This is a genomic window from Streptomyces sp. NPDC002701, from assembly GCF_042889045.1.
Taxonomy (GTDB): Bacteria; Actinomycetota; Actinomycetes; order Streptomycetales; family Streptomycetaceae; genus Streptomyces.
Genome location: NZ_JBIAQL010000014.1, coordinates 55,905 through 113,575, shown reverse-complemented (window position 1 = coordinate 113,575; position 57,671 = coordinate 55,905). Strand labels below are relative to the sequence as shown.

Sequence of the window (57,671 nt, the reverse complement as noted above, 5' to 3'; positions counted from 1 at the left end):
CAACGCCACCACCCGCGCCGCGTCCTCCAGCGACAGCGCACCCGACACACACGCGGCGGCGATCTCGCCCTGGGAGTGGCCCAGCACCGCGTCGGGCTCGACACCCACGGACGACCACACCGCAGCCAAGCCCACCATCACGGCGAAGCTGGCCGGTTGCAGCACATCGACCCGCTCCAGCAGCTCGGCATCGGCCTCGCCTCGCAGCACGTCGAGGAGCGGCCAGTCGATCCACGGCTCAAGCGCCGTCGCACACTCCGCGATCCGCTCCGCGAACACCGGCGACGCATCGAGCAACTCCCGGCCCATACCCGCCCACTGCGAGCCCTGCCCCGGGAACACCCACACCACCTTGCCCGGCGCACCTGATCCGGCACTGCCGGACACCAGATGCGTACTGCTCTCACCACGCGCCAGCGCCCCCAGCCCGCTCAGCGCCTCTTCGTCCGACCCGGCCACCACCACCGCGCGCTCGCCCAGCACCGCCCGGCCGGACGCCAGCGCCCCGGCCACGCCCGTCAGTGCCACCTCGTCGGCGTCTTCGACGAACGCCGCGAGCCGTTCCGCCTGCCCGGCCAGCGAACCCTCGCTGCGCGCCGAGACGACCAACGGCACCACACTCGCGGACACCGACGGCCGCTGTGCCTGCCCTTCGCCGTCGGGCGCCTCGGCGGCGGGCGCCTCCTCCAGGATCAGGTGCGCGTTCGTGCCGCTGACGCCGAACGAGGAGACACCGGCCCGGCGCGGACGGCCGTCGCTCGGCCACTCCCGTGCCTCGGTCAGCAGCTCGACCGCGCCCGCCGACCAGTCCACCTGCGAGGTCGGCGCGTCGACGTGCAGGGTGGGCGGCAGGACACCGTGCCGCAGCGCCTGCACCATCTTGATGACACTGCCGACGCCCGCGGCGGCCTGCGTGTGTCCGATGTTCGACTTCAACGAGCCGAGCCACAACGGCTGTTGGGGATCACGGTCGCGGCCGTACGTGGCCAGCAGCGCCTGCGCCTCGATCGGGTCACCCAGGGCCGTACCCGTCCCGTGGGCCTCCACCACGTCCACGTCCGCCGGGGACAGCCCCGCGTCGGCCAGCGCCTTGCGGACCACCCGCTGCTGCGAGGGTCCGTTGGGCGCGGTCAGGCCGTTGGACGCGCCGTCCTGGTTGACCGCACTGCCCCGCAGCACCGCGAGTACCTTGTGCCCGCGCTCCCTCGCCACGGACAGGCGCTCCAGGACCACGACACCCACACCCTCGGCCAGGCCCATCCCGTCCGCGCCGTCCGCGAACGCCTTGCAGCGCCCGTCCTCGGCCAGGCCCCGCTGGCGCGAGAACGCCACGAAGTTGCCGGGTGTCGCCATCACCATCGCGCCGCCGGCCAGGGCCATCGAGCACTCGCCCTGCCGCAGCGCCTGCGCGGCCAGGTGGATGGCCACCAGGGACGAGGAGCAGGCCGTGTCGAGGGACACCGCGGGGCCCTCGAAGCCGAAGACGTAGGACACCCGGCCCGACGCCACGCTGGAGGACGCTCCCGTGCCCGCGAAGCCTTCCGACTCCGGGGTCACCACGCCGGCACTGGCCCCGTACCCCTGGCCGGAGACGCCGGAGTACACGCCGACGTCGGCGCCCTTGAGCGAGAGCGGGTCGATGCCGGCCCGCTCGACCGCTTCCCAGGAGGTCTCCAGGAGCAGCCGCTGGTGCGGGTCCATCGCGAGGGCCTCGCGGGGCGAGATCCCGAAGAAGCCCGCGTCGAAGAGGCCCGCGCCGCGCAGGAAGCCGCCCTGGGTGACGTACGAGGTGCCCGCGTGGTCGGGGTCGGCGTCGAACAGCCCTTCGAGGTCCCAGCCCCGGTCCTCGGGGAAGCCGGAGACGGCGTCGACGCCGTCGGCGACCAGCCGCCACAGGTCGTCCGGCGAGGTCACGCCACCCGGGTAGCGGCACGCCATGGAGACGATGGCGATCGGCTCGCGCGCCTGTTCCTGGACCTCGCGCAGCTGCTTGCGGGCAGCGCGGGCATCGGCGATGGCCCTCTTCAGATAGTCGCGGAGTTGTGCCTCGTCAGCCACTGGATTCAACCCCCAGGGAGTGGATGTGTGCGATGGCCATGGGCGGGTCCCGCACCGCTGCGCGGCGCCCTCGTCTGTGCGGTGCTTACGTCCGTACGGTGCTGCCGTGCCTGCGGTGCCTCGTCCGTGTGCTGGCGTGCGTGCGGCGCCTTCGTCCGTGCGGTGCCGTGCGGGTCGGGCCCGGGTGGGCACGACCCGCACGGGTGTGTGTCAGTCGCGCTGGTCGACCAGCGCGAACAGCTCCTCGTCGCTGGCGGTCTCCAGGTCCTCGTCCGACGTGTCCGGACCGCCCTGGCCCCCGCCGTGGCCGCCCGCGGCCTCCGCCGCTTCCAGCAGCTCCCGCAGGCGGAGGGTGATCCGGTCGCGGGCCCCCTCGTCCGGTGCGGCGGACTCGATGGCCGCCTCCAGTCCGGCGAGACCGGCGAGCACCGCGTCGGCGGGAGACCCCTCGTCGACGGCCAGCTCCTCCCGCAGATAGCCCGCGAGGGCCTGCGGGGTCGGGTGGTCGAAGACCAGCGTGGCGGGGAGCTTCAGACCGGTCGCCTCGCGCAGGCGGTTGCGCAGTTCCACCGAGGTGAGCGAGTCGAAGCCGGCCTCGTTGAACGCCGTCTCCACCCGGACGTTCTCCGGTCCGCTGTGGCCGAGGACGACCGCGGCCTGAGCCCGTACCACGTCGAGGAGCAGCGCCGTCTGCTTCGCGGCGGACAGGCCGACCAGCCGGTCGGAGAGCTGTCGCTGCTCGCCGCCACCGGCGGCCGTCCGCGCCGACTGCCGGCCCGCGGGGACGAGGCCGCGCAGCAGGTGCGGCACCCCGCCGCCCGCCGTCGCGTCGGCGCGTACGGCCCGCAGGTCCAGCCTCGCCGGAACGAGCAGCGTCTGCCCGGTCCGCAGTGCGGCGTCGAACAGGTCCATGCCCTCGGCGGAGCGCAGGGCGTGGACTCCGCCGCGCCCCTCCCGCCGGCCCATGCGCGTCCTGGTGAGGTCGTCGATGGTGTCGGCCATGCCGGTGATCTGCTCCCACGGCCCCCAGGCCAGGGAGAGCCCGGGCAGGCCCGCCGCCCGGCGGTGTGCCATCAGGCCGTCCAGGTAGGCGTTGGCCGCCGCGTAGCCGCCGCTGCCCGCACCCATGAACACGGACGAGGCGGAGGAGTAGACGACGAACGCGTCCAGGTCCAGATCGCGCGTGAGCTCGTCGAGGTGCCGTACGGCGTCGACCTTCGGCGCGAACACGCCGGCGAGGCGGTCCGGGGTCAGTGCCCCGATCACCCCGGGATCGAACACGCCTGCCGTGTGCACGACACCGCGCAGCGGGTGCTCGTCGGGCACCGAGGCGAGCAGTGCCTCGACCTGCCCGCGGTCGGACACGTCACAGGCCACGACCGACACGGCCGCCCCCGCTTCGGTGAGCTCCGCGGCCAGCTCCCGCGCGCCCTCGGCGTCCGGGCCGCGACGGCTGGCCAGGACCAGACTCCGTACGCCGTACCTGGCCACCAGGTGCCGGGCCGCCAGACCACCCAGCGAGCCACCGCCCGAGACCAGGACGGTCCCCTGCGGCCCGAACACCGGTGCCGCGTCCACGAGTCCGGCGTCGGCGGCACGGGCGAGGCGGGGTACGGAGAGAGCCGTGCCGCGCACCGCGAGCTGCGGCTCGCCGCCGGCCAGCACCGTGGCGAGCAGGGAGTCCAGCACCTGCTCCACACCGCCCTCGGCGTCGGGGTCGGTGTCGAGCAGGACGACGCGGTCGGGGTTCTCCGACTGCGCGGCACGCACCAGCCCCCACACCGCGGACCCGGCCGGGTCGGTCACCGTGCCGTCGGCGCCGGCGGCCACCGCGCCCCGGGTCAGCACCACGAGGCGCGACTCCTCCACGCCGGGCGCGGTCAGCCACGCCTGCGTCACCTCCAGGACCCGGGAGGTCAGCTCCAGTACGGCACCTTCCCCTTCACCGCCGACGGCTTCCAGGACCGCCACCGCCGGTACGCCGCCACTCGCCGTCAGGACCGCCATGTCGTCGGCGCTCGTCACCGGCAGCCACGGCGGCGCGGGCTCCGTCACCCGGGCCGGAGGCAGTTCGGTCCACTCCACCGCGAACAGCGAGTCGCGGCCGTCCTGCGCCGCCGTGGCACCGAGCTGCTCGATGGACACCGCCCGCATCACCAGCGAGTCCATCGTCAGGACCGGGTTGCCCGTCTCGTCGGCCGCGGCGACGGACAGCGCGTCCGGGCCGTTCGGCGCGACCCGTACGCGCAGCGCCGAGGCGCCCGCCGCGTGCAGCACCAGGCCGTTCCACGCGAACGGCATCACCGGCTGCCCCGCTTCCTCCTCCGGCGTGTCCGCGGCGACGGCGAACGTCCCCGCCTGCAGGGCCGCGTCCAGCAGCGCGGGGTGGACACCGAAGTTCCCGGCCACCGCTCGCTCCTCGTCGAGCAGGGCGACCTCGGCGAAGAGTTCCCCGCCGCGCCGCCAGACCGCGCGTACGCCCTGGAAGACGGGCCCGTACGCGTATCCGCGTTCGAGCAGTCCCGCGTACAGGTCGTCGGTGTCGAGATCCACCTGCTGGGCGCCGGACGGCGGCCACGCGGCGAAGTCGAACCCGTCGGCGCCGGCGTCCGGCCGGACCGCGGGGGCCACCGTGCCGGTGGCGTGCCGTGTCCACACGTCCCCGTCGCCGCCGATGGCGTCCTCGGGCTGGGAGTAGATCTCCACGGTCCGCGAGCCGTTCTCGGCCGGGCCGCCCACGGCGACCTGGACCCGCACCCCGCCCTGCTCCGGCACGATCAGCGGCGCCTCGGTCACCAGCTCTTCCAGCACTCCGCACCCGGCCTCGTCACCGGCCCGGACCGCCAGCTCCACCAGGCCCGTACCGGGGAGGAGCACCAGACCACCGACGACGTGATCACCCAGCCAGGGGTGGGACTTCAGCGACAGGCGCGAGGTGAAGACCAGCCCGTCGGACTGCGGCAGCCGCACCACCGCGCCGAGCAGCGGATGGTCGGCCGCCGTCTGCCCCAGCGACGCCGCGTCTGTGACGGCCTGTGCCGTGTGCAGCCAGTAGTGCTGGTGGTCGAAGGCGTACGTCGGCAGGTCCACGCCCGCCGCAGCGGCACCGGCTCCCACCGGAAGCACCCCGCTCCAATCCACGGGTACGCCCCGCACGAACAGCTCCGCCATCGAGGCCAGCAGGCGACGCAGGCCACCGTCCTCACGGCGCAGCGAGCCGGTGACCACTGTGCTGACATTGCTGTCGCCGTCGTCGATGATCTCGGTGATCGGCTGGACCAGCACCGGGTGCGCGCTGACCTCGACGAACGTCCTGTGGTCCTGGTCGATCAGTTCGGTCACGGCGGGGCCGAAGCCGACCTGGCCGCGAAGGTTGCGGTACCAGTACCCGCCGTCCAGGACACCGGCGTCCCCGACCCAACCGCCCGTGACCGTCGAGTAGAACGGCACCATCGGTGCCTGAGCCTCGATGCCGGCCAGCGTGTCGGCGAGGGTGTCGCGGATGTCCTCGACATGGCGGGTGTGCGAGGCGTAGTCCACCGCCACCCGACGCACGCGGACACCATCAGCGGCCAGGGCTGCCAGAGCCTCGTCCAGGGCTTCGGCGTCACCGGCGACGACCACCGAGGACGGGCCGTTGACGGCCGCCACCTCGACCCGGTTCTCCCAGCGGACCAACCGTGCGACGGCTTCACCTTCGCTCAGCGCCACCGACGCCATACCGCCACGCCCGGCAAGCTGCTCGGCGATGGCCTGACTGCGCAGCGCCACCACCCGCGCCGCATCCTCCAGCGACAGCGCTCCCGAGACACACGCGGCCGCGATCTCACCCTGCGAGTGGCCGACCACGGCATCCGGCAGCACACCCACCGACGACCACACCGCCGCAAGGCCCACCATCACGGCGAAGCTCGCGGGCTGGAGCACATCGACCCGCTCCAACAGACCGGGGTCCGCCTCGCCGCGCAGGACGTCGACCAGGGACCAGTCGATCCACGGCTCAAGCGCCGCCGCACACTGCGCGATCCGCTCCGCGAACACCGGCGACGTATCCAGCAACTCCCGACCCATACCCGCCCACTGCGAGCCCTGCCCCGGGAACACCCACACCACCTTGCCCGGCGCACCTGACCCGGCACTGCCGACGACGACACCCGGCGCGCTCTCACCCCGCGCCAGCGCCCCCAGCCCGCTCAGCGCTTCTTCGCCCGACCCGGCCACCACCACCGCACGCTCACCCAGCACTCCACGGCTGGACACCAACGCCCCGGCCACACCCGTCAGCGAGACCTCGTCGGCGCCTTCGACGAACGCCGCGAGCCGACCCGCCTGCCCCGCCAGCGAACCCTCACTGCGCGCCGACACCACCAACGGCACCGCACCCGCGGACACCGGCGGCACCACAGCACCCGACACCGGCGACCCGTCCGCGACCGGCGTCTGGGCGTCGTCGTCCGGCACCTCTTCGAGGATCAGGTGCGCGTTCGTGCCGCTGACGCCGAACGAGGAGACACCGGCCCGGCGCGGACGGCCGTCGCGCGGCCACTCCCGTGCCTCGGTCAGCAGCTCCACCGCGCCGGCCGACCAGTCGACCTGGGACGAGGGCTGTCGCGCGTGCAAGGTGGGCGGCAGCACGCCGTGCCGCAGTGCCTGCACCATCTTGATGACGCTTGCCACGCCCGCGGCGGCCTGCGCATGGCCGATGTTCGACTTCAACGAGCCGAGCCACAGCGGTCGTTGGGGATCGCGGTCGCGGCCGTACGTGGCCAGCAGGGCTTGTGCCTCGATCGGGTCACCCAGAGCCGTACCCGTCCCATGACCCTCCACGACGTCCACGTCAGCCGGCGACAGGCCCGCGCCCGCCAGGGCCCGCCGGATCACGCGCTGCTGCGAGGGTCCGTTGGGGGCGGTGAGGCCGTTGGACGCGCCGTCCTGGTTGACCGCGCTGCTGCGCAGGACTGCCAGGACCTTGTGTCCGCGCTCCCGGGCCACCGACAGGCGCTCCAGGACCACGACACCCACACCTTCGGACAGGCCCATCCCGTCCGCGCCGTCCGCGAACGCCTTGCAGCGGCCGTCGCCGGCCAGGCCGCGCTGGCGCGAGAAGGCCATGAAGGTGGCGGGCGTCGCCATCACCATCGCGCCGCCGGCCAGCGCCATCGAGCACTCGCCCTGCCGCAGCGCCTGTCCGGCCAGGTGCATCGCCACCAGCGACGACGAGCACGCGGTGTCCACCGACACCGCCGGGCCCTCGAAGCCGAACACGTACGACACCCGGCCCGACGCCACGCTCGACGCCAGCCCCGTACCCGCGAAGCCCTCCACCTCCGGGGCGATCTCACCGGTCGCGTAGCCCTGGCCGGAGACGCCGGAGTACACGCCGACGTCCGTGCCCTTGAGCGAGGCCGGGTCGATGCCCGCGCCTTCCAGCGCTTCCCAGGAGGTCTCCAGGAGCAGCCGCTGCTGCGGGTCCATGGCGAGGGCCTCACGCGGCGAGATCCCGAAGAAGCCCGCGTCGAAGAGGCCCGCGCCGCGCAGGAAGCCGCCCTGGCTGGTGTACGAGGTGCCCGCGTGGTCGGGGTCGGCGTCGAACAGCCCTTCAAGGTCCCAGCCCCGGTCCTCGGGGAAGCCGGAGACGGCGTCGACGCCGTCGGCGACCAGCCTCCACAGGTCGTCCGGCGAGGACACACCGCCCGGATAGCGGCACGCCATCCCGACGATGGCGAGCGGTTCGTTCGTGTCGGCCGCGACGGCCGGGACGGCCGCGGGCGCCTGCGACCCGGGTGCCGTCACCTCACCGAACTCCTCGCGCAGATAGCGGGCGAGGGCCTGCGGGGAGGGATAGTCGAAGACGAGCGTGGGCGGAAGCTTCAGACCGGTCGCCTCGCGGAGCCGGTTGCGCAGTTCCACCGAGGTGAGTGAGTCGAATCCGGCGTCCTTGAACGCGGTCTCCGCCCGGACGCCGCCCGGTTCGGTGTGGCCGAGGACGACCGCGGCCTGGGCCCGCACCAGGTCGAGGAGGAGCGCTTCCTGCTCGGCGGGGGCGAGTCCGGCCAGCCGGTCGGACAGCCGGCCGCTCTCCTCGGCGGCACTCGCCGCCCGGGCCTGCTGCCGGCCGGTCCGTACGAGCCCGCGCAGCAGGTACGGGACCGCCGCGCCCGCCGACGCGTCGGCCCGCACGGTCCGCAGGTCCAGCTTGACCGGCACCAGCAGGGCCCGCTCGGAGCCGAGAGCGGCGTCGAACAGGTCCATGCCCTCGGCCGCCGAGATCTCCAGCACTCCGCTGCGACTCGCCCGCGCCTGGTCGACGGCGCTGAGGTGGCCGGCCATGCCGAGCGACTGCTCCCACAGGCCCCAGGCCAGAGAGATGCCGGGCAGCCCCGCCGCCCGGCGACCGCTCATCGCGCCGTCCAGGTAGGCGTTCGCCGCGGAGTAGTTGCCCTGGCCGGCACCGCCGGACAGGCCCGCGACGGAGGAGAACACGACGAACGCGTCCAGGTCCAGGCCGCGGGTGAGCTCGTCGAGATGGCGTACGGCGTCCACCTTCGGCGCGAACACCCCGGCGAGCCGTTCCGGCGTCAGGTCCCCGATCAGCCCGTCGTCGAACACCCCGGCCGTATGGACGACTCCGCGCAGGGGGTGCTCGTCGGGCACCGAGGCGAGGAGCGCCTCGACCTGCCCGCGGTCGGACACGTCACAGGCCACGACGGACACGGCCGCACCTTGTTCCGTGAGTTCCGCGACCAACTCCCGTACGCCCTCGGCGTCCGGGCCCCGGCGACTGGCCAGGACCAGGTGCCGTACGCCGTGCCGGGAGACCAGATGCCGCGCGACGACGGCACCCAGCGACCCGGCACCCGAGACCAGAACCGTCCCCTCATCTCCCCCACGTGCGAACACCGCGGCCGCGTCCGTGCCGTGGCCGGTGGCGCGGGCGAGTCGGGGCACCGACAGGGCCGCACCACGGACGGCGACCTGCGGCTCCCCGGCGGCCATCACCGAGCCGAGGACCGAGTCGAGGACCGAATCCACAGCGGCCTCGGCAGCGGGATCGGTGTCCAGGAGGACGACGCGGTCCGGGCTCTCCGACTGGGCGGCGCGCACCAGACCCCACACCGCCGCTCCGGCCGGGTCGGTCACCACGCCGTCACCCGCCGGCACCGCACCCCGGGTCGCCACCACCAGCCGCGACTCGTCGAGGCCGTCGGCGGTCAGCCACGCCTGCAGCACCGCGAGGACGCCGGAGGTCAGGGCGAGCACCGCGTCGGGTCCCTCGCCCCCGACGGCTTCCAGGACCGCCACCGCCGGTACGCCGACGCTCGCGGACAGGGCCGCCACGTCGTCGGGGGTCGCGATCGGCACCCACGACGGGGGGAACTCGGTCCCCTGGGGCAGCTCGCTCCACTCCAGCTGGAACAGCGCGTTGGCGACCGCCGTGTCCACCGGCGTCTCCAACTGGTCGGCGGACACCGCCCGGGACACCAGCGAGTCCAGTGTCACCACCGGGGCGCCGGCCTCGTCGGCCGCCTGGACCGACAGCGCGTCCGGGCCGTTCGGTGCGATCCGCACCCGCAGCGCCGAGGCACCGGCGGCGTGCAGCACCAGCCCGTTCCACGCGAAGGCCAGCACCGGCTGCCCGGAGTCGGCAGCCTCCGCGCCCGCCGCGGTCCCGATGGTGCCGGCCTGCAGCGCGGCGTCAAGGAGCGCGGGATGGATACCGAAGCCTCCGGCCTCCTTGCGCTGTTCGTCGGGCAGGGCGACCTCGGCGAAGACCTCCTCGCCGCGCCGCCACACGGCCCGTACGCCCTGGAACGCCGGGCCGTAGCCGTAGCCGCGCTCGACCAGGTCGCCGTAGAAGTCACCGACCTCGACGGGCTCCGCGCCGGGCGGCGGCCAGGCCGCGAAGTCCACCTCGGTCACCGGCGCCGACGATGCCGCCGCCAGGGTGCCGGTGGCGTGCCGCGTCCAGGTGTCCCCGTCGCCGGGAGCGTCCTCACGCTGGGAGTAGACCTCCACGGTCCGCGAACCGTTCCCGCCGGGCGCGCCCACGGCGACCTGCACGCGCACCCCGCCATGCTGCGGCACGACGAGCGGTGCCTCGATCACCAGCTCTTCCAGTACTCCGCACCCGGCCTCGTCACCGGCCCGTACGGCCAACTCCACCAAGCCCGTACCGGGGAGGATGACGACACCGCCGACGGCGTGATCGCCCAGCCAGGGCTGCGCCTTCAGCGACAGCCGTGAGGTGAAGACGAGCCCGTCGGACTGCGGCAGCCGCACCACGGCGCCGAGCAGCGGATGGTCGGCCGCCGCCTGCCCCAGTGACGCCGCGTCCGTCGCCGGCCCGGTCTCCTGCAACCAGTAGTGCTGGTGCTCGAAGGCGTACGTCGGCAGGTCGAGCCGCGCCGACGTGGCTCCGGCCGGGAGCACGCCGGTCCAGTCGACGGGTACGCCCCGGACGAACAGCTCCGCCATCGAGGCCAGCAGGCGTCGCAGGCCACCGTCCTCACGGCGCAGCGAGCCGGTCACCACCGTGCTGACACTCGTGTCGCTGTCGTCGATGACCTCGGTGATCGGCTGGACCAGCACCGGGTGGGCGCTGACCTCGACGAACGTCCTGTGGTCCTGGTCGATCAGCTCGGTCACGGCAGGGCCGAAGCCGACCTGGCCGCGCAGGTTGCGGTACCAGTACCCGCCGTCCAGAACACCGGCGTCCCCGACCCAACCGCCCGTGACAGTGGAGTAGAAGGGGATGGTCGGGGCCTGGGCCTCGATGCCGGCCAGGGTGTCGGCGAGGGCCTCGCGGATGTCCTCGACATGGCGGGTGTGGGACGCGTAATCCACAGCGACCCGCCGTACGCGGACCCCGTTGGCCGCCAGGGCTTCGAGAGCCTCGTCCAGGGCTTCGGCGTCACCAGCGACGACCACCGAGGACGGGCCGTTGACGGCCGCCACCTCGACCCGGTCCTCCCACCGCACCAACCGCGCGACGGCTTCAGCTTCACTCAGCGCCACCGAGGCCATACCGCCACGCCCGGCAAGCTGTTCGGCGATGGCCTGGCTGCGCAGCGCCACCACCCGCGCCGCGTCCTCCAGCGACAGCGCACCGGACACGCACGCGGCGGCGATCTCACCCTGGGAGTGACCCAGCACCGCGTCAGGACGGACCCCGACCGAGGACCACACCGCCGCAAGGCCCACCATCACGGCGAAGCTCGCGGGCTGGAGCACATCGACCCGCTCCAGTACCTCCGAGTCCGCCTCACCCCGCAGCACGTCGATGAGCGACCAGTCGATCCACGGCTCAAGCGCCGCCGCACACTGCGCGATCCGCTCCGCGAACACCGGCGACCTTTCCAACAACTCCCGGCCCATACCCGCCCACTGCGAGCCCTGCCCCGGGAACACCCACACCACCTTGCCCGGCGCCCCGGCGTCGGCACTGCCCACGACGACACCCGGCGCACTCTCACCGCGCGCCAGCGCCCCCAGCCCGGCGAGTGCCTCGGCATCCGTGCCCGCCACCACCACCGCACGTTCGCCCAGCACCGCCCGGCCGGACACCAACGCCCCGGCCACGCCCGCCAGTGACACCTCATCGGCGCCTTCGACGAACGCCGCGAGCCGCTCCGCCTGCCCCGCCAGCGAACCCGCACTGCGCGTCGACACCACCAACGGCACCACACCTGCGGACACCGACGGCCGCTGTGCCTGCCCTTCGCCGTCGGACGTCTCCTCGTCTGATGACGTCTCCTCGGCGGGCGCTTCTTCCAGGATCAGGTGTGCGTTCGTGCCGCTGACCCCGAACGCGGACACACCGGCCCGGCGCGGACGGCCCTCGCTCGGCCACTCCCGTGCCTCCGTCAGCAGTTCCACCGCGCCGGCCGACCAGTCGACCCGGGCCGTCGGCGCGTCCACGTGCAGCGTGGGCGGCATGACACCGTGCCGCAGCGCCTGCACCATCTTGATCACACCGGCCACACCCGCGGCGGCCTGCGTGTGCCCGACGTTCGACTTCAACGACCCCAGCCACAACGGCCGCTGCGGGTCACGGTCGCGGCCGTACGTGGCCAGCAGCGCCTGCGCCTCGATCGGATCGCCGAGGACCGTACCGGTTCCGTGCCCCTCCACGAGGTCCACGTCCGCCGGGGAGAGTCCCGCGTTCGCCAGTGCGCCGCGGATCACGCGCTGCTGCGAGGGCCCGTTGGGCGCGGTCAGGCCGTTGGACGCGCCGTCCTGGTTGACCGCGCTGCCCCGCAGCACCGCCAGGATCCTGTGTCCCCGCTCCTTCGCCACGGACAGGCGCTCCAGGACGACCACGCCGACGCCCTCGGCCCAGCCGGTGCCGTCCGCGCCGTCCGCGTACGCCTTGCAGCGGCCGTCCTCCGCCAGACCCCGCTGGCGGGAGAACTCCACGAACGCGCCGGGGTTGGCCATGACCGTCGCGCCGCCCGCCAGTGCCATCGAGCACTCGCCCTGCCGCAGCGCCTGCGCCGCCAGGTGCATCGCCACCAGCGACGACGAGCACGCCGAGTCGATCGTCACGGCGGGGCCCTCGAACCCGAAGACGTACGACACCCGGCCCGACGCCACACTCGTCGAGCCGCCCGTGCCCGCGAAGCCCTCCAGCTCCGGTGTGACCACGCTGGCGCCGGGCGCGACATAGCCCTGGCCGAACACCCCGGAGAAGACGCCGACATCGGCGCCCTTCAGCGACACCGGGTCGATGCCCGCGCTCTCCATGGCCTCCCAGGACGTCTCCAGGAGGAGCCGCTGCTGCGGGTCCATGGCGAGGGCCTCACGCGGCGAGATCCCGAAGAACCCGGCGTCGAAAAGGCCCGCCTCGTGGAGGAAGCCGCCCTGATCGGTGTAGGTGGTGCCCGCTCGGTCCGGGTCGGCGTCGAACAGCCCTTCCAGATCCCAGCCGCGATCCTGGGGGAACCCCGACACCGCGTCGCGGCCGTCACGCACCAGGCGCCACAGGTCGTCCGGACCCGCCACCCCGCCGGGGAGGCGGCATGCCATGCCCACCACGGCCACCGGCTCGCGGGAGGCGTCCATGAGACGGCGGTTGCGCTTCTTCAGCGAACCGACCTCTTCCAGCGACTTCCGCAGCGCCTCGACGACCTTTTCATACGACGCACTCACGTTGAGTTCCCCAATCCTTCAGCGTTTTCGCAGGGTCAGTTGTCGCCGAGCGCGAGCTGTACGAGATCGTCGACGTTCAGCTCGGCGATCGCCGTCTCCTCGTCGGTGTCGTCCGGTGCGCCGGCCGCTGGTTCGCCGTCGCCGAGGGCGGCCAGCTTGACCAGGGCGTCCATCAGTCCGGCTGCCCGGAAGCGGGCCAGCGGGAGCGATACGAGTGCGCGTCGCAGTCGTTCCTCGTCCACGTCCGGGCCGGTCTCCGTGCCGTCGCCGGCCGGGAACAGTTCGGTGTGCAGGTGGCGGGCGAGAGCCTGCGGGTTCGGGTAGTCGAAGACCAAGGTGGCGGGGAGCTGCAGACCCGTCGCCTCCCGCAGCCGGTTGCGCAGTTCCACGGAGGTGAGCGAGTCGAAGCCGGTGTCCTTGAACGCCGTGTCCGCCCGGACCCCGTCCGGTCCGGCATGTCCGAGGACGACCGCCGCCCGGGTGCGTACCAGGTCCACGAGGACCTTCTCCTGTTCGGCGGTGGGGAGCCCGGCGAGGCGCCGCAGCAGCTCGCCGTTCTCGGCGCCTCCCGTCCGCGCCAGTTGCCGGCCGGCGCGGACCAGGCCGCGCAGCAGGTGCGGCACTCCCCCGCCGCCGGCGGCGGCTTCGGCCCGTACGCCGCGCAGGTCCAGCTTGGCGGGGACGAGGAGCGACAGCGAGGTTCCCATCGCGGCGTGGAACAGTTCCATGCCCTCCTCCAGGGGCATCGCCCGGAGGCCGCCGCGGCGGTTCATGCGGGAGCGGGTGAGGTCGTCGGTGCCGGCCGCCATGCCGCTGGTCTGCTCCCACAGACCCCAGGCCAGCGAGAGCCCCGGCAGGCCCGCCGCCCGGCGGACCGCCATCAGCCCGTCCAGGAAGGCGTTGGCCGCCGCGTAACTTCCGCTGCCCGCGCCCATGAAGACCGCCGACACGGAGGAGTAGACGACGAACGCGTCCAGGTCCAGGCCGCGGGTGAGCTCGTCGAGGTGCCGTACGGCGTCCACCTTCGGCGCGAACACCCTCGCCAGGCGCTCCGGGGTCAGCGTCCCGACCACTCCGGCGTCCAGGACACCGGCCGTGTGGACGACCCCGCGCAGGGGGTGCTCGTCGGGCACCGACGCGAGAAGCGCCTCGACCTGCCCACGGTCGGACACGTCACAGGCCACGACCGACACGGCCGCCCCCGCTTCGGCGAGTTCCGCGACCAGCTCCCGCACGCCCTCGGCGTCCGGGCCCCGGCGACTGGCCAGGACCAGACTCCGTACGCCGTACCTGGCCACCAGGTGCCGGGCCGCCAGGCCGCCCAGCGAGCCGGTGCCACCCGTGATGAGGACCGTCCCCTCCGGGCCGAACACCGGTGCCGTGTCCGCGAGTCCGGCGTCGGCGGCGCGGGCGAGGCGGGGTACGGAGAGAGCCGTGCCGCGTACCGCGACCTGCGGCTCGTCGCCGGCCAGTACCGCCCCCAGTACGGGGACCACTCCGTCGTCGGAGGCCGGGTCGGCGTCGATCAGGACGATCCGGTCGGGGTTCTCGGCCTGCGCGGCCCGCACCAGCCCCCACACCGCCGCCCCGGCCGGATCCGTCACCGCACCATCCGCGCCGCCCGTGGCATCCGCACCGGCGGGCACCGCGCCCCGGGTCGCCACGACCAGGCGCGACTCCTCAAGGCCGTCCGTGGACAGCCACGCCTGCACCACGTCAAGGACCCTGGAGGTCAGCGCGAGCACCGCGTCCTGTCCCTCCCCGCCGATGGCCTGCACCACCGCCACCGCCGGGACCTCGGGGCCCTGGGCCAGGGCCGCCACGTCCTCGGCCAGGGCCACCAGCGCCCATGTCGGGGCGGGCACGGCACCGGGTGCCTGGGGCAGTTCGGTCCAGTCCAGCCGGAACAGCGAGTCGGCGTGCGCCGTGTCACCGGACCGTGCCAGCTGCTCGGCGGACAGCGCCCGCAGCACCAGCGAGTCCGCCGACACCACCGGGCCACCGGTCTCGTCGGCCGCCTCCAGTGACAGCGCCGGCGACGGCCCCGACGGTGACGAAGACGAGGGTGACGCGGTGTCCGGCCCGCCGGGCAGCAGCCGTACCCGCAGGGCCGAGGCACCCGCGGCATGCAGTACCAGGCCGCTCCAGTCGAGCGGTTGCCGCGGCGCGGCGCCGTCCGCCGACGGGTCGGCGCCACCGACGGTGGCGGCGTGCAGGGCGGCGTCAAGCAGGGCGGGATGGATACCGAACCTGTCGGCGTCCTTGCGGTGTTCCTCGGGCAGGGCGACCTCGGCGAAGACCTCCTCGCCGCGCCGCCACACGGCACGTACCCCTTGGAACGCGGGCCCGTACTCGTACCCCTGCCCGTGCAGGCCGGAGTAGAAGTCACCGGTCTCGACGGCCTTCGCGCCGGGCGGCGGCCACGCCGTGAAGTCGAACGCGCCCCCACGGGCCGAGGCGGCCGGGGCCGACAGGTGTCCGGTGGCGTGCCGCGTCCAGGTGTCCCGGTCGCCTGTGGCGTCCTCACGCTGGGAGTAGATCTCCACAGTGCGCGAGCCGTTCTCGGCCGGGCCGCCCACGACGACCTGGACCCGCACCCCGCCCTGCTCCGGCACGATCAGCGGCGCCTCGACCGCCAGTTCCTCCAGCACTCCGCACCCGGCCTCGTCACCGGCCCGGACCGCCAGCTCCACCAGGCCGGTGGCCGGGAGGAGCACCGTGCCGTCGATTACGTGATCACCCAGCCAGGGGTGGGACTTGAGCGACAGGCGCGAGGTGAAGACGAGCCCGTCGGAGTGCGGCAGCTCGACGACCGCGCCGAGCAGCGGATGGTCGGCCGCCGTCTGCCCCAGCGACGCCGCGTCGGTGACGGCCTGTGCCGTGTGCAGCCAGTAGTGCTGGTGGTCGAAGGCGTACGTCGGCAGGTCGAGCCGCGCCGACGTGGCTCCGGCCGGGAGTACCCCGGTCCAGTCCACCGGTACGCCGCGTACGAACAGCTCCGCCATCGAGGCCAGCAGCCGTCGCAGGCCGCCGTCCTCACGGCGCAGGGAGCCGGTCACCACCGTGCTGACGTTGCTGTCGCTGCCGTCGTCGATGATCTCGGTGATCGGCTGGACCAGCACCGGGTGGGCGCTGACCTCGACGAACGTGCCGTGACCCTCGCGGATCAGCTCGGCGACAGCCGGGCCGAACCCCACCTGGCCGCGCAGGTTGCGGTACCAGTACCCGCCGTCCAGAACACCGGTATCCCCGACCCAACTGCCCGTGACCGTCGAATAGAACGGCACCATCGGTGCCTGAGCCTCGATACCGGCCAGGGTCTCGGCGAGAGCTTCGCGGATGTCCTCGACATGGCGGGTGTGGGACGCGTAGTCCACGGCCACGCGCCGTACGCGGACTCCATCGGCGGCCAGGGCCTCGAGAACCTCGTCCAGGGCTTCGGCGTCACCGGCGACGACCACCGAGGACGGACCGTTGACCGCCGCCACCTCCACCCGATCCGCCCACCGTTCAAGACGGGCGACCGCCTCACTCTCGTCGAGGGCGACCGACGCCATGCCGCCGCGCCCGGCGAGCTGTTCGGCGATGGCCTGACTGCGCAACGCCACCACCCGCGCCGCGTCCTCCAGCGACAGCGCACCCGAGACACACGCGGCGGCGATCTCGCCCTGCGAGTGACCGACGACCGCGTCCGGCAGCACACCCACCGACGACCACACCGCCGCCAGACCCACCATCACCGCGAAGCTGGCCGGTTGCAGCACATCCACCCGCTCCAGCAGCTCAGCATCGGCCTCACCACGCAGCACGTCGAGGAGCGACCAGTCGATCCACGGCTCAAGCGCCGCCGCGCACTGCGCGATCCGCTCCGCGAACACCGGCGACGTATCCAGCAACTCCCGGCCCATACCCGCCCACTGCGAGCCCTGACCGGGAAACACCCACACCACCCTGCCGGGCGCCCCGGCACCGGCACTGCCCACGACGACACCCGGCGCACTCTCACCACGCGCCAGCGCCCCCAGCCCGCTCAGCGCTTCTTCGTCCGACCCGGCCACCACCACCGCACGCTCACCGAACAGCGCACGGCCGGACACCAACGCCCCGGCCACGCCCGCCGACGACACCCCGTCTGTGCCCTCGATGAACGCCGCGAGCCGACCCGCCTGCCCCGCCAGCGAACCCTCACTGCGCGCAGACACCACCAACGGCACCGCACCCGCGGATGCCGACGGCACCACGTCACCCGACACCGACGGCCCGTCCACGACAGGCGGCTCGACGCCGTCTTCCAGGGCCTCCTCCAGGATCAGGTGCGCGTTCGTCCCGCTGATGCCGAACGAGGAGACACCGGCCCGGCGCGGACGACCGGTGTCGCTCTGCCACTCCCGTGCCTCGGTCAGCAGCTCGATGGCGCCGTCCGACCAGTCCACCCGGGACGAGGGCTCTCGCACGTGCAAGGTGGGCGGCAGCACGCCGTGCCGCAGCGCCTGCACCATCTTGATCACGCCCGCCACACCCGCGGCGGCCTGCGTGTGCCCGACGTTCGACTTCAACGACCCCAGCCACAACGGCCGCTCCGGGTCACGGTCACGGCCGTACGTGGCCAGCAGCGCCTGCGCCTCGATCGGATCGCCGAGGACCGTACCGGTTCCGTGGCCCTCCACGACGTCCACGTCCGCCGGTGACAACCCCGCACTGGCCAGCGCCTTACGGATCACCCGCTGCTGCGAGGGCCCGTTCGGAGCGGTCAGGCCGTTGGACGCCCCGTCCTGGTTGACCGCGCTGCCCCGCAGCACCGCGAGCACCTTGTGGCCGCGCTCCCGCGCCACCGACAGGCGCTCCAGGACGACCACACCGACGCCCTCGGACAGTACGGTGCCGTCGGCGTCGTCCGCGTACGCCTTGCAGCGGCCGTCGCCCGCCAGGCCCCGCTGGCGCGACATGCCGAGGACGCCGATCGGCGATCCCATCACGGCGACGCCGCCGGCCAGTGCCATGGAGCACTCGCCCTGCCGCAGTGCCTGCGCGGCCAGGTGCATCGCCACCAGCGACGACGAGCACGCCGTGTCCACGGTGACCGCGGGGCCCTCGAAGCCGAAGGCGTACGACACCCGGCCCGACGCCACACTTCCCGCGGTGGCGGTCGTGACGAAGCCTTCGAGTTCGGCGGGCATGTTGCTCAGGGACTCGAGGTAGTCGTGGATGGAGACGCCGGAGAAGACGCCGATGTTGTCGCCCCGGGTCGTGGTCGGGTCGACGCCCGCCCGCTCCAGGGCCTCCCAGGAGGCTTCGAGGAGCAGCCGCTGCTGCGGGTCCATGGCGAGGGCCTCGCGGGGCGAGATCCCGAAGAAGCCCGCGTCGAAGAGGCCCGCTCCTTCCAGGAAGCCGCCCCGGGTGGCGGACGAGGTGCCCGCGCGGTCGGTGTCGGGGTCGGTGTCGAAGAGGCGTTCCAGGTCCCAGCCCCGGTCCTCGGGGAAGGCGGACATGCCTTCGCGGCCCTCCCGCAGCAGGCGCCACAGGCCGTCGGGGCCGGTCACGCCGCCGGGCAGCCGGCACGCCATGCCGACGATCGCGATCGGCTCGTCGGGGTCCGCGGCGGCTGCCGCGGCGGTCGCGGCGGTGGTTCCGGCGGCCGTGTCGGCCGCCGCCGTGTCCCCGAGTTCCTCGCGCAGGTAGCGGGCCAGGGCCACCGGGGTCGGGTAGTCGAAGATCAGGGTGGCGGGGAGTTTCACGCCGGTCGCCGCGCTGAGCCGGTTGCGCAGTTCGACGGCGGTCAGGGAGTCGAAGCCGATGTCGCTGAATCCGCGGGTGCCCTGCGTCAGTTCGGGTCCGGTGAAGCCGAGTACGGCGCCCGCCTCGGCCTGGACGACGGAGAGCAGCACGCTCTCCTGTTCGTCCCGGGGCAGCCCGGCGAGCCGGCGGACCAGGGCACTGCTGTCTCCCGCGGCCGCTCGCGCCGCGCGCCGGCCGGCACGTATCAGGCCGCGCAGCAGATGCGGGACTCCCCCGCCGTCCGCGGCCTGGTTGCGCAGCGTCCGCAGGTCCAGCTTGATCGGCACGAGGAGGGCCTGTCCCATGTGCAGCCCGGTGTCGAGGATGTGCAGGCCCTCGGCGGGGGTGAGTGCGAGGACACCGCCGCGGCTCATCCGGGCCTGGTCGACGGCGCCCAGGTGCGCGGTCAGTCCGGTGCTCTGTTCCCACAGGCCCCAGGCCAGGGACAGGCCCGGCAGGCCCGCCGCGCGGCGCTCGGCCATCAGCCCGTCGAGGAAGGCGTTGGCGGCGGCGTAGTTGCCCTGGCCCGCGGACCCCATGAGGGCGGCGGCGGACGAGAACACGACGAAGGCGTCGAGGTCCAGGTCCCGGGTCAGTTCGTCGAGGTGGCGCACCGCGTCCACCTTGGGCGCGAACACGCCCGCGAGGCGTTCCGGGGTGAGCGTCGCGATGACTCCGTCGTCCAGTACGCCGGCCAGGTGCACCACGCCGGTCAGGGGGTGCTCGTCCGGTACGGAGGCCAGCAGTGCCTCGACGTCGGCGCGCCGGGACACGTCACGGGCGACGACGGAGACCGCCGCGCCCCGGCCGGTGAGTTCGGCGACCAGTTCCGGTACGCCCTCGGCGTCCGGGCCCCGGCGGCCGGCCAGGACGAGGTGCCGTACGCCGTGCCGGGTGACCAGGTGCCGGGCCACCAGCGCGCCCAGGGAGCCGGTGCCGCCCGTGACCAGGACGGTTCCCTCCGCTGCGAAGACGTGCGGGGTGTCGGGGGCCTGGCCGGTGACACGGGCGAGGCGGGGTGCGGAGAGGGCCGTACCGCGGACCGCGATCTGCGGCTCGTCGCCGGTCAGCACGGCACCCAGTACGGCACCCGGTACGGCAGCCGGCCCATCGGCGGCGGCAGCGACAGCGGCACCGGTGTCACGGCCGGTGGCCGGGTCGGTGTCGACGAGGACGATCCGGTCCGGGTACTCGGCCTGCGCGGCCCGCACCAGTCCCCACACCGCCGATCCGGCCGGGTCGGTCACCACGCCGTCGCCCGCCGGCACCGCACCGCGCGTCGCCACGACGAGCCGGGACTCCTCAAGGCCGTCAGCGGCCAGCCACGCCTGCACCACCGCGAGGACCCGGGAGGTCAGGGCGAGTACCGCGTCGGGTCCCTCGCCGCCGACGGCCTCCAGGACCGCCGCCGCCGGCGCCCCGGCGCTCCGGGCCAGGGCCGTCACGTCCTCGGCCGTGGCGACCGGCGCCCACGTCGGTGCGGCCACCGCCCCCTGTGCCGGGGGCAGTTCGGTCCACTCGACGCCGAACAGCGCGTCGTGGCCGTCGTTCGCCGCCGCGGCGTCCAGCTGGTCGGCGGAGACCGGCAGGGACACCAGCGAGTCCATCGTCAGCACCGGCTCGCCGGTCTCGTCGGCGGCCTGGAACGACAGCGCGTCCGGGCCGCACGGTGCGACCCGTACACGCAGCGCCGAGGCACCCGCGGCGTGCAGGACGAGGCCGTTCCACGCGAACGGCAGCACCTTGCGGTCGTCGTCCGGGTTCGCGAGGGCATTGGTGTGCAGGGCCGCGTCGAGGAGCGCCGGGTGGATGCCGAACCTGCCGGCCTCCTCGCGCTGTTCGTCGGGCAGGGCGGCCTCGGCGAAGACCTCGTCGCCGCGCCGCCAGACCGCCCGCAGGCCCTGGAACGCGGGCCCGTAGGCGTAGCCGCGCTCGGTCAGGTCTCCGTAGAAGTTCTCGACGTCGACCGGCTGTGCGCCCGGCGGCGGCCAGGCGGCGAAGTCGAAGTCCGTCCCCCGGGCCGCCGGTGCGGCCGACAGGAGTCCGGTGGCGTGCCGTGTCCATCCGTCGGCGCCGCCGTCGTCGGCGTCCTCGCGCAGGGAGTACACGTCGACGGTGCGCAGGCCGTTCCCGCCGGGTCCGCTGACCGCGACCTGGACGCGCACCCCGCCGCGCTCGGGCAGCACCAGCGGTGCCTCGATCACCAGCTCTTCCAGGACTCCGTAGCCGAACTCGTCGCCCGCGCGGACGGCGAGATCGACGTACACCGTGCCCGGGACGATGACGACACCGCCGATCGCGTGCCCGGAGAGCCAGGGGTGTGACTGCAGCGACAGGCGTGAGGTGAAGACCAGGCCGTCGGACTGCGGCAGTTGCACCACCGCGCCGAGCAGCGGGTGGTCGGTCCCGACGAGCCCCAGGGACGCCGAGTCCGAGCCCGAGCCGCCCATGCGGAGCCAGTAGTGCTGCTGGTCGAAGGCGTACGTCGGCAGGTCGACGCGTGCCGGCCCGGTCCGGACGGGCAGCGCCCGGGCCCAGTCCACGGGTACGCCGCGGACGAACAGCTCGGCCATCGAGGCCAGCAGGCGGCGCAGACCGCCCTCCTGGCGCCGCAGCGACCCGGTCACGACCACGTCCGCGGCGCCGACGCCCCCGTCGGTGTCGGTGTCGGTACCCGTGCCGGTGTCGTAGAGGATCTCCGTGATGGGCTGCACCAGTACCGGATGGGCGCTCACCTCGACGAAGGCGCCGTGGCCCTCGCGGACCAGTTCGGCGACGGCGGGGCCGAAGCCGACCTGGCCGCGCAGGTTGCGGTACCAGTAGCCGCCGTCCAGGACACCGGTGTCCTCCACCCAACTGCCCGTGACCGTCGAGTAGAAGGGGGTCGTCGGCACCTGGGCGTCGATGCCGGCCAGCGCGTCGGCGAGGGTGTCACGGATCCGCTCCACGTGCCGGGTGTGCGAGGCGTAGTCCACGGCGATCCGCCGCACCCGTACGCCCTGGTCCTCCAGGGTGTCGAGGGCCTCGTCCAGGGCCTGGGCGTCACCGGCGACGACCACCGAGGACGGACCGTTGACGGCCGCCACCTCCACGCGGTCCGCCCACCGCTCCAGACGGGCGAGCGCCTCGTCCTCGCTCAGCGCGACCGACGCCATGCCGCCACGCCCGGCAAGCTGTTCGGCGATGGCCTGGCTGCGCAGCGCCACCACCCGCGCCGCATCCTCCAACGACAGCGCACCGGACACGCAGGCGGCGGCGATCTCGCCCTGCGAGTGGCCCAGCACCGCGTCGGGCTCGACACCCACCGACGACCACACCGCCGCCAGTCCCACCATCACGGCGAAGCTGGCCGGTTGCAGCACATCCACCCGCTCCAACAGGCCGGGGTCGGCCTCACCCCGCAGGACGTCGATGAGCGACCAGTCCACCCACCGTTCCAGGGCATCCGCGCACTGCGCGATCCGCTCCGCGAACACCGGCGACGTATCCAGCAACTCCCGGCCCATACCGGCCCATTGAGAGCCCTGACCCGGGAACACCCACACCACCTTGCCGGGCGTATCCGCACCGGACACGACACCGGGCGCGCTCTCGCCCGCGGCGAGCGCCCGCAGTCCGGTGAGTGCCTCCTCTTCGGAGCCGGCCACGACGACCGCACGCTCCCCCAGCACCGCACGGCCCGTCACCAGCGCGTCGGCGACGTCCGTCAGCGACGCCCCGCCGGCGCCGGACTCCAGGAACGACACCAGCCGTTCCGCCTGCGCCGCCAAGGACGCGGCGGTTCCCGCGGAGACCACCAGCGGCACCGCGTCGGCGGGCGCGACCCCCTGCGCGACCTCCTGCGCGGGTCCTTGCGCGGACCCCTGTCCGGCGGGCCGCGTCCGCTCCTGCGGGGCCTCCTCCAGGATCAGGTGCGCGTTCGTGCCGCTCGCCCCGAACGAGGAGACACCGGCCCGGCGCGGACGGCCGTCGCGCGGCCACTCCCGTGTCTCGGTCAGCAGTTCCACCGCGCCCGCCGACCAGTCCACCTGCGGGGTCGGCGCGTCCACGTGCAGGGTCGCCGGCAGCACCCCGTGCCGCAGCGCCTGCACCGTCTTGATGACACCGGCCACGCCGGACGCCGCCTGCGTGTGCCCGATGACGGACTTGACCGAGCCGAGCAGCAGCGGCTTCCGCGGGTCACGGCCCTGTCCGTACGTGGCGAGCAGTGCCTGTGCCTCGATCGGGTCGCCGAGGACCGTGCCCGTGCCGTGGCCCTCCACCGCGTCCACGTCGGCCGGGGAGAGTCCGGCACCGGCCAGAGCCTTGCGGATGACCCGCTGCTGGGCGGGGCCGTTCGGTGCGGTCAGGCCGTTGGACGCGCCGTCCTGGTTGACGGCGCTGCCGCGGAGCACCGCGAGGATCTGGTGGCCGCGCTCCTGGGCCACCGACAGCCGTTCCAGGAGCAGGACGCCCACGCCCTCCGCCCAGCCCGAGCCGTCGGCGCCTGCGGCGTACGACTTGCAGCGCCCGTCGAAGGCCAGGGCACGCTGCCGGGCGAAGCCGACGAACCCGCCGGGCGTGGCCATCACCGTGGAGCCGCCCACGAGTGCCATCGAGCACTCACCGCGGCGCAGTGCCTGCGCGGCGAGGTGCGTCGCCACCAGCGAGGAGGAGCACATGGTGTCGACGGTGACCGCGGGTCCTTCGAGTCCGAGGGTGTAGGCGATGCGCCCGGAGGCGACACCGCCCGCGGTGCCCAGGGCGCGTTCCAGGCTGAGGAAGTCCTCGTGGCCGCTCAGGTCGGGGGCGTAGTCCTGGTGGACCATGCCGGCGAAGACCCCGATGTCGGTGCCCCGCACCGAGTGGGGGTCGATGCCCGCGCGTTCGAGGGCTTCCCAGGACACTTCGAGGAGCTGGCGTTGCTGCGGGTCCATCGCGAGGGCCTCGCGGGGCGAGATGCCGAAGAACGGGGCGTCGAAGCGGCCCGCGTCGTGGAGGAAGGCGCCCTCGCGCACGTAGGTGGTGCCCGGGTTGTCGGGGTCCGGGTGGTAGAGGCCCTCCAGGTCCCAGCCCCGGTCCTCGGGGAAAGCGGTGTAGACGTCGGCGCCTTCGGACACCACCCGCCACAGGTCCTCGGGGCTGCGGATCCCGCCGGCGTACCGGCAGGCCATGGAGACGATCGCGAGAGGCTCCGTGGCCGCGGCCGCGAGCTCGCTGTTCTCCTGCTGAAGCCGAGCGTTCTCCTTCAGCGAGGCTCGCAGTGCCTCGACAACCTGCTCGTCCGGCGCGGACATACCCATCCTCCACGGTTCCTTGGCCATCGGTGGTCAGCTCGTCTTGCCCATGGCCCGTTGCACCAGACCGGCAACGTCCATCGCGTCGATCAGTTGCTCGGTGCCGCCCGCCGACGGCACCCCGTCACCCGGCCCGTCGGCGTTCCCGCCGTCGCCGCCGTCGCCGCCGTTCCTGCCGGTGTCGCCGTCGCGGCCGTCGCCGGTGTCGTCGGCGAGGGCCATGAGTGCCTCCAGGACGCCAACCTCCTTGAACCGGGCGAACGGAACGGACGCCAGGACCCGCCTGAGGTCGTCCTCACGCTCCTGTGGGCCGTCGTCGGACTCCCGGAGGAGTTCGGAACGCAGATGACCGACCAGCGCCTCCGGGGTGGGGTAGTCGAAGATCAAGGTCGCGGGCAGCCGCAGTCCGGTGGCCGCGCCGAGGCTGTTGCGCAGGTTCACGGCGGCGAGCGAGTCGAAGCCGACCTCCTGGAACGCCTGACGCGGTCCGATGCCCTCCGCGCCGCCGTGACCCAGCACCACGGAGGCGTGGCCGCGTACGAGGCGGAGCAGGATGCGGTTCTGCTCGGTGTCCGAGACCGCGCGCAGCGAGTCCGCGAGGGACGCGGCGGCGTCGCTGTCCCCGCTGTCGCGCTCCGCGGCCCGCAACACCGCCTTGGCCTCGGGCAGTTCGGCGAACAGGGGGCTCGTACGGACCGAGGTGAACGCCGGGATGAAGGCGCTCCAGTCCATGTCGGCCACCGTCACGAACTTCTCGTTGCCCTGCACCGCCTGCACCATCGCGGTCACCGCCAGCTGCGGGGCCACGGGCAGCACACCGCGGCGGCGCAGCTGGGCGAGGGCGGCCTCGTCCATGCCCACGCCGATCTCGTCGAGCGCGCCGCAGGCGATCGACGTGGCCCGCAGACCCCGGGCGCGGCGCCACTCGACCAGGGCGTCCAGGACGGCGTTGGCCGCTCCGGAGGGACCCTGGCCGCCGCCGCCCCACACGCCGGCGATCGAGGAGAACACCACGAACGCGTCCAGCGGCGTGTCCTCGAACTGCTCGTCCAGCCACACGGCGGTGTCGACCTTGGCTCTGAACACCTCGGCGAGATCGGCCGCGCCGGTGTCGTCGAGAGAACCGGCCCACGTGATGTCGGCGGCATGCACCACGGCGGTGAGCGGCTGCTCCGTCGCGCTCGTCGCATCCGTGACGCTCGTGATGTCCGTCGTCGCGCTCGTCGCGTCCGTCGCGGACAGCAGGCGGACGATCGCGTCGCGGTCCGTGTCCGCGCAGTCCTCCACCTCGGTGGCGGCGCCGAGTTCGGCCAGTTCGGCACGCAGGTCCGCCACGGCACCGTCGGGCGCGTGCGCGGTGGTGGTGACGACGAGCCGGCCCGCCCCGGCGAGCGCGAGCCGCACCGAGACGTGCCTGCCGAGTCCTTCGGCGCCACCGGTCACCAGTACCGTGCCCCGCGCCTGCCAGCGGCCCTCCCCCGCCGTCGCCTCCGGGACCGGCTTGCGGACCAGGCGGCGGGCGTAGACGCCCGACCGCCGGACCGCGAGCTGGTCCTCACCGGTGGCACCGTTCAGCACGCCCAGCAGGTACTGGCCGGTCCGCGCGTCCGTCCTGGCCGGCAGGTCGACCAGACCACCCCATCGGTCCAGCCGTTCGAGCGCGGCGGCCCGGCCGAGTCCCCACAGGGCCGCCTGGGCGGGCGAGGTGAGCGTGTCGTGGATCCCGATGTTCACGGCCCCCCTGGTCAGGCACCACAGGGGCTGGGTGACACGGCTGTCCCCGAGGGCCTGGATCAGCGCGAGGGTCGAGGCCGCGACCGCGAGCGGATTCTGCGGGCCGCCCGCCGTCCGCTCGTCCAGCGCGAGCAGGGACAGCACTCCGGTCACCTCGTGCCCGGCCGGAGTGCCGGCCAGGACACCGGTCAGCCGTTCGGCGAGCCGCTCCCGCGTCCGGTCACCGTCACCGACCTCCACCAGGACCGTGCCGAGCCCCTGCACGGTCAGTTCCTCCAGCAGAGCGTCGATCGCGGTGTCACCCCGGCGCTCGGCCGGTACGACGACCAGCCACCGCCCGCCCGGCACACCGGCCGCCTCACGCTCCAGGGGCTGCCAGGTGACGTGATAGCGCAGCTTCTCCGCGGAGGACCGCTCCCGCCGCTTCCCGCGCCACTCGGCGAGGACCGGTACGACGCTGCCCAACGCGGTGCGCTCGTCGTCCGACGCCATCTCCAGCAGCTCGGTGAGGGCGTTCAGATCGGCGTGCTCGACCGCTTCCCAGAAGTCGGAGTCGGCGCCTTCCGCGGCCTCGGCGACCGCGTCGGCCCCTTCTGCCTCCTGAAGCCAGTAGTGCTGCCGGTCGAAGGCGTACGTCGGCAGATCCACGTACGCCGCACCGGTCCCGGCGGCGGCCGGGAGCACCCCGGTCCAGTCGACGGGTACGCCCCGGACGAACAGCTCGGCCATGGACGCCAGCAGGCGTCGCAGGCCGCCGTCCTCGCGGCGCAGGGAGCCGGTCACCACCGCTTCCGCGCCACCGCCGTCGTTGGCGTCACTGTCACCGTCACCGCCGATGTCGTAGACGGTTTCGGTGATCGGCTGGACCAGCACCGGGTGAGCGCTGAGCTCCACGAAGACGCCGTGGCCCTCGCGGATCAGCTCGGCGACTGCCGGGCCGAAACCGACCTGGCCGCGCAGATTGCGATACCAGTACCCGCCGTCCAGGACACCGGCGTCCTCCACCCAACTGCCGGTGACGGTCGAGTAGAAGGGGATGGTCGGTGCTTGAGCCTCGATGCCGAGCAGGGTGTCGGCGAGGGTGTCGCGGATGTCCTCGACGTGGCGGGTGTGGGAGGCGTAGTCCACCGCCACGCGCCGTACGCGGACTCCATCGGCGGCCAGGGCTGCCAGAGCCTCGTCCAGGGCTTCGGCGTCACCGGCGACGACCACCGAGGACGGACCGTTGACCGCCGCCACCTCGACGCGGTCCTCCCACCGCAACAGACGGGCGTCGGCTTCACTCTCGTTGAGAGCAACCGAAGCCATGCCACCACGCCCGGCAAGCTGTCCGGCGATGGCCTGACTGCGCAACGCCACCACCCGCGCCGCATCCTCCAGCGACAGCGCACCCGACACACACGCGGCGGCGATCTCACCCTGGGAGTGGCCCAGTACCGCGTCGGGCTCGACACCCACGGACGACCACACCGCCGCCAGACCCACCATCACCGCGAAGCTCGCGGGCTGCAGCACATCGACCCGCTCCAACAGACCGGGGTCGGCGTCACCCCGCAGCACGTCGAGGAGCGACCAGTCGATCCACGGCTCAAACGCCGCCGCACACTCCGCGATCCGCTCCGCGAACACCGGCGACGTATCCAACAACTCCCGGCCCATACCCGCCCACTGCGAGCCCTGACCGGGAAACACCCACACCACCTTGCCGGGTGCACCTGACCCGGCACTGCCGACGACGACACCCGGCGCGCTCTCACCCCGCGCCAGCGCCCCCAGCCCGCTCAGCGCCTCTTCGTCCGACCCGGCCACCACCACCGCGCGCTCGCTCAGCACCGCACGACCGGACACCAACGCGCCGGCCACCGATGCGAGCGCCACCCCCTCGGCACCCTCGACGAACGCCGCGAGCCGACCCGCCTGCCCCGCCAGAGCCCCCGCACTGCGCGCGGACACCACCAACGGCACCACACTCGCGGACGCCGACGGCCGCTGTGCCTGCCCTTCGCCGTCGGGCGCCTCGGCGGCGGGCGCCTCCTCCAGGATCAGGTGCGCGTTCGTGCCGCTCGCCCCGAACGAGGAGACACCGGCCCGGCGCGGGCGACCGTCACGCGGCCATTCCCTGGCCTCGGTCAGCAGCTCGACCGCGCCCGCGGACCAGTCCACCTGCGAGGTCGGCTCGTCCACGTGCAGGGTGGCCGGCAACCGCTCATGCCGTAGTGCCTGCACCATCTTGATGACACCCGCCACACCCGCGGCGGCCTGCGTGTGCCCGACGTTCGACTTCAACGACCCCAGCCACAACGGCCGCTCCAGGTCACGGTCACGGCCGTACGTGGCCAGCAGCGCCTGCGCCTCGATCGGGTCACCCAGGGCCGTACCCGTCCCATGGGCCTCCACCACGTCCACGTCCGCCGGGGACAACCCGGCACTGGCCAGCGCCTTACGGATCACCCGCTGCTGCGAGGGTCCGTTCGGAGCCGTCAGGCCGTTGGACGCCCCGTCCTGGTTGACCGCACTGCCCCGCAGCACCGCGAGCACCCGGTGGCCGCGTTCCCTCGCCACCGACAGGCGTTCCAGGGCCACGACACCCACGCCCTCGGCCCAGCCGGTGCCGTCGGCCGCCGAGGCAAACGCCTTGCAGCGGCCGTCGGCGGACAGACCGCGCTGGCGTGAGAACTCCAGGAAGGCGTCCGGACTGGCCATGACCGTCGCGCCGCCGGCCAGGGCCATCGAGCACTCGCCCTGCCGCAGCGCCTGCGCGGCGAGATGCATGGCCACCAGCGACGACGAGCACGCGGTGTCCACGGTGACCGCAGGGCCCTCGAAGCCGAAGACGTACGACACCCTGCCGGACGCCACACTCGCCGCCGTGCCGGTCATGAGGTAGCCCTGGACGTCCTCGGGCACCTGGTGGAGCCGGGTCACGTAGTCGTGGTGGACGATCCCGGTGAAGACACCCGTGTCACTGCCCCGGGTGGAGAGCGGATCGATGCCCGCCCGCTCCAGCGCCTCCCAGGAGGTCTCCAGGAGGAGCCGCTGCTGCGGGTCCATGGCGAGGGCCTCACGCGGCGAGATCCCGAACAGCGCGGCGTCGAACTGCGCGGCCTCGTGCAGGAATCCGCCCGAGCGCGTGTAGCTCGTGCCGGCATGGGCCGGGTCCGGGTGGTACAGGCCGTCGAGGTCCCAGTCGCGGTCGAGCGGGAACCCGGAGATCGCGTCCCGCTGCTCGACCACGAGTTTCCACAGTTCCTCGGGGCTGTCCGCGCCGCCCGGCAGCCGGGTGCTCATGCCGACGATCGCGATGGGTTCGTCGGTGGCCGCGAACGAGGCCGAAGCCGTGGCCGGGGTCGTCGCCAGGTCCTCGCCGAGAAGTTCGGCCAGCAGGTGGCCGACCAGCGCCTCCGGGGTCGGGTGGTCGTAGATGAGCGTGGCCGGCAGGTCGACCCCGGTGAAGTCGCGCAGCCGGTTGCGGAGTTTGACCGCGCCGAGCGAGTCGAAGCCGAGGTTCTTGAAGGACTGCCCCGCGTCCCAGTCGACCGCGTCCGGGTCGCGGTGGCCGAGTACGACCGCGACGCTCTCCCTGACCAGGTTCATCACCACGCGGTGCTGTTCCTGCGCCCGGAGGCCGGTCAGCCGTCCGGCGAACGCCTCACCCGTCCCCTCCTGCCGCACCACCACACGCCGGGCCGGACCCCTCGCGGGGACCGGCGCGTCGCCGACGGCCACGCCGGATCCCTCTACGGGTTCCGCTGCGAGACCTTCCGCGATGAGGGCGTCCAAGGTCAGCGGCCCGAGCGTGGCGACGGGTTCGCCGGACGGGTCCGCCAGTTCGAGGACGTACCGCCCGTCCGCCGCCGGGGTGCCCCGCAGCCGCAGCGCCACGGCGCCTTCGGCGTACACGGCGGCACCCGCGCAGTCGGACAGGTCACGGGTACCGGCACGGCTACGGGCACGGCTACGGGTACGGGTACGGGTACGGGTACGAGGGTCGTGCCCGGCGTCGGCGTCGGGCGCGGGCGGCTGTGTCGCGGTGCAGCTGTCCAGGACGCGCAGCGCGGTGTCGACGAGTACCGGGTGGAGGGCGAACTCGGCTGCCTGGTCCGCCAGTTCGTCCGGGAGCGCGATCTCCGCGAAGATCCGGCCGTCCCGCCGCCATACGCGGGGCGCGCCGGGCAGGGACACGGCGTCGTCCGCGGGCGGCGGCCAGGTCCGCAGGTCGAAGTCCGGCCGGGGCATCCCGGGGACGAGGACCGCGCGGGCGTGACACGTCCAGGGCCCGGGCTCCGTGTCGAGGGTGCGGCCGTGGACAGCGGCGCGGTGGCGCCCGTCCGGGCCCGGGGCGTCGACCGAGACCCGTATCTGCGTGTGGCCGTGCTCCGGGATGGTCAGCGGCGCCTCCACGGCGAAGTCCTCCAGGCCGGCGCAGCCCACCTCGTCGCCGGCCCTGGCGAACATCTCCAGGAGCGCGCCGGCCGTGGCGGCCGAGGACCTGGTGGCGCCGTCCGTCACGGTGGGTGCGGCGAGCAGGCCCCGGCTGCGCGGTGACAGACGTCCGGTGAGGACGACACCGTCGGCGCCGTCGTCGCCGGGTACGTCGACGACGGCGCCGAGCAGCGGATGCCCGGTGCCGGTGGCGCCGAGTGCTTCCGCGCCGCCCGCCGTGGCCGCGTCGGTGTCGACCCAGTACCGCTGGTGCTGGAACGCGTAGGTGGGCAGCAGACTCCCGATCTCGCTCCCGACAGCGGTGGCGCTCCCGGACTCTGCGGTCCCGGTGGGTGTGTGTCCGAGGACGGCCGGCCAGTCCAGGGCCACCCCCCGTACGTGCAGTTCCGCGAGCGCTTTCAGGATGTCGTCGGGCTCGGTGCCGTCCTTGCGGAGCGTGGCGACGCAGCCGTCCTCCTGGACGCCGGGCGCGCCGATGGCCATCGCGGCGAGCACCCCTCCGGGGCCCAGTTCGAGGAAGGTGGTGACGCCCTGTTCGGCGAGCGTGGTGACGGCGTCGCCGAACCGCACCGCGCCGCGCGCCTGGTCGACCCAGTAGGCGGGGGTGGCCAGTTGTCCGTGCCGGGCGAGCCCGCCGGTCAGGGTGGAGACGACGGGCAGGGTTCCGGGCCGGTACGTCAGGCGCTCGGCGACCGTTCGGAGCTCGTCGAGCGCGGGCTCCATCAGCGGGGAGTGGAAGGCGTGGCTGACGGTCAGCCTGCGCGTCTTGTGGCCGCGCCGGGCAAGTTCACCGGCGACGTCGAGCACGGCGTCCTCGGCGCCGGAGAGCACCAGCGCGTCGGGGCCGTTCACCGCCGCGACGCAGACCTCCCCCGGCGCCCGGGCGAGGAGAGGCGCGAGGTCGGCCTCGGTGGCCTGGACGGCGACCATCGCGCCGCCTTCCGGCAGGGACTGCATCAACCGCCCGCGCGCGGCGACGAGTTCGGCGGCCTCCCGCAGGTCGAGCACTCCGGAGACATGCGCGGCGGTGATCTCCCCGATCGAGTGGCCGGCAAGGAGATCGGGCCGCACCCCCCAGGACTCGAAGAGCCGGAACAGCGCGGTCTCCAGGGCGAACAGGGCGCCCTGGGTGTACATGGTGCGGTCGAGCAGTTCACCGTCGGGCGTTCCCGGCGCGGCGAGGACGACGTCGCGCAGCGGGCGTACCGCGTGCCCGTGCAGGTGTGCGTCCACTGCGGCACACACGGCGTCGAAGGCGTCGCGGAAGACGGGGAAGGTGTCGGCGAGTTCGCGGCCCATGCCGGCCCACTGGCTGCCCTGGCCGGTGAAGAGGACGGCGAGTTTGCCCGTGGCCGGGGTGCCGGTAACCACCGCGGGGCTGGTCGTTCCCTGCGCAGAGGGCTGCCCTTCAAGGTGCCCGAGGGACGTGAGGTCGGCGCGCAGCTGCGGCCGGCCGGAGGCGAGGACGACGGCCCGGTGGTCGAGGTGTCCGCGTGCGGTGGCGAGGGCGTGCGCGACCGCGGTGAGCGGCAGGTCGGGCCGCTCGTCGAGGAAACGGGCCAGCCGTCCGGCCTGGCCGCGCAGCCCGGCCACGGTCCGCCCGGACACCGGAACCAGCACGGGCACCGTGCCCGAGCCCTGGTCCGTAGTCGTGCCCGTGCCCGAGTCCGCATCCGGGACCGGTACGGGTGCGGCGTCGTCCGTGGTCCGCGATCCGGGGTGCGGCGCGATGGACGCCGTCGGCAGGTCGGGGGCCTCTTCGAGGACGACGTGCGCGTTGGTGCCGCCGATGCCGAACGACGACACCCCGCTGCGCCGCGGGCGGCCGTCGCGCGGCCAGTCGCGGGCCTCGGTCAGCAGTTTCACGGCACCGGACGCCCAGTCGACGTGGGTCGACGGCCGGTCCACGTGCAGCGTCCGGGGCAGGACTCCGTGCCGCATCGCCATGACCATCTTGATCACACCGGCGATGCCCGCCGCGGCCTGGGTGTGCCCGATGTTCGACTTCACCGAACCGAGCCACAGCGGCCGGTCGGCCGGCCGGTCCTGGCCGTACGCGGCCAGCAGCGCCTCCGCCTCGATCGGGTCGCCGAGCGTCGTACCCGTGCCGTGTGCCTCCACGGCGTCCACGTCCGCGGCGCGCAGCCCGGCGTGGGCCAGCGCCTTGCGGATCACCCGCTGCTGCGCGGGACCGTTCGGCGCGGTCAGGCCGTTCGACGCGCCGTCCTGGTTCACGGCCGATCCGCGGATCACGGCCAGCACGCGATGGCCGCGGCGGCGGGCGTCCGAGAGCCGTTCCACCAGGAGCAGTCCCGCGCCCTCCGACCAGCCCGTGCCGTCCGCGCCGTCCGCGAACGCCTTGCAGCGGCCGTCGGGGGCGAGGCCGCGCTGCCGGGAGAACTCGACGAACGTCTCGACGGTGCCCATCACCATCACACCGCCGGCCAGTGCCATGGTGCACTCGCCGCGGTTGAGGGCCTGCGCCGCCAGATGCAGCGCCACGAGGGACGAGGAGCAGGCGGTGTCGACCGTGAGGGCGGGACCCTCGATGCCGAGGTGGTAGGCGACGCGGCCGGAGGTGACGCTGCCCGAACCGCCGGTGAGGCGGAAGCCCTCGACGCCCGTCGCCTGGTGCATCCGCACGCTGTAGTCGTGGCTGTTGACCCCGACGAACACGCCGATGTCCTGTCCGGCCAGGCTCGTCGGGTCGATCGCGGCGCGCTCGAACGCCTCCCAGGACGTCTCCAGCAGCAGGCGCTGCTGCGGGTCCATCGCGAGGGCCTCGTTGGGCGAGATGCCGAAGAAGGCGGCGTCGAAGCCGGCCGCGTCGTCGAGGAAGGCGCCGTGGCGCACGTAGGTGGTGCCGGCGTGGTCGGGGTCCGGGTGGAAGAGCCGGTCGGTGTCCCAGCCGCGGTCGTCGGGAAACTCGCTGACGACGTCGACGCCGTCGGCCACCACGCGCCACAGGTCCTCCGGGCTGTGCACCCCGGCGGGGAAGCGGCACGCCATGGCCACGATCGCGATCGGCTCGTCGTCCGTGACCGGGGCGGTGCGGGCCGCGGCGTCCGACGAAGGCCGCGACGCCGGCGTACCGCCGAAGAGCCTGGTGCGCAGGTGCCCGGCGAGCACCACGGGCTTCGGGTAGTCGAAGATCACGGCCGGGGATAGGGTGAGCCCGGTCGCGGTGGCGAGCCGGTTGCGCAGTTCCACCGCGGTCAGCGAGTCGAATCCGGCGTCCTTGAACGTCCGGTCGGCACGGACTGCGTCGACGGAACTGTGTCCGAGGACCTCGGCGGCGTGCCGCCGCACCAGGTCGACCAGGCCCTCGGTCTGCTCGGTGCCGCTCAGACCGCCGAGGCGCTCCACCACGGAAGCCCGCGCGGACGGCCGGGCCGGACCGCCCTGCCCGGCCACCGGCCGTGGCGCCGGTACGAGACCGCGCAGCAGCGCCGGTACGGGACCGCCGCCGGCCGCCGTGGCGCGCAGAGCCGTGACGTCGAACTTCGCCGCCACCAGCGTGCCGTCCGTGCTCGTCGCGGGGTTCAGGGCGGCGTCCAGGAGGGCCATGCCCTCGGCGGCGGAGAGGCCGGTCATGCCGATGCGCTGGTTGCGTCGCAGGTCCGCGGTGTCCAGGTGCTCGGTCATGGCGCTGACCGTCGACCAGTAGCCCCAGGCGACGGAGACGGCGGGCAGACCGAGCCGGTTCCGCTGCCGTGCCAGGGCGTCCAGGCAGGCGTTGGCCGCGGCGTAGTTGGCCTGGCCGGGGTTGCCGAGCACGCCGGCGGCCGAGGAGAACAGCACGAACGCGGCGAGATCCAGGTCCCGGGTCAGCTCGTGGAGATGGAGGGCCGCGTCCAGCTTGGGCCGCAGGACGGTGTCGACCCGTTCCGGGGTCAGTTCGGTGAGCACCCCGTCGTCCAGGACCCCGGCGGTGTGCACGACGGCGGTCAGCGGATGCTCGGCCGGTATCGCCGCCAGCACCTCCGCGAGCCGGGCGCGGTCGGACGTGTCGCACGCGGCGACGGTGACGGACGCGCCCAGCGCGGTCAGCTCCTCGTGCAGCCGCGGGGCGGTGCCGCTGCGGCTGACCAGGACCAGGTGGCGCATGCCGTACGCGGTGACCAGGTGCCGTGCCGTCAGCGCACCGAGCGTCCCGGTGCCGCCGGTGATCAGTACGGTGCCTTCGGGATCGAGCGGACGTACGGACGGCCCGGCCTCCGCGGCCGTGCCCCGCACTCCCTGCACTCCACGCACCGCGCCCACCCCACGCACCCGTACGAGGCGGGGTACGTGCGCGACACCGCCGCGCAGTCGCAGTTGCGGTTCGCCGCTCAGGAGGGCGGCGGGCAGTACGGACCCGGAGTCGTCGTCGAGGTCCACCAGGACGATCCGGTCCGGGTGCTCCGACTGCGCCGAGCGCACCAGCCCCCAGACCGCGGCTTCTTCGAGCCCGTCGTACTCCCCGGTGACCACGGCCAGCCGGGTCTCCGCCAGAGCGGGTTCCGCCAGCCACGTCTGCAGGACGGCGAGCACGGCGCCGACCGCGCCGCGGGGACCGTCCGCCCCGGAACCGGTCCCGGAGCCGGTCTCGGAATCGACCCCGGAAACGCCCCGGACGTCGTACAACAGCACCTCGGGAGCGGGCCCGCCCACCCCCGCCGCGGTGGCAGCAGCAGCGACATCGTCGCCGTCCGCGACGGACACCATGACAGGGGCGCGGTCCACGGCGGGAAGCGGCAGCCGCGTCCAGTCCACACGGAACAGGGAGTCGGGCGGCAACGCCCCGCCGGTCCCCGCCTGTTCCGGAGAGAACGGCGCCGCGCGAACCCCCTCGACCGTCATGACGGGTCGCCCCGTGGGGTCGGTCAGCAGGAGCGGCGTGCCTTCCGCCGACGCCTCCCCCTGGCGCACGCCCAGCGCGACCGCGCCCGACGCGAGCAGGGACACACCGGTCCACACGGCGGGGAGCATGCCGTCCGGAACGACCGTACGCACGGCCGCGTCGAGGAGGGCCGGGTGTACCCCGTACCGGTCCGCGTCCCGCAGAGCGGCACCGTCGAGAGCGACCTCGCTGACTTCGCCGTCCGCTCCTGAGACTGCCGGGACCGTCGGAGCCGTCGGCGCCGCCGGGGCCTGGGCCGGGAAGGCGGGCGTCTCGCGGTCGGCGGCGGATGCCAGCGTGCCGTACGCGTGCCGTGTCCACTCGGCGTCCGACGCGGCGTCGGCGGCACGGGAGTAGACCTCCACCGGCCGCCGCCCTGTGCCGTCGGCCTCGCCCACGACGACCTGGACACCGCAGCTGCCGTGCTGCGGAAGCACGACCGGCGTGTCGACGGTCAGTTCGTCCAGGACGGGAACGGCGGCCAGATCGCCGAGCCGGATGGCCACCTCGACAAGCGCGGCGTTCGGTACGACGACGGCATCGGCGGCATCAGCCAACAGGTGATCCGCGAGCCAGGGATGGGCCTTGAGGGACCACCGCGAGGTGGCCACGAGACCACCCGAGTTCGGCAGGTGGACGACCGCGCCGAGGAGCGGGTGGTCGGTTCCGGCGAGCCCCAGCGAGGTCGCGTCGGTGACGGCCTGGGTGGACTCCAGCCAGTAGTGCTGGTGCTCGAAGGCGTACGTCGGCAGGTCGAGCCGCGCCGACGTGGCTCCGGCCGGAAGCACGCCGGTCCAGTCCACCGATACGCCGCGTACGAACAGCTCCGCCATCGAGGCCAGCAGGCGACGCAGACCCCCGTCCTCACGGCGCAGCGAACCGGTCACCACCGCGTCCGTGCCGCCGCCGTCGTGGACGTCATAGAGCGTCTCGGTGATCGGCTGGACCAGCACCGGGTGGGCGCTGACCTCGACGAACGTGCCGTGGCCCTCGCGGATCAGCTCGGCGACAGCCGGGCCGAAGCCTACTTGGCCGCGCAGGTTGCGGTACCAGTAGCCGCCGTCCAGGACACCGGCGTCCTCCACCCAACTGCCCGTGACAGTGGAGTAGAAGGGGATGGTCGGTGCCTGGGCCTCGATGCCGGCCAGGGTGTCGGCGAGGGCCTCGCGGATGTCCTCGACATGGCGGGTGTGGGACGCGTAATCCACCGCCACGCGCCGTACGCGGACTCCATCGGCGGCCAGGGCTTCGAGGACCTCGTCCAGGGCTTCGGCGTCACCGGCGACGACCACCGAGGACGGGCCGTTGACGGCCGCCACCTCGACCCGGTCCTCCCACCGCACCAACCGCGCGACGGCTTCAGCTTCGCTCAGCGCCACCGAGGCCATACCGCCACGCCCGGCAAGCTGTCCGGCGATGGCCTGACTGCGCAACGCCACCACCCGCGCCGCATCCTCCAACGACAGCGCACCCGACACACACGCGGCGGCGATCTCACCCTGGGAGTGACCCAGCACCGCGTCAGGACGGACCCCGACCGAGGACCACACCGCCGCAAGGCCCACCATCACGGCGAAGCTCGCGGGCTGGAGCACATCGACCCGCTCCAATACCTCCGAGTCCGCCTCACCCCGCAGCACGTCGATGAGCGACCAGTCGATCCACGGCTCCAAAGCCGCCGCACACTGCGCGATCCGCTCCGCGAACACCGGCGACGTATCCAACAACTCCCGGCCCATACCCGCCCACTGCGAGCCCTGCCCCGGGAACACCCACACCACCCTGCCGGGCGCCCCAGCGTCGGCACTGCCGACGACGACACCCGGCGCGCTCTCACCGCGCGCCAGCGCCCCCAGCCCGGTCAGCGCCTCCTCCCCCGACCCGGCCACCACCACCGCACGCTCACCGAACAGCGCCCGGCCGGACACCAACGCCCCGGCCACGCCCGCCGACGACACCCCATCTGTGCCCTCGATGAACGCCGCGAGCCGACCCGCCTGCCCCGCCAGCGAACCCGCACTGCGCGCCGACACCACAAACGGCACCGCACCCGCGGATGCCGACGGCACCACGTCACCCGACACCGACGGTCCGTCCGCGACAGGCGGCTCGACGCCGTCCCCCGGAGCCTCCTCCAGAATCACGTGCGCGTTCGTCCCGCTGACCCCGAACGAGGACACCCCCGCCCGGCGCGGACGGCCGCTGTCGCCCGGCCACTCCCGCGCCTCGGTCAGCAACTCCACCGCGCCGGCCGACCAGTCCACAGCCGTCGTCGGCGCGTCCACGTGCAGCGTGGGCGGCATGACACCGTGCCGCAGCGCCTGCACCATCTTGATCACACCGGCCACACCCGCGGCGGCCTGCGTGTGCCCGACGTTCGACTTCAACGACCCCAGCCACAACGGCCGCTCCAGGTCACGGTCACGGCCGTACGTGGCCAACAGCGCCTGCGCCTCGATCGGGTCACCCAGAGCCGTACCCGTCCCATGGGCCTCCACCACGTCCACGTCCGCCGCCGACAACCCCGCCGCAGCGAGCGCCTTGCGGATCACGCGCTGCTGCGACAGTCCGTTGGGCGCGGTCAGGCCGTTGGACGCCCCGTCCTGGTTGACCGCACTGCCCCGCAGCACCGCGAGCACCCGGTGGCCGCGTTCCCTCGCCACCGACAGGCGTTCCAGGGCCACGACACCCACGCCCTCGGCCCAGCCGGTGCCGTCGGCCGCCGCGGCGAACGCCTTGCAGCGGCCGTCGGCGGACAGCGCCCGTTGCCGGGAGAACTCCACGAAGTTGTCGGGGGTCGCCATGACCGCCACACCGCCGGCCAGGGCCATCGAGCACTCGCCCTGCCGCAGTGCCTGCGCGGCCAGGTGCATCGCCACCAGCGAGGACGAGCACGCGGTGTCCACCGACACCGCGGGGCCCTCGAAGCCGAAGACGTACGACACCCGGCCCGACGCCACACTCGACGCCAGCCCCGTGCTCGCGAAGCCCTCCAGCTCGGGCGGGACCGCACCCGTGCCGTAGCCCTGGCCGAACAGCCCGGAGAAGACGCCGACATCGGCGCCCTTCAGCGACACCGGGTCGATGCCCGCGCTCTCCATGGCCTCCCAGGACGTCTCCAGGAGGAGCCGCTGCTGCGGGTCCATGGCGAGGGCCTCACGCGGCGAGATCCCGAAGAACCCGGCGTCGAAAAGGGCCGCCCCTTCGAGGAAGCCGCCCTGATCGGTGTACGAGGTGCCCGCACGGTCCGGGTGGTCCGGGTCGAAGAGGCGCTCCAGGTCCCAGCCCCGGTCGCCGGGGAAGTCCGAGACGGCGTCGACGCCGTCGGCGACCAGCCGCCACAGGTCGTCCGGTGAGGACACACCGCCCGGGAGCCGGCACGCCATCCCGACGACGGCGATCGGTTCGTCGGGGTCACCGGCCGGGACCGGGCCGCTGAGCGGTGCCGGCCGCGGACCTCCGAGGACCTCGGACCGCAGGTGGGCCGCGAGGGCCGCCGGGGTGGGGTGGTCGAAGGTGACCGTGGTGGGCAGCCGCAGCCCGGTCCTTTCGGTCAGCCGGTTGCGCAGGACGACGACGGTCAGCGAGGTGAGGCCCAGGTCGCGGAAGGCGCGGTCGGCCGGGACCAGTTCGGGGCCCGCCCGGTGCAGCACGTCGGCGGCCAGCGTACGTACCAGGTCTTCGAGGAGCGCCAGTTGCGCGCGTTCCTCCAGCCCGGACAGTTCCGTACGCAGGGCCGCTGTGACGGTCTCGTCCGGTGCGTCCTGCCGCACGGCCGTCACGGCCAGGTCGCGCAGGATCGCGGGCACCCGGTCGCCGTCGGCCGGGACACCGGGCAGCACGGCGAGCGACGGGGGTAGGTCCGTCGTCAGGGCGGCGTCGAACGCGGAGAGCAGTTCCCGGAGCGGCCCGTCGGCGCAGGCGAGGAACGAACCGGGCAGGTTCCGCAGCCGCCGATTGCGTATCAGCGCGTCGCAGAGGATCCCGTCGACGGCCGCGGTCGGATCGACGGCCTCGGTCTGGTCGACGGCCTCGGTCTGGTCGACGGGGCGGCCGAGCAGCCCGGCGGTGCCGGAGGGCACCACGACGAAGGCTGAAAGATCACTGTCGGCGGTCAAGTGGTCGAGGTGGAGCGCCAGTTCGGGATCGTCGGCCGCGTGCACCACCGCTGTGACCGGATGCGGCAGGGCGGCGAGGGCGGCCCGCAGTGACTCGGGGTGTGCCGCGTCCGCGGTGACCCGTACGACGTTCGTCCCCGCGAAGGCCGGTACGTCCTCGGGTGCGGTGTCCGTGGTGCCGGGTGCGCTCACGAGCAGCAGGTTCGTCACCTGGTGGACCGTGGCCAGACGGTGTGCCAGTGCCGCGCCGCGCTCGGTGTCCGCGCCGGTGACCACCACGGTGCCGGTGCCGATGCCGGTCCCGCCGGCGGTTCCCGGCCAGGGGCGCGGCGCCGGCCGGTCGGTCACGGGCAGACGCGTCAGCCGGGGCACCAGCAGGGCGGCCGACCGTACGGCGAACTGCGGCTCGTCGCTCGCGAGCGCCGCCGGCAGGAGGCGCGCGACCTGGTCCGCGCCGGCGCCGACGTCCGTACCGGACTGGGGGTCCAGGATCGCGTCCAGGATGGTCAGTGACTCCGGCCGGGCCTCCTGGAAGGAGCGCGCGACGCCCCACAGCGGGACCTGGGAGAGGTCCTGCGGGCCGTCCGTACCGGCTGCCGCGACCGCGCCGCTCGTGAGCACCACCAGCCGGGAGGCGGCCAGTTCCGGTCGCGCCAGCCAGGCGTCCACGTCCTCCGCGAGCAGCCGGGCCCCGGCGCGCCCCGCGGCGACCGCGTCGGCGTGGGACGCGTCCGCGTCGGCTGCGGTCGGCGGAACCAGGACCGTCGCGTCCGGGACCGGCTCGCCGCCCGCCACCGCGGTACGCACCGCGGCCAGGTCCGCGTAGCGGCGCACCTCGGCGCCCGCGGCCTCCAGGGCGTCGGCGAGTCCGGCCGCCGCGGGGCCGCCGCCGACCACCGCTCCCCCGCGTATCCCGCCCGCCCCGCTCGCGGCGTGCGCCGCGAACGCGGTGTCGGCCGGTTCCGGTGCCGTGACCCACTCGACGGACGTCAGGGTGTCGTGATGCCCGCTCGCCGCGTACCGCAGGCGGCTCGGCCGGTCGGCCAGGAGGCGGCGCCTGGTCTTGCCCGACGCGGTGCGGGGGATGCCCGTGACCTCGTACACCCGTTCCGGCACCTTGTAGGCGGAGAGCCGCTCGCGGCAGCGGGCGACCAGGGTCGCGGGATCGAACCCGGCGGGCCCGGGGATCACGTACGCGACCGGTACCTCGCCGAGGGTGTCGTGCGGTGCGCCGGCGACCGCCACGTCCGCGACGCCGTCGGCGGTACGCAGGACCGCCTCGACCTCCTCGGGGTGGATGTTCTCGCCGCCGCGGATGACGAGTTCCTTGATACGCCCGCAGATGGTGAGGTAACCGGCCTCGTCGCGCCGGGCCAGGTCGCCGGTCCTGAACCAGCCGTCCCGTACCGCCTCGGCGGTCTCCTCGGGGCTGTTGTGGTAGCCGGCCATCACGTTCGGTCCGCTGACCCAGACCTCTCCCTCCTGTCCGGCGGGGACGTCGGCGCCCGTGGCGGGGTCGACGACGCGGACGCCGACGCCGGGTACGGGCAGGCCGCAGGAGCCGTCGACGCGGGCGCCGTCCGGCGGGTTCATGGTGATGGCGCCGCAGGTCTCGGTGCTGCCGTAGGCGTCGACCAGCGGGACCCCGAAGGTCTCCTCGAAGTCCCGGCGCAGCCCGGACCCCGTGACCGCGCCGCCGACCAGGCCGATACGCAGGTCCGGCGCACGGAAACCGCTGTGGCGGGCGGCCGTCACCAGGTGGTGGTAGGTGGTGGGGACGCCCGCCAGGAAGGTCGAACCGTCCTCGCCCAGCACCCGGATGACGTCCTCGGCGGAGCTCCCGTCCATGAGGCGGGCGGTCGCGCCGGTGACGGTGACGGACAGCACGCACGCGATGTGCGAGAGGCTGTGGAAGAGCGGCAGCGGCCACAGCACCCGGTCCTGGTCCGTGAGGCCGGGGATCGGTACGTAGCAGGAGGCGACGGACCAGAGGCAGTTGCGCTGTGTCGACAGGACGCCCTTGGGCCGGCCGGTCGTCCCCGAGGTGTAGAACATCCAGGCCACGTCGTCCAGGGCGAGGTCGTCCCTGGCGGGCACGGGGGGCTCGCGGTCGGCGAGCTCGTCGTAGGGGTGGACACCCGTCTCCGCGAGGAGACCTTCCGGGACCTCGCCGGTCACCACGAGCAGCGGCCCGGACACCTTCCCGGCCGTGTTCCCGGACACCTTCCCGGCCGTCTCCCCCGGCGTGGCCCTGAAGCGCGGTGCCCGGGCGGCGTCGGTGACGACGAGTACGGCACCGCTGTCGGCGAGCAGATACTCCAGTTCGGCCGGCGCCGACCCGGGGTTGAGCGGCACCCCGATGCCCCCGGCGCGTACGACCGCCAGGTAACTCTCCACGGTGGACACCGTGTTGCCGAGGCAGATGGCCACGCGGTCGCCGCGCTCGATGCCGAGGTGCGCCAGGTGTCCGGCCAGCCTGCGCGTCCGTGCCTCGAGGTCTCCGTAGGTGACCGCTCGCCGGTCGTCCGCGAAGGCCACCTTGTCGGGAAAGCGGTTCGCGTTCTCCAGGAGTGCGACGGGCAGAGGTTCGATGAGGTCGGTGCGCACGGTGCCGCAGGTCCTTTCGGAGAAAAGGGAATTCACCAGGAGACGGGCAGGCTCTTCACCGCGAAAACGGATCCTTTGAGCCTCAGCGGCACCTCTTCGAAATCGACGGCGAGACCGAGTTCGGGAAATGCGTTCAGGAGGGCGGAGAAACCGGCACGCAGTTGGACGCGGGCCAGGTTCTGGCCGAGGCACTGGTGGACACCGAAACCGAACGCCAGGTGACCGGAGGTCTCGCGGTCGATGTCCAGCTCGGCGGGGCACGTGAATTTCGCCGGGTCGCGGTTGGCCGCGGGCAGCGAGACCGTGACGCTGTCGCCCTTCTTGACCGTCTCGCCGTTCAGCTCGACGTCCTCCAGGGCGGTGCGGTACGTGTCGTACTGGTTGACGGTGAGGTAGCGCAGGAGCTCCTCGATCGCGGCGTCGAGTTTCGACGGGTCCGCGCGGAGCGCCGCCAGCTGGTCGCGGTGGTGGAGGAGGGCGAACACACCGACGGCGAGGGCGCTCTCGGTGGTCTCGTAGCCCGCGAAGAGGAGCAGCGTCACGACGTTGCACAGCTCTTCGGAGGTCAGCCCGCCGCCGGTGACGAGGCGGCTGATGAGGTCGTCCTGCGGTTCCCTGCGCCTGCGCTCGATGACCTCGGCGAAGAAGGCGGCCGCCTGCCCCATCGCGGCCACGGCCTCCTGCGGGTCGGCGTCCGGGTCGTGCAGCAGGGTCGGCGCGTGCCCGTAGCGGTCGGCCTCGTCGTAGGGCAGGCCGACCAGTTCGGACAGGACCCGCAGGGAGAGCGGCTTGGCGAAGTTCTTCACCAGGTCCGCGGGCGAGCCGTGCTCGCGCATGACGTCGATCTGCTCGGCGGCGACGGCCTCGGCCCGCGCCGTGAGCCGGCCGGCCCGGCGGGCGGTGAACTCGCCGGTGAGCAGCCGCCGGTAGTGGGTGTGGTCGGGCGGGTCCATGTGGATGAACATCCCGGGGATCCGCGGGTGGTTGGGCATCACCTGCCCGCGGTGCGTCACCGGGAAGTGACCGATCTCCGTGCTGTGGCTGAACCTCGGGTCGCTGAGGACCTTGCGGGCCAGTTCGTAACTGGAGGTGATCCAGCCGATGTGCCCGTCGGGGTACTCCATTTTCGCGAGCGGCCGCTTCTCACGCAGCGTGTCGAACAGCGCGGGAGGATCGAACTGATGGGTACGCGTCCACGGCTCCTCGAAGGAGATTGCGTCGCTCATGGAATCCTTCCCGGTGGGGGGAAAAGCCCGCTCGGCCATCAAGGAATGACGCCGCCGTACCGGTGTCTGCAGAGGGAGACATTAGACGAGCGGAGACGGCACGTCATTGGTGGGACGGGCAGGCGGAAGCGAACCTTGAGCCGGGTCCGAGCGACCGTCGAAGACCGGATTCACCCACCCGGAATTCGCACGCGTCACGCTGGAATGCGAATCTGCCGATAGTCGAATGCGAATCCAGTTTCGCTGGAGAACCCGGCGCCGCCGGAGAGCTTCTCACCCGGACCGTCCACCGGACCGTCCGCGCGGCGCGTCCCGTACGAACGACGCCTGCCCCGACCGCGGGGGTGCGGTCGGGACAGGCGTCGCGGATCCGGTGGGGCGGATCCGGTGCGGCGGTCAGGTCCGGCGCAGCGGTGCGAGCGCCTCGGTCCAGGTGATCACCTCGGTGAGCAGCTGCTGGAGCGCGGCCTCGTGGCGCTCGGACGGCGTGAAGGTCGTGTACTGCTCGAAGTCGGTCTGGAGCGACAGGTGGAGCTGGGTGTGCACGGCCGCCAGCTGGACCGCCCCGGCGATGTGCCGCAGGTGGTCGACGGCGCGGGCGCCGCTGACGTTGCTGCCGTATCCGACGAAACCGGCGGCCTTGTTGTTCCACTCGTTGTAGACGAAGTCGATGGCGTTCTTCAGCGCGGCCGGGATCGACCGGTTGTACTCGGGGGTGACGAAGACGAACCCGTCGAGCTGGTCGATCTTGGCCGCCCAGGCGCGGGTGTGCGCGTGCTCGTAGTCGCCCATCCGCGGTGAGCGCGACTCGTCGAACAGCGGGAGCGCGTAGTCGGCGATGTCGACGAGTTCGAAGTCGGCGTCCTCGCGGGTACTGGCCGTCTTCTGCAGCCACTCCGCGATCTGCGGCCCGACGCGGCCGGGACGGGTGGTGCCGAGAATGATGCCGATGGTGGTCATGCGTCTCCCTGATACGAGCGGTACGAGGTATGTGCGAAGGAGCTGCGGCGCAGGAGCTGCGGCAAAGGTCACCAGGGTGCCCGAGCGCACCGGCACCTACGGCGGGAACCGGCCAGGCCGCGGACGTCCGCGCCGGCACGGTCCGGGCACCGGCGTCGGCGCCGGTTCAACGGGCGCTCCCGACGGTGTGGTGCCGCGGTGCCGCCTCGGACGCCGGCTCCCGGAAGGCATGGCCCGGCCGCGGCTGCGGGGACGTCGGGGCGGCCGTCCGTCCCGGAGTACTCGGATACGCCGTCTCCAGCGCGGCGGACGACAGGCCGCAGTCGGCCGCCAGGTCGGTGGCACGCCGGAGGAACACCCTGGACGAGCAGTCGCCGAGGAGGTCGAGGGCGTGGGAGAGGTCGGCCATGCTCCGGGCGAGCTCGACGCGGTCCTTGCAGCGGCGCAGTTCGTCGATGGCGCTGCCGAGGGTGTGCGGTCGCCGGGCGGGCTCGTCGGTGACGGCGAGCAGACGCAGGGCCACGGCCCGGTGCCGGGGGCCGAGGCCGGGCAGGGCTAGTTCCTCGGAGAGCACCGCGCGGGCCTGTCCGGTGCGGCCGAGCCGCAGCAGTGTCTCGGCCGCGTCGCTGCGCCAGGGCAGGTGCGGCAGCCGGCCGTTGCCGTGCAGCAGGGCCAGGCGGCCGGTGGTCCGGAAGGTGTCGAGGGCGTCCTGGTAGCGGTGTGCGGCCAGGTGGAGACGGCCGCGGGCACGGAACCAGGGGGCGGCGGGCCACCGGGGTGCGGGGGCGGGCCCTTCGAGGTGGCCGGCGGCTTCCTCGTACCGGCCCAGCACGATGACGGCTTCCACGCGCACGGCGGTGGGCCACAGGCGCAGGGTGCCGGGCCGGGGGCCGGCGGTGTCCACGGCCCGGGCCGCCTCGTCCGCCGCGGCCGAGACCTCGCCGAGCTGCAGCAGCGCCTCGGCGCGCAGGGCGCGAAAGGCGGTGGCCCAGGCGGGAGTCGGGACGTGCGGATGGAGTTTCGCGCACCAGGCGGCGGCCCGGTGGGGGTTGCCGGTGTGCAGCAGGACACGGGCCGCGTGCAGCAGGACGGGGCCGGTGGCGGGGGCGAGAGTGGTGTCGGGGGCGAGGGTGGTGGAGCGCAGGAATCGTTCCGCCGCGCGCGCGTCGCCGGGCCCGTTGGCGGACAGCCCGGTGTGCCAGTGGGGCGCCGCGCCGGACGATGAGCTCCGCCGACGGCGCTGCGGGCGGGCGGAGAGCGGGTGGAGGATGCCGGGGCCGGGGCTGTCGGACCGCTGTGCCGCGACAATCCGGGACGTCGAGGTGGGCTCCATCGGTTCAGTGAACCGCAGACCCAGGGGGCGCACCGGGTCCCTCAGCCGGTTCTCGAGCGGTCGTGAGGTACGAAACCGGCGCGAGGGATCCCGCAGCCGCCCCACCGCACCGGCACGGCTCACCGAACCGCCACGCCCCACCGGAACCGAGCGGACACGGCTCACCGGACCGAGCCGGCACGCCCCCGGAACCGGACCGGCACAGCCCACCGGAGCCGAGCCGGCACACCCCACCGGAACCGAACCGCCACGACCCACCGGGACAATGCCGCCCGTCCGGTGCGCGGCCGTCTCAGGCTCCTCGGCGGGAGCCGGGGGCGGGGCGCTGGAGGGCGGAGAGCGCGGCCAGCAGGCCCGGCACGTCGCCCACCGTCACGGGACGGTGCTCGGCCGGGCCGCACTCCAGCAACGTGACATGACCGGCGCGCCGCAGACGGTCGGCGGCGGCAGACACCGGCTCAGCCGCCAGGTCCGACGAGAGACCGAGCACCGGCCCGGACGCCGGAACGGACGAAAGCCCGGGCGCCGGCCCGCACGCAGTGACAGAGGCCGGGACGGAAGCCGCGGCGGACGAAGGCCCGGGCACCGGCCCGGACGGCGGCACCGGCGCGCGCTCGGCCGTACTCCGCTCGGCCACGCTCCGCCCCGCCGCGCTCCCCAGCGTCAACGCGCCGGAGGCGTACGCGGCGGCGAGGGCGCCGACGCCGTCACCGGCCACGGCCCGGGCCTGTCCGCCCCTGGCCTGCCACAGCCGGTACAGCGCCACCTCGTAGGCGAACAGGGCGCTCTGCCCGTACTCCGTCCGTGCCAGCAGGTGGCCGTCCACCCCGTCCTCGGGCGCGAACACCACGGCGGCCAGCGGCACCGCGAGGATGCCGTCCACGGCACGGCACACGTCGTCGAACGTGGCGCGGAAGACCGGGAACGTCCCGTACAGGGCCCGGCTCAGCGTGAGGGGCCGTCCCCGCCAGGCGGGGAACAGCACGGCCGTCGAACCACGCGGTGCGGCCGCGTCGCGCGATGGAGCCGGACGGATCGATCTGGTCCGCAGCACGGACATCCCCCTCACAGCATGCGGACCGCGGACTCCGCATGCCGCCGGGCCAGTTCCAGTGTCGTCAGGCTGTTGCGGCCCAGCGCCTCGCGGACGTACCGGCGGGCGTCGGAGACGCTCGCGCCAGGACCGAGGACCGCTTCCACGGCCTCCGCGCGCAGCATGACGCTGTGCTGCGAGACGACCGACACCCCCGTCTCGTCCGGGACGACGGACCATTCGCCGGTGTGGGCGGTCATCAGGGCGGGCGTGACCGTCTGCTTGTAGACGATGCGGCCGGCGTGCGGGAAGCACACCCGTACGGACTTCGTGGTGTGGGTGGAGCCGTCCGCGGTAGTGGTGTCCATGGACACCACCTGGACGCCGGGCTGGTCCTCGGTGAGGTCCAGCCGGGCCACGTGCGGGACGCGCTCGGGCCAGTCGGCCACCCGGTAGAGGAAGTCGTAGACGAGTTCGGCGCCGCCCCGGACCCGTACGGAGTCCTCGAAGGTGAGGACCAGCTCGTCCAGGCGTTGCCAGGACTCGGCGATCTTGCGCAGACTGCTCAGCTGGATGCGGCTGTTGGTGTCGAGGGCCTGTTCGACCCAGGCGGTGTCGCCCGGGTCGTCGCCCTCGACGGTGAAGTCGTGCAGCAGCGTCAGCCGGGAGGTGTGGGCATCGACGGCGTCGACGCTCCAGGTCCCCAGCATGCTCCGGACCGGGGCGGCCGGGGTGTCCTGGCGGAAGACGATGCGGCGGTCCCTCGGCGAGAGTTGCCGGCTCGACGTCCAGGACCTGATCCTGCCGTTGGCGGTGGCCCACATCCGCAGCCGTTCCGAGACCCCGTCGAACTCCAGTTGTTCGACGTGCACGTTGGGCGGGAAGTACCGCGGCCAGCTCGGCGTGTCGGCGATCAGGCCGTAGACCACGCCCGCGGGGGCGGCGACGTCCACGTGGTGCGCTGTCGTGTGCATGCGCTCGGCGGTCATGTCCTGCGGCACCTCTCTGCGCGCGGGGTTCGGTCGTGTGCGGCCCGGCGGCTGCCCGGAGCGGGTCAGTAGTTGCCCAGTCCGCCGCAGACGTTGAGCGCCTGTGCGGTGATCGACGCCGCGGGCCCGGAGGCCAGGTAGCCCACGAGTGCGGCGACCTCCTGCGGCGTGGAGTAGCGGCCCAGGGGGATCTTCGCCTCGAACTGCTCCTGGACCTGCTCGGTGGTGGTGCCCAGGGCCGCCGCGTAGCCCTGCCGGACCCGTTCGGCCATCGGGGTCTCGACGTAGCCGGGGCAGACGGCGTTGACGGTGATGCCGGCCGGGGCCAGCTCCTTGCCCAGCGCCTTGGTGAAGCCGACGACGGCGTGTTTGGAGGCGGAGTAGGGGGCGCCCAGCACGACGCCCTGCTTCCCGGCCGTGGAGGCGATGTTGATGATCCGCCCGTGCGGGACACCGGTGATCCCGCCGTGGTTGAGGACCTCACGGGTGAGCCTGAAGACGCTGGTGAGGTTGGTGTCGATGACGTCGTGCCACAGCTCGTCGGTGATCGCGGCGGTGGGGCCGCCGCCGCTGCGGCCGGCGTTGTTGACCAGGACGGTGATCGGCCCCAACGCCTCGACGGCGGAGCGCACCAGGGCGGTCACGGAGTCGGCGGAGCGGACGTCGGCGGCCGCTCCCTCCACCTCCAGGCCCTCGGCGCGCAGGTCCTCGACGGTCTGCTTGACCTGGTCCGCGGTGCGTGCGCACAGGAAGACGCGGTGGCCGTGCCGCCCGAGTTCGCGGGCGACGGCGAGGCCGATGCCGCTGGTGCCCCCGGTGACCAGGGCCACGGGCCCCGGCGGTGTCGCTGTCGTCATCGGTGGGTCTCCCGTCCGGCGATGGTGCTCAACACCCTGTCCCGGCCCGCTGGAGGGACGGACGAGGCCGCCTGGAGAGCCGTGGCCCCGCGGCCGAGGCCGAGTTCGCTCAGCGCGCCCTCCCACGCCTCCACCGTCAGCCGGTCGCCGCGGGCGGCGAGGTATCCGTCGGGGCGGATCAGCAGCCAGCCGCCCGCGCCGAGGCCGAGCGTGTCGCGCAGCGTGCGGCCGGGGTCGGCCAGCGCGCCGGGCATGCTGCCGGGGCGGACGCCGACCGTCCGTACGGACAGCCAGCGGGTGTGCGAGGCCGTCGCGCGGGCCGCGGTCTCGGCCGGTACGGAGTCGGACTTCGGGTCGCCGGCCGACCACAGCAGTGTCCAGCGCACGTCCCGCAGTTCGGCGGCGAGGGCGTCGGCTCCGGGCTGCCCGGCGTGCACGGCGGCCGCCGCCGAGACCCGCTCCCCGGGTACGGGACCGGTGCCCGTGCCGGACGGTCGGGGCAGGCCGGTGACGTCCCGGCGCCGGACCCGGGATCCCGCGCCGGTCAGCGGGGGCCGCGTGGTGCGCGGCTCGTCGACGGGCAGGCTCAGCGAGGAGTCGGCGTACCCGATCCGCAGCCCGGACATGCCGCCGAGCACCTTGCGCTGGATGGCGCGCCGCAGCGGCGCCACGTTCCGTACGACGGTGAAGACGACCGGCAGCGCGACGCCGGCGAGCAGGTTCTTGAACTGCACCAGGGAGGTGGCCGTGCGGGTCGAGCCGAGCAGCGCCCGGCCGATGGGCACCCGTTCCTCGTCGTAGGTGTCGAGGAGTCCCCGGCCGGCGTGGCCGCGGGTGACGTCGGCGAGCTTCCAGGCGAGGTTGTACGCCTCCTGGATGCCGGTGTTCATGCCCTGTCCGGAGGCCGGGCTGTGGACGTGCGCGGCGTCGCCGGCGACGAAGACGCGGCCCTCGTGCATACGGGGCACCATGCGCTGCTGGAAGGTGAACACGGAGGTCCACTCGGGCTCGCCGACGGTGACGGGCGTGCCGAGTCCGGCGCTCAGCTTCTCGGAGAAGCGTCGCGCCGCCCCCTCCACGCCCTGCTTCCCGGGCGCGGTGTCGAGCAGCCGCCAGTTGCCCTCACGGGCGTAGGGGACCATCATCAGGGCCTGGCCGCCGGTGTGCACCCAGTAGATGCTGTCGGGCACCAGGTCGGTGCGCACGGGGGCGTCGGCGAGCATCCAGGTGTCGCGGCTCTCGCCGGTCAGCGGCAGGGCGAGCTGTTTGCGGACGGTGCTGTGCCCACCGTCGCAGCCGACGAGCCAGGCGGCCCGGCACGCCTCCTCGCCGCCGTCGGCGTGCTCCAGCCACACCCGTACCGAGTCGGTGTCCTGCTCGAAGCTCTTGACCTTCACGCCCCACTCGATGTCGACGCCCAGTGCGGCGACGGCCTCGCGCAGGACGGCCTCGGTGGCGGTCTGTTCGACGATGACGGTGTACGGGAAACGCGTGGGCATGCTCGAGTAGTCGGCCTGCAGGCGCACCAGGCGCCGGCCGGAGGCGAACATGGTGAACGCCCGGTTCTCCCGGCCCCGTTCGAGGAGGCCCTCGACGACGCCCATCTGGTCGAGGGTCTCCAGCGTGCGCGGGTGTACGGCGACCGCCCTGCTGGTACGGGCGGGCCCGGGCGCGGCGTCGACGAGGCGGACCCGCAGGCCGCGGCGCGCCAGTTCGTGGGCGGCGGTCAGGCCGACGGGGCCGGCGCCCGCGATCAGGACCTGGGGCCGCGGAGCGGCGGCCACGTCAGGCCGCCTCTACGGTCTCGTACAGCCCGGGTTCCGGCTGGGCGAGCGGCACGAGTTGCCGGACCAGCGCCTGGAACTCGTCGCTGCGCGCGGCCTGCTGGTGCGCGGAGGCGTCCTCCCAGACGGCGTACTCCAGGAAGACGTTCGGCTGACCTACGTGCCGCAGGGTGTGGTTGCTGACGTGGCCGGGCTGGGCGCTCATGTAGGCGGTGAGACGGTCCTTGACGGCGAGGAAGGTGTCGATGTCGCCGTGCACGGTCAGTTTGTTGACGAAGGTCACCACGGTGTCCTGCTCCTCAAAAGTGGTCATGCCGGGGGGCGTTGGGGCGTTGGGGCGATGTAGCGGTGGGGCGGTGGGGCAAGGCGGGCTGGGCGGGGGGCCGTCAGGCGGCCTGCTCGGCCGCGGCCCGCAGATGCAGCCGTTCGCGCAGTGCGCGGCGGGTGGGCTTGCCGCCGGGGTTGCGGGGGACGGCGTCGATGGCTTCGAGCCGGCGGATACGGTCGGCGTGGCCGAGGCGGGCGTTGGCGCCCTCGGCGACCGAGTCGAGCACGTCGAGGATGCCGGTGGCGGCTCCGCCGTGACCGGAGGGGATCTCCCGCAGGACGACGCCCGCCCAGACGAGGGCGCCGTGCTCGGGGTCGGGCCAGTCGGCGACGATGCACTCGGCGACCCGTGGGTCCTCGGCGAGGATGCGCTCGACGGCGCTCGGGGAGACGAGTTCGTTGTCGTGCTTGAAGACGTCGCTGAGCCGGTCGACGAGGTGCAGGCCACCGGCGTCGTCGAGGTATCCGACGTCTCCGGTGGTCAGCCAGCCCTCGGCGTCGATGGGCGAGGGCTCGTCGTCGTCCAGGTAGCCCGCCATCAACTGCGGGCCGCGGAACTGTATCTCGCCGGTGGACCAGACCTCGACGGGAGTCCGCCCGTCGAGTGAGACGACGCGGCACTCGGTGCCCGCGAGGGGAAGACCGACCGCCCCGGGGGCCGGGTTGGCGTCCAGCGGCTGGTTGCAGGCCAGCGGGGAGAGCTCCGCGAGGCCGTAGCCCTGGACGACGGGGACCCGCAGTGCGTCGCGCAGCCGGCGGGCGGCAGCCGGGGCGAGGGCACTGCCGCCGGACATCACGACCTTCAGCCGGGGCCCGGCCGGGACGCCCTCGGTACGTCCGTCGCCGAGCCGGTCGTCGGCGGCGAGGCGGTACAGCCGGGCGGGCAGCCCGTAGTAGTGGGTCGCACCGGCACGGGCCGCGACACCGAGGGAGGCGACCGGGTCGGGAAGACGGCACAGCACCTGCGAAGCACCCGCGTACATCGCCGAGTTGAGGTGCATGGCGTGGTACAGCGGCAGGTGGTTGACGGTGACCGAGTCACCGTCGAGGTCGTGGGCGAGGGCGATCTGGGCGGCGTTGGCGACGAGATTGCGGTGCGTGAGCCGCACTCCCCTGGGCCGTCCGGTGGTACCGGTGGTGAACTGCACGCAGGCCGGTGTTCCGGGGTCCGTCGGCGAGGGCTCGAACGGCGCGTGGGACACGGCGGCCAGGGCCGTGGCCAGCGGTACCGACGCACCGGGTACGACCCGGTCGGCCGCGTCGGTCACCACGATCGTGCGCAGCCGGGGCAGCCGGTCCTCCATCTTGGTGAGCAGTTCCGCGGTGGCGGTCGGCACGAAGGCGATCTCGATGCCGGCGGTCGCGCACAGATGGTGCAGGGCGGCCTCGCCCACCAGCGGGTTGATCAGGGCGACGGTGTGTCCGGAGCGGACGCTGCCGTAGTAGGCGGCGGGGAAGACCGTGTCCAGCGTGTTGGCCACGCCCACGACCGCGTGACGATCACCGAGGACGTGCGTGAGCCAGTGCGCGATGCGGTCGGCCTGCCGGTCCAGCACGGAGAACGTCACCGAAGCGAGCTCCGTCGCGATCGCCGTGCCGTGCGGATCGCGGTGTGCCGCCCGCCGCACCAGACCGTCCAGGGGGATCTCCGGGTACTTCAGCATCGTCACAGGTCGCCTCCTGGCGCCGGTCGGGCGGGAGTTGAGGTCTCAGCGTGCGGACGACCGGTCGAGGAAGTCTTGAAGAGCGCTCGACCCGGGCCGCAGGAACGGTCCACGCCATGCCGGTCGACAACTGCGTCCATCGGGCGAGCCGGTGGGTTCGCTCTCTTCGCGGTGGTGCCGCGCCCCGTGCCGGGTCGGCAGCTCCTCAGCCCTGGCGGGCTTGCGGTGCCCCGACGCGGTGGCCTCGCGACGTCGACGACTGCCGCGACGCGGCCCGCACAACAACTGATGGCGTGGCAGGGGCCGGTGAGGGTGGCGGGAGACACACGCGCGCCCGAGCGATCGAGTGCGGCCGCACTGTGGCGGGCTTTCGGTGGTGCGGGTCGGGACGGGGTGGAGTCGTGCTCAAGGTTCATGAGAAGGCGCCTGCACCGGTGTGGCGCCTGGCCACGTCCATGGCCCGAACGGACAGGCCAGCAAGGGCCGGAGGCGGAACCCAGGGTTCACTACCGGCTGTCAGATGACAGCTATAGAGCGTGACATCGCCAAAGAGCACCTGACCTGCGAAAACATAGGGAATGACCCAGATCGTGTGAACTGCCAGGCAGTTCCTAGGAACTGTGAGGGCGTCCACAGGAACTGGGTGCCACGATCCGAGGAACGCCCTAGATTGCCGTGACGGCAATGAGTCGACGTCGGCGAACTGCCCCTCGGGGCCCTCGCCGACGCCCCTCCGATTCCGTTCCAGCCATGCCCGGAAAGCAACCGACACGTCCTGTGGACTGAGTCGATTGACTTCCTGCTCATGTCCGTTAGGTTCATCAGGTCGGTGTCACAGCCGTCACTCCAGATGTCCGCCACCCCCGTACACGGAGGGTCCGTTGGGAGCAGCACGCAGACTGGTCGACGCCGACACAGGCGAGCCGATCCCTTATGCGCCGTACGCCTTCGCGGGCCGGCACACGCAGGTGGACAAGGCGCGCGTCGAGGCGATCACCGAATCCAAGGCGTTCACTCCCAGCCAGAAGTTCCTGGTCCTGTGGTGGATCGGCGTCTCCCCGGAGGGTATGGATCCGCTGAGGGCGACAGGAGCGGACATCGCCAAGAGAGTGGGAATGTCCACCGACGCCGTCGGCAGGATCAACCGTAAGTTGACCAAGCACCGAATCCTGATCGTGCGGGGGCGCATTGGGAACTACAACCTCTACCGGGTGAGCCCTTACATTGCTTTCCATGGGACTGGGCTCGAGCAGCGCGAAGCGGTGAAGACGTGCAATCCTCCGGACATCCCGGGCTTCAACGAAATGACCCCTGCACAGTGGGAGGCGCAGTGACCAGCGAGGACAAGCAGAAGAACCTGGAGCTTCTGCATGCCACGTCGGGTATGACCGCGAATCAGCGCCTCGTCGTCATGCTCTACGCCCTGCACCCGACCGACCGCGCGGGAGCCGTCGTGGAGACGGGAGCCAACCTCGCCGCACTGGTCGGCATGTCCGCCCCCGTCTTCTCCCGCACCCGCAAGCAGGTCATCGAGTCCGGCTGGCTCGAGGAGTCCGACAAGCTCGCCCACATTCGTTACTACCGCCTGAGCCCGAAGGCCCTCGGCGAGAACGTCGTCGTTCCGCTCCGCCGCGCAACGTGATGCGTCCCTGGGAGCGTTCCTCATTGTCGTCAGGTCAATGAGGAACGCTCCCAGGGACGTCTTCATTGACCTGACGCACAGCTGCCGCCGCCGACGCCGCCCGTTGTCGCCGCCGTCACCCGTTGCTGCCCCCGGCCCCGCCCGGCCCTGCTCGCGACGATTCCCGGCGCCCGATCGGCCGCCCGCCGCAGTCCGAATGCGCCCGAATCCGCTGTGCGGCCGCCTGACGGCCCGCTGAGCACCAAAACGTCTCCTCGTACCAGCCGCCGCGACTTCGGCCGCTCCAGGGGCCTTCCCGCGATCCACTTTTCAGCCATCGCAGGGAAAATCCGCACTCCACTCCCCCGCCGTACGTGACGTCACATGGGCCGTACGGCGCGAGTGTTGGCTCCACCCCAGCCGCGAACCCCGCTGACGGAAGGCGCGAGTTTGTTGTCCGCGGACAACAAGTGCGGGGTGACACGCGCTCGCCGGGGCTTCTGTGTCCATGGGGAGGTGAGTAAGGTAGCGCCATGACCGCGCCATACGACCCGAATGATCGGGAAAAGGTAGTAGCCAAACTGCCGGCTGAGCTGCGCAAGGAACTGAAGGTCCGGGCCGCGGAGTTGGGCAAGGACATCCAGGACGCCGTCACCGAGGGCGTCGAAGCCTGGCGGAAGGCCAAGGAACGTTCCGTCGTCGACACGAGCGGCGGCACCTCCTTCGCGACCTACCTGCCGGCCGGGCTGTACGGCAAGCTCAAGAAGGACAGCAAGGCACGCAACATCTCCTACAACCAGGGCATCGCCCAGTCGATCCGCCTGTGGCTCGACAGCAACCCCTCCCCCAGGCCCCAGGCCCCACGGGTCACCGGAGCCCGCCGGATCATCTTCGGCAACCAGAAGGGCGGCGTGGGCAAGACGTCGGTCTCCGCCGGTGTCGCCCAGGCCCTGGCCGAGTCCGGGCACCGCACCCTGCTCATCGACTTCGACCCGCAGGGTCACCTCACCAAGCAGCTCGGCTATCCCCTGCTCGACATCGACAGCGCGAGCCTCGCCAAGCACATGCTGGGCGAAGCCAAGGGAGAGCTCAACGAGTTGCTCGTGCCGATAAAGGGCGGCGACTTCGAAGAACATCTCTGGCTCCTCCCGGCGTGCAAGGACGCCTTCCTGCTCGACGCGAAGCTGGCGACCAGCAGGTCCGTGCGCATCAAGGAGACAGCACTGGAGAAGGCCCTCGAATCCCTGGAGCAGGACTTCGACTACATCATCGTCGACTGCCCCCCGAGCCTCGGCTACGCCATGGACACGGCGCTGTACTACTGCCGCACCCGTGAGAACGAGGAAGCCAACACGTCCGGCATCGTGATCCCGGTCCTGGCCGAGGACTCCTCCGCCGACGCCTACGACATGTTGTACGAGCAGATCCAGGACCTCATCGAGGACTTGAACGTCGCCATCTCGATGCTGGGCTTCGTGGTCAACATGTACGACAGCCGCAAGGGCTACGTCGCCACGTCGTCCCTTGATGAGTGGAACAACATCGGCGATCCGCCCGTCCTTGCGGTCGTTCCCGAACTGAAGGACCAGCGAGAGGCCGTCCGTGTGAAGAAGCCCCTGCTCGTGCACGCCCCCTACGGCGACCAGGCTGACGTCATGCGGACCGTGGCCCGGAGGATCAGCGCATGAGCGTCGCCGACAAGTTGGGTACCGGATCCTCGTTCGGCCAGGTCCCGCGAGGCCGCAGTGCCCGCGGTCGCGCCAAGGCGGTCGCCCAGGGCGACGTACCGTCCTACGAGCTCGTCCGGCTGCACCTGGACGAGGTCTCCCCCACCCCCCTCAACCCGCGCCGCAACTTCGGTTCGGACGAGGAGAAGACGCGCTTCGGTGAGGAGTTGCGGCAGGCCCAGCTGGCTGCCTGCGTGGCGGTGACCCGCGACGCCTATCTGACGCTGTGGCCCGAGCAGGCGGACCGGATCGGAACCGCCCAGCACGTACTCGTCAACGGTGAGCGCCGCTACCGCAGTGCCGTGCACGTCGGGTTGGAGGCCCTGGACTTCGTTGTCCGCGACGATCTCGCCTCGTCCCGTGAGCAGTTCATCAACCACCTGCTCAAGGAGAACCTCGACCGCGAGGACTTCGACGTCATAGAGCGCGCCCGTGGTGTGCAGCAGCTCGTCGACATCTGTGCGGAGAAGTCGGAACGGGGTGCTCGTTCCCGTGCCGCGGAGCAACTGGGCAAGGATCGGTCCTGGGTGACGAACCAGCTCTCGTTGCTGGAGCTGCCGCCGGAACTGCAGACCATGCTCAGTGCCGGCACCCTGCCCGAGCGCGACGGCCGGTCCCTCGCGCGCCATCTGAAGGAGAACCCGGGCGCCGACGCTGCCGCGCTGCTGGACCACCTCCAGCAGGTGAAGGAGACAGCCGCTCAGGCCAGGCAGCGGGAGAAGACGGTTCCGGAAAGTGCTCCGGACAACGTTCCGGTCAGCGTTCCGCAGACGGTGCCGGAAGCGGTCCAGGAAGCGGTCCCGGAGACTCAGCCCGCTCCTCAGCGGGTGAGTTTGTTGTCCGCGGACAACAAACTCACCGAGCCGGAGCCGGAGCCGGAGCCGGAGCCGGAGCCGGAGCCGGAACCCGCGACCCCCGCCGTCCGGAAGACGGACCCCGCGAAGCGGGAGCCCTCCCCGAACTTGTTGTCCGCGGACAACAAACCGGCCGAACAGAAGAGGCTGCCTCAGGAGCCGCCGTCGCCTCTGCCGAGCCAGCGCAACGACGTGGTCGCCACCCCGGCGGACGTGACAGAGCCGCAGGGAGGCCAGCCGAGGAAGCTGCCGTACGACGATCCGGCGTACGTGGCCATGCATCTCGAAAAGAAGATGGACTCTGCGAGCTTCCTCGAAGCCACCCGGCTGATGGCGTCGAAGTGCTGGGACAAGGCCGGGGGAGAGCCCTCGTTGGAGCTGCTGAAGGACATGCTGCAGACGGCGGCCCAGCGCGACCCCGAAGCCCTGCGCGCGCTGCTCGTGCAGTTCAGCACGGAAGCGTCGGCCTCCTGAGGCCATGCAGACCCGCCCGGCGGCGGGCCCCTACGCGCACTCGCCCTGACAGACCGCAGCACGTCTGTCAGGGCGAGCGTCCGTGGTGCGGGGGCAGGTTTCGGCCGTCGCCCGTTGCCCTCCGAGCGGTACAGGCAGCCCCCGAGGGCAGCCACCTGAGCGATTCGAGAAGAACCTACGTTTTGCGGCGCCAGTAGCGCTGCGCGCTCTGTGCGCCCACTGTGACGTGCGCCACTCCCGTGAGCCGTGAAGCCCACGCTCCGCATGGTGGTGAAACGTAAAGGTGCAGTTCTTCCGGCGTGACGCACCGTCAGGGGAGACGCGGCAGGCGCTCCTTGGTCACCGGTGCGTGATTTTCGCTGTTCCCCGCATGCGTGTTCGGCGGATCGGCCGGGTTGAGTAGTCGCCATGTACCGGCGGCGCGATGGCTGTGCGTCCGCCCCTTCCTGTCCAGCCCTCGCTGAAACCGAAGAGGACGCAAGAAGACTCATGACCGACGATGTCCGCGCGGAGGACGGCGGCAGTCCAGTAGCAGAGGCCGTGCTGCCCCTGCCCCTGGAGTTCGAGGCGCTCTACCTCGCCGCCCAGGATGACTTCCACCATTACGCCCTGCTCTACCTCGGCACCAACGACGCTGCTGAAGAAGCCGTGCACCGTGCGTTCCTCGAAATCCTGCGCCATTGGGACGCCCTGCTCGAAGAGCACAACCTGCTCCAGCAGACCTGGGCCATCGTGCGCCGGGTCGTCATATCGCAGTCGCTGCTCGTGTTCCGCCGGGAGC

Annotated in this window: 16 protein-coding genes and 2 pseudogenes (2 of these 18 cut by a window edge); 5 read left to right on the top strand and 13 right to left on the bottom strand. The window is 73.0% G+C overall.

Annotated features, from left to right (window positions below):
- From ACFYXC_RS29500 to ACFYXC_RS29440, 13 genes and pseudogenes are all read right to left on the bottom strand, one after another.
- Positions 1-2,052 (bottom strand): annotated as a pseudogene (locus ACFYXC_RS29500) (beta-ketoacyl synthase N-terminal-like domain-containing protein); its annotated part reaches 3,603 nt to the left of the window's first position; the annotation flags it as partial.
- 216 nt (positions 2,053-2,268) lie between these two features.
- Positions 2,269-13,221: a type I polyketide synthase gene (locus tag ACFYXC_RS29495; RefSeq protein ID WP_389555059.1), complete on the bottom strand. Its 10,953-nt coding sequence runs from the start codon at positions 13,219-13,221 to the stop codon at positions 2,269-2,271.
- A gap of 20 nt (positions 13,222-13,241) precedes the next feature.
- Positions 13,242-24,233, bottom strand: a pseudogene (locus tag ACFYXC_RS29490) (type I polyketide synthase); the annotation flags it as partial.
- 57 nt (positions 24,234-24,290) lie between these two features.
- Positions 24,291-42,041: a type I polyketide synthase gene (locus ACFYXC_RS29485; RefSeq protein ID WP_389554984.1), complete on the bottom strand. Its 17,751-nt coding sequence runs from the start codon at positions 42,039-42,041 to the stop codon at positions 24,291-24,293.
- 32 nt (positions 42,042-42,073) lie between these two features.
- The gene (locus ACFYXC_RS29480) at positions 42,074-43,267 is read right to left on the bottom strand and encodes a cytochrome P450 (protein WP_389554982.1); all 1,194 of its coding nucleotides are present in this window, start codon (positions 43,265-43,267) and stop codon (positions 42,074-42,076) included.
- A gap of 396 nt (positions 43,268-43,663) precedes the next feature.
- Positions 43,664-44,227: an NADPH-dependent FMN reductase gene (locus tag ACFYXC_RS29475; protein WP_389554981.1), complete on the bottom strand. Its 564-nt coding sequence runs from the start codon at positions 44,225-44,227 to the stop codon at positions 43,664-43,666.
- Positions 44,228-44,393: 166 nt separating this feature from the next.
- Positions 44,394-45,560: a hypothetical protein gene (locus ACFYXC_RS29470; protein ID WP_389554979.1), complete on the bottom strand. Its 1,167-nt coding sequence runs from the start codon at positions 45,558-45,560 to the stop codon at positions 44,394-44,396.
- 292 nt (positions 45,561-45,852) lie between these two features.
- Positions 45,853-46,614 carry an acyltransferase domain-containing protein gene (locus ACFYXC_RS29465; RefSeq protein WP_389554976.1) on the bottom strand — a complete coding sequence of 254 codons (762 nt, stop codon included), beginning with the start codon at positions 46,612-46,614 and terminating at the stop codon, positions 45,853-45,855.
- An 11-nt stretch (positions 46,615-46,625) separates the two neighbouring features.
- The gene (locus ACFYXC_RS29460) at positions 46,626-47,582 is read right to left on the bottom strand and encodes an aromatase/cyclase (protein WP_389554974.1); all 957 of its coding nucleotides are present in this window, start codon (positions 47,580-47,582) and stop codon (positions 46,626-46,628) included.
- A gap of 65 nt (positions 47,583-47,647) precedes the next feature.
- Complete coding sequence (gene fabG, locus ACFYXC_RS29455) at positions 47,648-48,439, bottom strand: 3-oxoacyl-ACP reductase FabG (RefSeq protein ID WP_389554972.1); 792 nt, start codon at positions 48,437-48,439, stop codon at positions 47,648-47,650.
- On the bottom strand, positions 48,436-50,223 hold the full coding sequence (locus ACFYXC_RS29450; RefSeq protein ID WP_389554971.1) for an FAD-dependent oxidoreductase: 1,788 nt from the start codon (positions 50,221-50,223) through the stop codon (positions 48,436-48,438). The genes fabG and ACFYXC_RS29450 overlap by 4 nt, the downstream gene beginning before the upstream one ends.
- 1 nt (position 50,224) lies before the next feature.
- The gene (locus tag ACFYXC_RS29445; protein WP_389554969.1) at positions 50,225-50,536 is read right to left on the bottom strand and encodes an antibiotic biosynthesis monooxygenase family protein; all 312 of its coding nucleotides are present in this window, start codon (positions 50,534-50,536) and stop codon (positions 50,225-50,227) included.
- A 73-nt stretch (positions 50,537-50,609) separates the two neighbouring features.
- The gene (locus tag ACFYXC_RS29440; protein ID WP_389555057.1) at positions 50,610-52,214 is read right to left on the bottom strand and encodes a class I adenylate-forming enzyme family protein; all 1,605 of its coding nucleotides are present in this window, start codon (positions 52,212-52,214) and stop codon (positions 50,610-50,612) included.
- Between the two features lie 881 nt (positions 52,215-53,095).
- On the opposite strand from ACFYXC_RS29440, the gene ACFYXC_RS29435 reads away from it, so the two are divergent.
- The 5 genes from ACFYXC_RS29435 to ACFYXC_RS29415 all read left to right on the top strand — a co-directional run.
- The gene (locus ACFYXC_RS29435; RefSeq protein ID WP_388915924.1) at positions 53,096-53,548 is read left to right on the top strand and encodes a MarR family transcriptional regulator; all 453 of its coding nucleotides are present in this window, start codon (positions 53,096-53,098) and stop codon (positions 53,546-53,548) included.
- Positions 53,545-53,856, top strand: coding sequence for a replication initiation protein, RepL2 (locus ACFYXC_RS29430; RefSeq protein ID WP_388915927.1), 312 nt, complete (start codon positions 53,545-53,547; stop codon positions 53,854-53,856). The genes ACFYXC_RS29435 and ACFYXC_RS29430 overlap by 4 nt, the downstream gene beginning before the upstream one ends.
- Positions 53,857-54,368: 512 nt before the next feature.
- Positions 54,369-55,523 carry a ParA family protein gene (locus ACFYXC_RS29425; protein ID WP_388915930.1) on the top strand — a complete coding sequence of 385 codons (1,155 nt, stop codon included), beginning with the start codon at positions 54,369-54,371 and terminating at the stop codon, positions 55,521-55,523.
- Positions 55,520-56,890: a ParB/RepB/Spo0J family partition protein gene (locus tag ACFYXC_RS29420; protein WP_389554966.1), complete on the top strand. Its 1,371-nt coding sequence runs from the start codon at positions 55,520-55,522 to the stop codon at positions 56,888-56,890. The genes ACFYXC_RS29425 and ACFYXC_RS29420 overlap by 4 nt, the downstream gene beginning before the upstream one ends.
- A gap of 489 nt (positions 56,891-57,379) precedes the next feature.
- On the top strand, positions 57,380-57,671 hold the 5' portion of the coding sequence (locus tag ACFYXC_RS29415; RefSeq protein WP_388915936.1) for an RNA polymerase sigma factor. It continues 227 nt past the right edge of the window; only the first 292 of its 519 coding nucleotides appear in the window; it begins with the start codon at positions 57,380-57,382; the stop codon falls past the right edge of the window.

Coding starts and splice junctions, on each gene's coding strand:
- ACFYXC_RS29480 (WP_389554982.1), bottom strand. CDS start 43,267: ATGAGCGACGCAATCTCCTTCGAGGAGCCGTGGACGCGTACCCATCAG.
- ACFYXC_RS29475 (WP_389554981.1), bottom strand. CDS start 44,227: ATGACCACCATCGGCATCATTCTCGGCACCACCCGTCCCGGCCGCGTC.
- ACFYXC_RS29470 (WP_389554979.1), bottom strand. CDS start 45,560: ATGGAGCCCACCTCGACGTCCCGGATTGTCGCGGCACAGCGGTCCGAC.
- ACFYXC_RS29460 (WP_389554974.1), bottom strand. CDS start 47,582: ATGACCGCCGAGCGCATGCACACGACAGCGCACCACGTGGACGTCGCC.
- fabG (WP_389554972.1), bottom strand. CDS start 48,439: ATGACGACAGCGACACCGCCGGGGCCCGTGGCCCTGGTCACCGGGGGC.
- ACFYXC_RS29445 (WP_389554969.1), bottom strand. CDS start 50,536: ATGACCACTTTTGAGGAGCAGGACACCGTGGTGACCTTCGTCAACAAA.
- ACFYXC_RS29440 (WP_389555057.1), bottom strand. CDS start 52,214: ATGCTGAAGTACCCGGAGATCCCCCTGGACGGTCTGGTGCGGCGGGCG.
- ACFYXC_RS29425 (WP_388915930.1), top strand. CDS start 54,369: ATGACCGCGCCATACGACCCGAATGATCGGGAAAAGGTAGTAGCCAAA.
- ACFYXC_RS29420 (WP_389554966.1), top strand. CDS start 55,520: ATGAGCGTCGCCGACAAGTTGGGTACCGGATCCTCGTTCGGCCAGGTC.